56 protein-coding genes (1 of these 56 only partly in view) are annotated in these 57,168 nt (G+C 45.3%); 21 read left to right on the top strand and 35 right to left on the bottom strand.

Going from position 1 to position 57,168, the window contains the following annotated elements:
• A protein-coding gene (locus tag BLS64_RS13250; RefSeq protein ID WP_093114071.1) for a tyrosine-type recombinase/integrase crosses the window boundary here: on the bottom strand, positions 1-1,265 show its 5' portion. The gene continues 49 nt to the left of window position 1, outside the view; only the first 1,265 of its 1,314 coding nucleotides appear in the window; it begins with the start codon at positions 1,263-1,265; its stop codon lies beyond the left edge, outside the window.
• Positions 1,266-1,810: 545 nt separating this feature from the next.
• Between BLS64_RS13250 and BLS64_RS13240 the strand changes: the two genes are divergently transcribed.
• Together BLS64_RS13240 and BLS64_RS13235 are read left to right on the top strand one after the other, a co-directional pair.
• Positions 1,811-3,097 carry a toxin-antitoxin system YwqK family antitoxin gene (locus BLS64_RS13240; RefSeq protein WP_143019325.1) on the top strand — a complete coding sequence of 429 codons (1,287 nt, stop codon included), beginning with the start codon at positions 1,811-1,813 and terminating at the stop codon, positions 3,095-3,097.
• A 111-nt stretch (positions 3,098-3,208) separates the two neighbouring features.
• On the top strand, positions 3,209-3,823 hold the full coding sequence (locus BLS64_RS13235) for a class I SAM-dependent methyltransferase (protein WP_093114149.1): 615 nt from the start codon (positions 3,209-3,211) through the stop codon (positions 3,821-3,823).
• 31 nt (positions 3,824-3,854) lie between these two features.
• Here BLS64_RS13235 and BLS64_RS13230 read toward each other — a convergent pair whose 3' ends face one another.
• The 5 genes from BLS64_RS13230 to BLS64_RS13210 all read right to left on the bottom strand — a co-directional run bounded on the left by BLS64_RS13230 (position 3,855) and on the right by BLS64_RS13210 (position 8,840).
• Positions 3,855-4,697, bottom strand: coding sequence for a DUF1206 domain-containing protein (locus BLS64_RS13230; protein ID WP_176763482.1), 843 nt, complete (start codon positions 4,695-4,697; stop codon positions 3,855-3,857).
• A gap of 150 nt (positions 4,698-4,847) precedes the next feature.
• The gene (locus BLS64_RS13225; RefSeq protein ID WP_093114074.1) at positions 4,848-5,975 is read right to left on the bottom strand and encodes a sensor histidine kinase; all 1,128 of its coding nucleotides are present in this window, start codon (positions 5,973-5,975) and stop codon (positions 4,848-4,850) included.
• Positions 5,976-6,172: 197 nt separating this feature from the next.
• Positions 6,173-6,790 (bottom strand): SOS response-associated peptidase, encoded by a 618-nt coding sequence (locus tag BLS64_RS13220; protein ID WP_093114075.1) that lies wholly within the window; start codon positions 6,788-6,790, stop codon positions 6,173-6,175.
• 48 nt (positions 6,791-6,838) lie between these two features.
• Positions 6,839-7,201 (bottom strand): hypothetical protein, encoded by a 363-nt coding sequence (locus tag BLS64_RS13215; protein WP_093114077.1) that lies wholly within the window; start codon positions 7,199-7,201, stop codon positions 6,839-6,841.
• Positions 7,202-7,442: 241 nt separating this feature from the next.
• Positions 7,443-8,840 (bottom strand): DUF4932 domain-containing protein, encoded by a 1,398-nt coding sequence (locus BLS64_RS13210; RefSeq protein ID WP_093114078.1) that lies wholly within the window; start codon positions 8,838-8,840, stop codon positions 7,443-7,445.
• A 394-nt stretch (positions 8,841-9,234) separates the two neighbouring features.
• Here BLS64_RS13210 and BLS64_RS13205 point away from each other — a divergent pair, with 394 nt between their 5' ends.
• The 3 genes from BLS64_RS13205 to BLS64_RS13195 all read left to right on the top strand — a co-directional run bounded on the left by BLS64_RS13205 (position 9,235) and on the right by BLS64_RS13195 (position 13,298).
• A complete protein-coding gene (locus tag BLS64_RS13205) occupies positions 9,235-9,732 on the top strand; it encodes a hypothetical protein (RefSeq protein WP_093114080.1) in 498 nt (165 codons plus the stop codon).
• A 141-nt stretch (positions 9,733-9,873) separates the two neighbouring features.
• A complete protein-coding gene (locus BLS64_RS13200) occupies positions 9,874-12,918 on the top strand; it encodes a PAS domain S-box protein (protein WP_093114081.1) in 3,045 nt (1,014 codons plus the stop codon).
• Entirely contained in the window at positions 12,918-13,298 is a 381-nt protein-coding gene (locus BLS64_RS13195; protein WP_093114083.1) for a response regulator, read from the top strand. The genes BLS64_RS13200 and BLS64_RS13195 overlap by 1 nt, the downstream gene beginning before the upstream one ends.
• Position 13,299: 1 nt before the next feature.
• Here the strand turns inward: BLS64_RS13195 and BLS64_RS13190 are convergent, their stop codons facing one another.
• From BLS64_RS13190 to BLS64_RS13165, 6 genes are all read right to left on the bottom strand, one after another.
• Entirely contained in the window at positions 13,300-14,226 is a 927-nt protein-coding gene (locus BLS64_RS13190; protein WP_093114084.1) for a glycerophosphodiester phosphodiesterase family protein, read from the bottom strand.
• Between the two features lie 82 nt (positions 14,227-14,308).
• Complete coding sequence (locus BLS64_RS13185; protein WP_093114086.1) at positions 14,309-15,043, bottom strand: porin family protein; 735 nt, start codon at positions 15,041-15,043, stop codon at positions 14,309-14,311.
• Positions 15,044-15,203: 160 nt separating this feature from the next.
• A complete protein-coding gene (locus tag BLS64_RS13180) occupies positions 15,204-15,962 on the bottom strand; it encodes a porin family protein (protein WP_143019324.1) in 759 nt (252 codons plus the stop codon).
• Positions 15,963-16,024: 62 nt separating this feature from the next.
• Positions 16,025-16,249, bottom strand: coding sequence for a hypothetical protein (locus BLS64_RS13175; protein ID WP_093114089.1), 225 nt, complete (start codon positions 16,247-16,249; stop codon positions 16,025-16,027).
• 71 nt (positions 16,250-16,320) lie between these two features.
• Positions 16,321-16,572, bottom strand: coding sequence for a hypothetical protein (locus BLS64_RS13170; protein WP_093114091.1), 252 nt, complete (start codon positions 16,570-16,572; stop codon positions 16,321-16,323).
• Between the two features lie 76 nt (positions 16,573-16,648).
• Positions 16,649-17,917 (bottom strand): 3-deoxy-D-manno-octulosonic acid transferase, encoded by a 1,269-nt coding sequence (locus BLS64_RS13165; protein ID WP_093114092.1) that lies wholly within the window; start codon positions 17,915-17,917, stop codon positions 16,649-16,651.
• A gap of 86 nt (positions 17,918-18,003) precedes the next feature.
• Here BLS64_RS13165 and BLS64_RS13160 point away from each other — a divergent pair, with 86 nt between their 5' ends.
• Positions 18,004-19,137 carry a DegT/DnrJ/EryC1/StrS family aminotransferase gene (locus tag BLS64_RS13160; RefSeq protein WP_093114094.1) on the top strand — a complete coding sequence of 378 codons (1,134 nt, stop codon included), beginning with the start codon at positions 18,004-18,006 and terminating at the stop codon, positions 19,135-19,137.
• Between the two features lie 71 nt (positions 19,138-19,208).
• Here BLS64_RS13160 and fabD read toward each other — a convergent pair whose 3' ends face one another.
• The 5 genes from fabD to BLS64_RS13135 form a co-directional block, all read right to left on the bottom strand.
• Complete coding sequence (gene fabD, locus BLS64_RS13155) at positions 19,209-20,090, bottom strand: ACP S-malonyltransferase (RefSeq protein ID WP_093114095.1); 882 nt, start codon at positions 20,088-20,090, stop codon at positions 19,209-19,211.
• Between the two features lie 90 nt (positions 20,091-20,180).
• A complete protein-coding gene (locus BLS64_RS13150; protein WP_093114097.1) occupies positions 20,181-20,681 on the bottom strand; it encodes a pyridoxamine 5'-phosphate oxidase family protein in 501 nt (166 codons plus the stop codon).
• Between the two features lie 92 nt (positions 20,682-20,773).
• Positions 20,774-21,628, bottom strand: coding sequence for a fructosamine kinase family protein (locus tag BLS64_RS13145; RefSeq protein WP_245693474.1), 855 nt, complete (start codon positions 21,626-21,628; stop codon positions 20,774-20,776).
• Complete coding sequence (locus BLS64_RS13140; RefSeq protein ID WP_245693472.1) at positions 21,618-22,133, bottom strand: dihydrofolate reductase; 516 nt, start codon at positions 22,131-22,133, stop codon at positions 21,618-21,620. The genes BLS64_RS13145 and BLS64_RS13140 overlap by 11 nt, the downstream gene beginning before the upstream one ends.
• Positions 22,114-22,563 carry a 2TM domain-containing protein gene (locus BLS64_RS13135; RefSeq protein ID WP_093114099.1) on the bottom strand — a complete coding sequence of 150 codons (450 nt, stop codon included), beginning with the start codon at positions 22,561-22,563 and terminating at the stop codon, positions 22,114-22,116. Before BLS64_RS13135 ends, BLS64_RS13140 begins: the two co-directional genes overlap by 20 nt.
• A 63-nt stretch (positions 22,564-22,626) precedes the next feature.
• Here BLS64_RS13135 and BLS64_RS13130 point away from each other — a divergent pair, with 63 nt between their 5' ends.
• Entirely contained in the window at positions 22,627-23,700 is a 1,074-nt protein-coding gene (locus BLS64_RS13130; protein WP_093114101.1) for an aminotransferase class V-fold PLP-dependent enzyme, read from the top strand.
• Between the two features lie 40 nt (positions 23,701-23,740).
• On the opposite strand, the gene asnA is transcribed toward BLS64_RS13130, so the two are convergent.
• The 11 genes from asnA to BLS64_RS13075 form a co-directional block, all read right to left on the bottom strand.
• The gene (gene asnA, locus BLS64_RS13125; RefSeq protein ID WP_093114103.1) at positions 23,741-24,763 is read right to left on the bottom strand and encodes an aspartate--ammonia ligase; all 1,023 of its coding nucleotides are present in this window, start codon (positions 24,761-24,763) and stop codon (positions 23,741-23,743) included.
• 333 nt (positions 24,764-25,096) lie between these two features.
• Positions 25,097-25,378, bottom strand: coding sequence for a DUF427 domain-containing protein (locus BLS64_RS13120; RefSeq protein ID WP_093114105.1), 282 nt, complete (start codon positions 25,376-25,378; stop codon positions 25,097-25,099).
• A 3-nt stretch (positions 25,379-25,381) separates the two neighbouring features.
• Positions 25,382-26,353, bottom strand: a complete 972-nt coding sequence (egtD, locus tag BLS64_RS13115; RefSeq protein WP_093114106.1) for an L-histidine N(alpha)-methyltransferase — start codon at positions 26,351-26,353, stop codon at positions 25,382-25,384.
• Positions 26,354-26,359: 6 nt separating this feature from the next.
• On the bottom strand, positions 26,360-27,526 hold the full coding sequence (gene egtB, locus BLS64_RS13110; protein WP_093114108.1) for an ergothioneine biosynthesis protein EgtB: 1,167 nt from the start codon (positions 27,524-27,526) through the stop codon (positions 26,360-26,362).
• A gap of 80 nt (positions 27,527-27,606) precedes the next feature.
• Positions 27,607-28,020, bottom strand: a complete 414-nt coding sequence (locus tag BLS64_RS13105) for an energy transducer TonB (RefSeq protein ID WP_093114110.1) — start codon at positions 28,018-28,020, stop codon at positions 27,607-27,609.
• A 9-nt stretch (positions 28,021-28,029) separates the two neighbouring features.
• On the bottom strand, positions 28,030-28,404 hold the full coding sequence (locus tag BLS64_RS13100) for an energy transducer TonB (RefSeq protein ID WP_093114112.1): 375 nt from the start codon (positions 28,402-28,404) through the stop codon (positions 28,030-28,032).
• 30 nt (positions 28,405-28,434) lie between these two features.
• Entirely contained in the window at positions 28,435-29,259 is an 825-nt protein-coding gene (locus BLS64_RS13095) for a thymidylate synthase (RefSeq protein WP_093114114.1), read from the bottom strand.
• 134 nt (positions 29,260-29,393) lie between these two features.
• On the bottom strand, positions 29,394-31,106 hold the full coding sequence (locus BLS64_RS13090) for a NupC/NupG family nucleoside CNT transporter (RefSeq protein ID WP_093114116.1): 1,713 nt from the start codon (positions 31,104-31,106) through the stop codon (positions 29,394-29,396).
• A gap of 12 nt (positions 31,107-31,118) precedes the next feature.
• Positions 31,119-31,739, bottom strand: a complete 621-nt coding sequence (locus BLS64_RS13085; protein ID WP_093114118.1) for a bifunctional nuclease family protein — start codon at positions 31,737-31,739, stop codon at positions 31,119-31,121.
• Between the two features lie 87 nt (positions 31,740-31,826).
• Positions 31,827-32,795 carry an electron transfer flavoprotein subunit alpha/FixB family protein gene (locus BLS64_RS13080; RefSeq protein ID WP_093114153.1) on the bottom strand — a complete coding sequence of 323 codons (969 nt, stop codon included), beginning with the start codon at positions 32,793-32,795 and terminating at the stop codon, positions 31,827-31,829.
• A gap of 66 nt (positions 32,796-32,861) precedes the next feature.
• Positions 32,862-33,608: an electron transfer flavoprotein subunit beta/FixA family protein gene (locus BLS64_RS13075; RefSeq protein ID WP_093114120.1), complete on the bottom strand. Its 747-nt coding sequence runs from the start codon at positions 33,606-33,608 to the stop codon at positions 32,862-32,864.
• Positions 33,609-33,776: 168 nt separating this feature from the next.
• Here BLS64_RS13075 and BLS64_RS13070 point away from each other — a divergent pair, with 168 nt between their 5' ends.
• The 4 genes from BLS64_RS13070 (at position 33,777) to BLS64_RS13055 (ending at position 39,100) form a co-directional block, all read left to right on the top strand.
• Complete coding sequence (locus BLS64_RS13070; protein ID WP_093114121.1) at positions 33,777-34,757, top strand: pyruvate dehydrogenase complex E1 component subunit beta; 981 nt, start codon at positions 33,777-33,779, stop codon at positions 34,755-34,757.
• A 211-nt stretch (positions 34,758-34,968) separates the two neighbouring features.
• Positions 34,969-35,484 carry an inorganic diphosphatase gene (locus tag BLS64_RS13065; protein ID WP_093114123.1) on the top strand — a complete coding sequence of 172 codons (516 nt, stop codon included), beginning with the start codon at positions 34,969-34,971 and terminating at the stop codon, positions 35,482-35,484.
• A 116-nt stretch (positions 35,485-35,600) separates the two neighbouring features.
• Positions 35,601-37,964, top strand: a complete 2,364-nt coding sequence (locus BLS64_RS13060; RefSeq protein ID WP_093114124.1) for a sodium-translocating pyrophosphatase — start codon at positions 35,601-35,603, stop codon at positions 37,962-37,964.
• Between the two features lie 98 nt (positions 37,965-38,062).
• Complete coding sequence (locus tag BLS64_RS13055; RefSeq protein ID WP_093114126.1) at positions 38,063-39,100, top strand: App1 family protein; 1,038 nt, start codon at positions 38,063-38,065, stop codon at positions 39,098-39,100.
• Positions 39,101-39,648: 548 nt separating this feature from the next.
• On the opposite strand, the gene BLS64_RS13050 is transcribed toward BLS64_RS13055, so the two are convergent.
• The 5 genes from BLS64_RS13050 to BLS64_RS13030 form a co-directional block, all read right to left on the bottom strand.
• Positions 39,649-40,302: a sterol desaturase family protein gene (locus BLS64_RS13050; RefSeq protein WP_093114128.1), complete on the bottom strand. Its 654-nt coding sequence runs from the start codon at positions 40,300-40,302 to the stop codon at positions 39,649-39,651.
• 810 nt (positions 40,303-41,112) lie between these two features.
• The gene (locus BLS64_RS13045; RefSeq protein ID WP_093114129.1) at positions 41,113-41,730 is read right to left on the bottom strand and encodes a deoxynucleoside kinase; all 618 of its coding nucleotides are present in this window, start codon (positions 41,728-41,730) and stop codon (positions 41,113-41,115) included.
• A gap of 191 nt (positions 41,731-41,921) precedes the next feature.
• Complete coding sequence (locus BLS64_RS13040; RefSeq protein ID WP_093114131.1) at positions 41,922-42,290, bottom strand: DUF6122 family protein; 369 nt, start codon at positions 42,288-42,290, stop codon at positions 41,922-41,924.
• Positions 42,291-42,514: 224 nt separating this feature from the next.
• On the bottom strand, positions 42,515-43,117 hold the full coding sequence (locus BLS64_RS13035) for an REP-associated tyrosine transposase (protein ID WP_093114133.1): 603 nt from the start codon (positions 43,115-43,117) through the stop codon (positions 42,515-42,517).
• 257 nt (positions 43,118-43,374) lie between these two features.
• A complete protein-coding gene (locus tag BLS64_RS13030; protein ID WP_093114135.1) occupies positions 43,375-46,668 on the bottom strand; it encodes an amidohydrolase family protein in 3,294 nt (1,097 codons plus the stop codon).
• A 417-nt stretch (positions 46,669-47,085) separates the two neighbouring features.
• On the opposite strand from BLS64_RS13030, the gene BLS64_RS13025 reads away from it, so the two are divergent.
• From BLS64_RS13025 to BLS64_RS13005, 5 genes are all read left to right on the top strand, one after another.
• On the top strand, positions 47,086-47,652 hold the full coding sequence (locus BLS64_RS13025; protein ID WP_245693470.1) for a DUF4357 domain-containing protein: 567 nt from the start codon (positions 47,086-47,088) through the stop codon (positions 47,650-47,652).
• A gap of 63 nt (positions 47,653-47,715) precedes the next feature.
• Positions 47,716-48,147 carry a tetratricopeptide repeat protein gene (locus tag BLS64_RS13020; RefSeq protein ID WP_093114136.1) on the top strand — a complete coding sequence of 144 codons (432 nt, stop codon included), beginning with the start codon at positions 47,716-47,718 and terminating at the stop codon, positions 48,145-48,147.
• A 75-nt stretch (positions 48,148-48,222) separates the two neighbouring features.
• Positions 48,223-48,717, top strand: a complete 495-nt coding sequence (locus tag BLS64_RS13015) for a hypothetical protein (protein ID WP_093114137.1) — start codon at positions 48,223-48,225, stop codon at positions 48,715-48,717.
• Between the two features lie 247 nt (positions 48,718-48,964).
• The gene (locus BLS64_RS13010; protein ID WP_093114139.1) at positions 48,965-49,417 is read left to right on the top strand and encodes a nuclear transport factor 2 family protein; all 453 of its coding nucleotides are present in this window, start codon (positions 48,965-48,967) and stop codon (positions 49,415-49,417) included.
• A 59-nt stretch (positions 49,418-49,476) separates the two neighbouring features.
• The gene (locus tag BLS64_RS13005; protein ID WP_093114140.1) at positions 49,477-50,019 is read left to right on the top strand and encodes a GNAT family N-acetyltransferase; all 543 of its coding nucleotides are present in this window, start codon (positions 49,477-49,479) and stop codon (positions 50,017-50,019) included.
• A gap of 197 nt (positions 50,020-50,216) precedes the next feature.
• Here the strand turns inward: BLS64_RS13005 and BLS64_RS13000 are convergent, their stop codons facing one another.
• Positions 50,217-50,582, bottom strand: coding sequence for a hypothetical protein (locus BLS64_RS13000; RefSeq protein WP_093114141.1), 366 nt, complete (start codon positions 50,580-50,582; stop codon positions 50,217-50,219).
• 308 nt (positions 50,583-50,890) lie between these two features.
• Between BLS64_RS13000 and BLS64_RS12995 the strand changes: the two genes are divergently transcribed.
• The 5 genes from BLS64_RS12995 to BLS64_RS12975 all read left to right on the top strand — a co-directional run bounded on the left by BLS64_RS12995 (position 50,891) and on the right by BLS64_RS12975 (position 56,809).
• Positions 50,891-52,432, top strand: coding sequence for a glycosyltransferase family 39 protein (locus BLS64_RS12995; protein ID WP_093114142.1), 1,542 nt, complete (start codon positions 50,891-50,893; stop codon positions 52,430-52,432).
• 107 nt (positions 52,433-52,539) lie between these two features.
• Complete coding sequence (locus tag BLS64_RS12990; RefSeq protein ID WP_093114143.1) at positions 52,540-53,490, top strand: amidohydrolase family protein; 951 nt, start codon at positions 52,540-52,542, stop codon at positions 53,488-53,490.
• 279 nt (positions 53,491-53,769) lie between these two features.
• Complete coding sequence (locus tag BLS64_RS12985) at positions 53,770-54,501, top strand: DUF6090 family protein (RefSeq protein ID WP_143019323.1); 732 nt, start codon at positions 53,770-53,772, stop codon at positions 54,499-54,501.
• A gap of 192 nt (positions 54,502-54,693) precedes the next feature.
• Positions 54,694-55,266: a DUF4256 domain-containing protein gene (locus tag BLS64_RS12980; protein WP_093114146.1), complete on the top strand. Its 573-nt coding sequence runs from the start codon at positions 54,694-54,696 to the stop codon at positions 55,264-55,266.
• Positions 55,267-55,423: 157 nt separating this feature from the next.
• The gene (locus tag BLS64_RS12975) at positions 55,424-56,809 is read left to right on the top strand and encodes a serine hydrolase domain-containing protein (RefSeq protein WP_093114147.1); all 1,386 of its coding nucleotides are present in this window, start codon (positions 55,424-55,426) and stop codon (positions 56,807-56,809) included.
• A 75-nt stretch (positions 56,810-56,884) separates the two neighbouring features.
• On the opposite strand, the gene BLS64_RS12970 is transcribed toward BLS64_RS12975, so the two are convergent.
• The coding region (locus BLS64_RS12970; RefSeq protein ID WP_143019322.1) for a transposase at positions 56,885-57,168 on the bottom strand (284 nt) is incomplete at its 5' end.

Here is a 57,168-nt window from a genome sequence, read left to right as displayed (position 1 = left end):
TAATCCATTGAGGACTTTCCAATGTACTGCAAAAACATTTTTTCGGTTCCATGAGCCGTTATTTGCATAATAAGGGGAGTGGGTAAAATACCGTAATGATTAGTTGCAAAGGACCGTCTACAAACATGAGAGGATATTAACTGGTACTTAGGAAAGGTCCCAAATATTTTTCGCTTTTCACCTTTTTCTTTATACTTCCCATCCTCATCCTTGGGAATTTCCTTTCCTTCCTTGTCCACCATGGTAACTTTACCGCCATATGTTGGTTTCTTTAAATTTGCTTCCTCACACAAAACCTTAAGTTGGTCATTAAATTTTTGAAGAGAAATTGGGTCCGGGAGGCCTTCCGCTAATATTTCTTTAGTGGCGGGAAGAACTGGAATGGTTACAATTTTACCTCCCTTTTGTTGGGTCAGTTCAATTAGATCTAATCCTTTTCGGGTCACAAAATTTTCTTCAGATATGTTGAGTAGATCTTGCCCTCGTTGACCTAAATTACACCCCAATAGAAGCCATTTTCTAGTGTTTTCTAAGGAAGGTTTACTCAGGGAGGTATTTTTTATTTGATTCAATTCTTCCGGCGAAAGGTAAATGACATGATCGTTTTTGGTTTTACCTCCTTTTACTTTTTTCAATTGATGGTTCACTTCTAAACCGTTTATTGCGGCATCTGCACAAACAGTTTTTAGATCATCTATTTTTTTCTTAGAGTAACCCTCCGAATATTTCCGGTTATTAAGCATCCAGTCAAGAAACCGTTTCCCGAAGCTAATGTCAACATCCTTGACTTTTATTTTTTTTCTTCCTTGGTATGCTTCAATTATGTTTAACAGGTTTTTGTAGGAGTTACGTCTACTTTTTGATAAGCCTAAGCTTCCTTTGGAATTCTCTCGAAGGTGTGAGGTGTCAATAATATGTTGAATGGCGTCTGTCAAATATTCGCTTACAATTTCCCTTTCTTCAGCTATATAAACTTTATTATGTATATCGATTTGTTTTTGAAGCCAGGCTCCATTTATGGAGGAAGATGGTGTCTCTGAAAATGAATCGATTATTTTCTCTTTAAGCTTCCTTAAATCACTTGCCAAGTTTTTGAGGTGCTCGCTTTTCGGTAAAGGTGCCTTTTTGGACTTGCTCCAATATTTTGGATTAATTACTTTTCCAGTATTTTTAGTTATGTCATGGGTGCTATTACCTTCTTTGAACCGGACATGTATGGTAGCAGGATTATCTTTTCCTTTGACCAAGAAATTTACGGTTGCCATAATTTATAATTGAGATCTTTTCAAAGATATATCTTTCCCCGCACTTTCCCCGCATATTCCCCGCAATTTTATTATCTGTTAATTATGCATAAGATATACAGATATTGTTTTAGGTCAATGAACATGGGCTAATAAAGAGATGAGCGGATTTTTAATGTATAATGAGTATACATTAAGAGTTATGTTTCAAGTCCCGCTCCGAGTACAAAAACCCTCTTTATCTTATTGATTTAGAGGGTTTTTTGTTTCAGTCCCCTTTTATTAGATAAACATTTGCCAAATAAATTAAGTCCCGTAAAATATGGCTGTTGTTCTGCACCTCACGTCCATTCATATTTTATTCAAACCTCATTTCCTCAGGGGGGAAATGTGTCACGGTTTTATTGGTTTCTGTAACAAAACAGGTAAAACTCCTACATATTAATAAAGTTTCCCGTTCAAAATGGTTTTCATAACCAGTAAAAATCATTATCATGGCGGGCGCCATAATAATGAACTGAATGATTTGTCGGCCTTTGATCATACTAACTTTTAAAACCGATCCCGTGTTCAAAAACTATTACCTGCCTCTCCTTCTTGCATTTACGGTACTTTTACCTTCCTGTGAAAAAGAAGATCCTGTTCCTCAACCCGACTATTCCATAGGATCTACTCCATCCTTTGAGCTTATAGAGCAATACCCGAACGGATGGATAAAGCAAGGCCGGTATCAGTCTTCTGAAGCTACTTCCGAAGAGTTCGAATATTATGAGAATGGGTATATTAAATCGGCGAAGGTGTACGCCAGCTATCCGCAGCACCACCTGTACATGGAAGTGAGCCGTAGTGAGGAGAATAAACCCCTCTGGTCAAAATATTACCATCCCGACGGGGAGTTATGGTTTGAAACCGAATATAAGAACGGGCTTCCCTCGGTTAAAAAAGTGTACAGCGAGGCAGGTACGGCTGTTCACACCTATACCGACGGAGAGCTGAGCCGGGTTGAATTTACAGCGGCCGATGGTAACAGCAGCGCCATCACCTCTTACAACAAAGCCGAGGGAAGCCGTGAGGTAATCGTTACCCGTAACGGAGAAACTGTTCTTGATGAAAACCATGCATACCGGGAGCAGGTAGGGGCGGGAATTTATACGCATACCCATGTGCCGGTAGCCAATCCTTTTGGATATACCGAAACCTCCTACTTCAAACTTAATCAGTCATTTTCGCAATCTCCTTCCTGGGAATACGATTCCGATCCCATAGGATTCATGTTCCCTTATCGTCTGTTCGATGAATTCTACAATCCCGGAAATTATTTTGCCACCAGGTTTGCCGTAAGTACCGAACTGTACCAGTCGGTCATTGAGCAGTATCCTGTAACCGAAAGAGGAGTGTTGATAGGTGGAGGAAAGTACGAGGACGGGTACGAAGCCTTTTCTGACAGTTGGGCGGTAAGGGATTCCCTGGCCAAAGTTTATGATGAAGATCCCGCCCTGTACAAGCTGAAATATGGAAATGAGTACATTGAAAAGATCGGTTACGGGAAGATCTTTTTTGTGATCGGGGCGCTTCGGAACCTGCCTACAGATGAAGCTGTGGCCGGGGAGATCAGGAATATTGCCCGCAAACAGCTGTCGGCATTGATCAGCGGCAGCACCGGCCTTACTCCGGAGGAACAGGAAAAACTTGACAGGGTTTGGTTCGAGGTAAAGTTTTTCTCCACCCTCAAGGAACACCGGGACGGCGTGGTGATAGGTACTGCTGCAGATTATGATAATGCCCTCGGCGACCTAAATGCCGGAGAAGTTTCGGTGATCCAGCTGAAATACAGATCGGTTGACGAACTATAAAGAGGAAACTGCGGATAGCGCAATGATACTCCGGCAGGAAAATTTGTAATTCGAAGGTCAGTGTCAAAAAAGGAAGAAAAAATAAAAAAGCCCTGGCCCACAAAAGATGCCATGGCGCAGATCTATGAAAAGAACCTGTGGGGTGGCAATAAATCGGAATTCTACTCCGGGTTGGGCTCGCATCATCCTGAAACAGTTGATCCATATTTAGAGGCAGTGTCGGCTTTTTTAAATGGTCTTGAGACTCCGCCCGTTCTTTGCGACCTGGGTTGCGGGGATTTTAATGTTGGTAAAGAACTGGTAAAGTTCTCCAAAAAGTATATCGCTGTAGACATAGTGCCGGAGCTTATAGCGCGTAATCAGAAAGAATTCATGGCAGATGATCTGGAATTCCGGGCTTTGGATATTGCAAAGGAGGAGTTGCCTTCGGGAGACTGCGCGATCCTGCGACAGGTTTTTCAGCATTTATCTAATCCGGAAATAAAAAGCGTGGTAGAAAAATTATACGATTTCAAGTATGTTATTCTGACCGAGCATTTGCCGGAAGGTGATTTTGAACCCAATAAGGATATTGTTTCGGGGCAGGGGATCAGGTTGAAAAAACAAAGTGGTGTGGATCTTTCAGCCTCACCTTTTAACTTCAGGGCCAAAGAAGAAAAAAGACTACTAACCGTTCCATCTCCCGGGTTTAAAGGGGTTTTGGTAACAACCTTGTATAAGAATTGATGAATGCGCAAACCGGGAGGCTAGACTATCTTCAGCCTTTCTGCGGATGAAAATTGGGATCTGAAGGATCGTTATCCAGGTCATAGGTAATACCCAGGGCAAACATGAATAAACCGTAGCAGATAATGCCAACGGCGACTATCGCAAAAGGGATCTTGCCGATGTGGTCCCCAATAAAGTTGAAGGCCTTATCAGTGTTGACCACATATTCCGAATCATTAAGAATGCCCGATTTCATAAAGAAGAAGCCGATGATGCCCAGGATGATTCCGCGGGCCACATACCCGGTAAAACCCAGGAAAAAAATGGCAGCTTTCTTTTTCCCGTTGAACTGTACGATATCAAGACGCTCCCTGTATCCCCGGGTAATTCCGTAGAACAATTGCACTGCGGCAATAAGAGCTATCAGCACGCCCAGGCTAACAACCAGCCATTTGCCCCAGTCGTAATCGAGCATGTTAGCCGTCATTTCCCTTTTTTGTTCAGGGCTGCCGTCTTCAGAATAACTTGCAGAACCTATTAAAACAACCAGTGCAGAGTAAGCGATAAAGGCATCGGCAAGTGAGCTGAGGCCGATCCCGGTACGACGGGCCAGTCCTTTCCAGCCATTTCCATACTTATAGGGATCACGAAAGGATTCATATAGTCGCCAAACGATATAACAGAGCATTCCCAGCAGGATGGACCAGATGACAATTTCGCCTCCCGGCAGGTCGTTCACATAAGCAAGAAGACTGTTTTTGGAAGCGCCACCATCCTTCAGCCTTAGTAGGGAAAGGATTGCGATGATCCCAATGGCCGTATAGATGAAGCCGGTGGAAATGCAACCCAGAATAGGAAAATATTTGAGGTATTTTTTCTTCGCTTTTTTCACGCGGAATAAGGACTTTTCCTGAAAATAAAGATTTTTTCTTTTTACGGCTGAAGATCCGGGTAAAGTTTGTTCATGGTTCGTTTTACAGATCAACGAAAATTTCAGCATTAGCCGTAGAAGACCATTGAGCTAACAGACCCGCTCCTAAACTTAATTGCCTGGCTTAAGCGGGAGTTTTACCGTAAAAGTTGTTCCTTCTTTCCTGTTGCTTCGTACATTTATTGTACCGCCGTGTCCTTCGACGATTTCCTTAACAATCAGTAAACCGAGCCCATAGTTCCTTCCATTGCCCGTTCTTTCGTCACTAGCTGAAAATCCTGTGTTAAAGATCTTCTTCTGAACTTCCTCAGAAATGGGCGAATCATGATTGTGAACGGTTAAAAGCGCCTGATCTTCTTCTTTTGAAAGTTTGACATATACCTTGCCTCCCGGCTCCCCGTCTCCTATCGCATTTATAATGAGATTGCTCACCATCTGCTCTATTCGCAGGATATCCCATTCTCCTTCTACCGGTTGAGGCGCATCAAGAATGATATTAGCTTCAGGATAGCCCAATTGAACTTCATGCACTATTTCTTCAAGTCGTTCCTGAAGGTCTGAATTCGATCTTTTTATGTTCATCCTGGTTCCTAACCTCAGTTCGGTCAACTCGAGAAGATTGTCAATTAATTCCGTCATGCGTTTTATGCTTGACCGGGATAAATTAAGGGCCTTTTCTTTTTTGGTTTTGTCATCTGTGAGGCTCAGAATGGCATTGGCTCCCTTGACGGCAGCAATGGGATTACGGAGGTCATGGCCCAATATTCCCAAAAACAGATTTTTGCTTTCATCAAGTTTAGTCTGGAAACGTTCGAGGGAAATCATCCAGATCTCATCTATGGCTTCATTGAACCTGATCATGTCGTAAAAATCTGCTTCCCAGTTCTCTTTTCTGCTCTTTTGGGCCCACAGGCGAAGAACACTTGCCCGCAGTGCGCGGAACTCCGAACTCAGCTGCATAAAATCAAATCCGAAATCCAGTCGCTGTTCTCCATGAGCAGTAGCCGCTTCTGTGTCCTGGAACGACATTTCCTTATTGCCCATGGATTTTTTTTCCTGCTCATCAGCTGTTTGTGAAGATTCCATGTCATTTGAGATCCTGTCAAGAATTTCCTTTACATGATCGGTCACCTCTTCCAGGTCCATCTCGAAAGTACGGCTGATATTATTTTGAGCGTACCTGATCCACTCCTGGGTTATTTCATCCTTATTTTCCTGAATAAAATGTGATAATTTCATAGATCGCAATTTGTGGGAAATTACCCATTTTTGATCAAATTAAAACTTCCCTGCCTTAATTTTATAGGTAAAATTATTTCTACCACTGCTTTTCAAAGGGCTTCCCCGGCATCCGGACAAAATTCTGAATAGGATCTTAGAGGGAAGTATGGTACTCTAATCATGGAAGGTATTGTACCGTTTTGGTTTATAAAAAGTCAGATCTTAGTCGCTTTTAACGGCACCTCGTACGGAAAGGAAAATCGGGAGATCTCAGTTCCGCTTATCCATTTTGCCTGATCCTGCTTATGTAAGATCACCGGCATTCTTTTTTTATTGTTGTGGATCTCGCTCATCAGCTCATTCGCTTCGGTGGTTAAAATAGAGTAGGAGTTGATAAGCTCATCAGTATCCGGATTTCTCCAGGAGGAATAGATGCCTGCAAAGGTGAATATTTCCTGGTCCTGGACTTCCAAAAGGTGTTTTTGTTTGCTTTTTCCCTTCGGGTCCAGCCACTGCCATTCGTAATAACCGTCTGCGATGATAAGGCAGCGGTTAGTAACAGCATTGCGAAAAGCGGGTTTTTTTTCGGCCGTTTCGATCTTCGCGTTGAGGGTCATTTTTCTGATCTTGTCATCCTTCGCCCAATGTGGGATGAGGCCCCAGTGGAACAGCTCGATCTCCCCCGGGTTCACATCTGTTATGACCGGGGTGGTCGAAAAGTCAAAGGCATTGATCTCTTCCTGCGGAGTGTAGGCTTCAGGCTCAATAAAGGGCGCATTGAAGGTCTTTTCGATCTCCTTTATACGGGAATTAAGTTTGGTCCTGTAGCACATGGCAATAGTTTATTGCTCTAATTTAGTGTTTTCTGAAGTTTTTTAAACTCAGTTTCTCTTATTAGCTAAGATGCTTTGCAAGTCGAAAAGGACCTTCTTCCAATCTACAGTTGGGTTGTGAAAGGGATTTTTTCTTTTACTTTTTGCTGAGTGCTTATTTACAGCTGCAAGGCAGGCCGGGTCCAGAGCGAAATTCCGAAATACCAATCTGCGGACTTCCAGAAATGCCTCTACCTGATCATTGATCTCCTTTACCCGTTTTAGGTCGTTTGAGCGCCATTTCTTAAAAGCAAAAGTTTCAATGGCATGGTATTGCTGCAGGTTCTTCTTTTGCAGTTTTTCGGCTTTAGAAGTTAAGACTTGTCCCATGCAGTTAGTGGTCAGGAAAAAGAACAACAGGAAACACTTCATGATCGGTTAGTTTTTGAAAATGAAACATTTATTAAAACAGGGGAGGAGGGAACAGCAAAACGGGAGGGAAGGGAATCAGCGCATAATATAAAATACTAAAAATCAGCTAATTAAAAAAAGTGTTTTGATGTTTCGGTGCAATGCATGGTAAAAATAAAACCCGTCAACCATAACGGTGACGGTCTGAAGCAAGTAGAAATTCAGTGCATTAAAAAGATCGAATGCCGTTTATTTGAAAAGGCTATTTCGTTTTAAAATTGATCTCTACATCCTGGTTTGGAGATTCGGCTGAGGTTTGTGGTGAAAGGCCTATCAGGATGAACTGGTACTCGGTATCTTCTTTTAAAACCCAATCCAGGATCACCGTCTTTCGGTCTTCACTGTATTCCATATTTCGGAAATCGGGAAATTCTTTCCCGTCTTCTCCGGGCCTTATGAAGTCCGCGCCTGCAAAGGGTTTGTCAAAGTGGATGCTAATGCTCGCAAGAGCGGGATCCACCGCGGTATCTCCGTTCCTGAATTCCCCAAGGGATTGGAAGCGGGCTTTTTCCCGGTCAGCTGCTTCAGCCCAACTGTCGATGTTCCCGGCCCAGTGATCATAAGCCTTTGCAAGTTGCGGGTAATAGCTTTCCAGAGTAGGGTACTTTTGCCGCTGCCGGTCGTATTTTTCAAGTTCGGTTACTAACTCCCTTATCCAGATAAAGCCCCGGTTCAGCTGTTCGGTTATCTCCTTTTGGATCTCCTCTTCGGCATACCCATGATCTTTCATGTATTGGATGACGGCTGCCCTTACCAGGGCCTCGTTCAGCACGGTTTGCCAGTTCCCATAGCCTCCGCGTCTCATTTTCTCTTTGACGGTTTCATAGATGATCTCTCCATTTTTTCTGAAGGGTGCCGGGTCATTGTTCAGAAGGTAATTGACAAAGGAATGGTTGAACTCGTGGAGCAGGGTAGGAAAATGACTTTCGAGGGTGTAGGCCGCCATTCCTGTAGTATCGGTCTTCCAGGTACCCATAATGGCATATACCTCCCTTTCCCCGTTCGGCAGATCAACCGACCGCCCATAATTTCCCCCGCCATTTCCCGGGGCAATGACGATCCCAAACTTCTCGTTGGGTTCTTTTCCGTAGAATTTTTTGTACCAGCCCAGGTCCAGGTGTTCATAGACCGGCAGAAATCGGTTGCTGATCTCTTTATATAATTTCTGGTTTTCTGTAAAAAACCTTTCAGAATCGGTCTCCGAATAAAACCTTTTTAAAAGGCCTGCGAATTTCAGTGCGTTCTCTTTCCCCCAGCGTTCATCGGGAACAGTTTCAGTAAAAGCCACTTTTGGGTTGAGAGAATCATCAAGATGGATGGCCATGCTCATCACCGCGTCATAACCCACCCCGTGCTTCTCCCTTAGCTCCTGCGCAAATTCAATTAGTGCGTGGTCTTCATAAGGGGCATAATATTCTTCGATCCTGCTGGTGTAGAGCTTGAAATTCTCTGAACTGTATTCACTGTTCCCGGCCAGCCTGAAGACGATGCTCAATAACTCTATTCTTTTATCCACTCCCGGCTCATCCAGGATAGGTTTGTGTTGACAGGTTGAGAAATGGGTTACCAATAGCAGTACTGCAGTGACAAGGATCTTCATGATTGATTTTTTTAGATGGTTTTTTTAAGGACAAAGAAAAAGGTCACTTGTTACAGTTCTTAGTAAAGCTGGTTTTAAAAACTGGGGGAAAACCCCCATTGATAGCGGTTCATTGCTTTGGTAATTTAATTCCACTTTTCCCCTCGAAGTCTAATCATTAAAATCTTTTTCTCATGATCAATGACTATAGCCGGGTGTGGAAGTCGCTTGTTCTGGTGTTCAGCGTGGTATTGGCGGTTTACATCGTGCTAAAATATACCTCTTAAGTCTTTTCTTTCTCTGCTGCGGAAGGGCTTGTTCTCTTAACATTTAAAGAATTTTTAACAGGGTTGGCGGGTATTTGACCCCTTTGCTCTGTTTAGAAATTCTATTTTTGGCTTATATTATTTCAGGTATGGCAGAGAGCAAAAAATGGAAACGGCATCCAAAGTTCAGAGATCTACGCATCAGCAGTGACGGGTCAGATTTTCTGCTGAACGATAAGTTGCTCAGAATAAGGGATCACAAGATCAAGAACGGCAAGATCCTTAAAGTGGTGATGATCAACAGGACCTACTATTCTGTTCCAAAACTCATCCTGGAAACCTGGGGCCCGCCGAAACCTGAAGACGGGCGGCAGTATTTTGCCATGTACAGGGACGGCAATAAGGAAAACCTGTATCCTAAAAACCTTTATTGGGGTACCCAGCTCATGAATAAGGAGGATCTTTTTGAGCGGGACCTGAAGCTGAGCCGGCTTACCAAAGACCAGACCTACGAGGCCTTTGAGCGTAATCAATACCGTGGAGAATCCATCGCTTCCATAGCCCGGGACATGAAGGTTTCAGACATGGCCATTCACCGGGCCATCAAAAGGATCAACAGGAAGGTGAAGGCAAAAGAAGAAAAGTAGCAGGCTAGTCTTTGCTCATCACAAATAAAACAAACCAATATTCCAACTGAGTCTTTGCTCAAAGCATCAGGTTAGCTCGGTAAAATTACCTACTTTAGAGATTTTCATTTTAAATTTCACAGAATTATAGAAAGCGATACAATGGGGAACTTTTCCCGCGAAAAAGAGGGGCAAGAATTATCTGCAGGTGAGCTACAGGCCGCGGCACTTGCCAATAGCGTAAGGGAGCCCGTGCTGATAGTAGATCAAGACCAGAAAATTATTGCAGCCAACCAGAATTTCAACAGTCTTTTCGGGTTTGAAAAGGATGAGGTCTTAGGTCTGTCCGTTTATTCTCTTAATGACCATGCCTGGCACCTTTCAGTCTTAAAGGAGTTGCTTGAGGAGGAACTTCCGCAGAAAAAGCAGGTGCAGGATCTGGAAGTGGTCTATGACCTGGAGTACTTCGGAAAATTGACATGTCTTGTGAATGCCACCCTGCTCGAAACAGGAGGAGAGGTTTTTTCAATGCTTACTTTTAAGCCGCAGATAGCAGGACACAGTAGCATCAGCCAGGAACTCGAATACCTGAAAACCGTGAGGGATGTGTTGATGAAGGCGCCTGCCATAATTTGCAGCCTTAAGGGTCCTACCCATATTTTTGAGATCGCCAATAAAAAATACTGTGAACTTATCGGTCAGGTAGATATCCTGGGTAAGCCCATAAAAGAAGTGCTGCCCGAGATAGAAGGACAGGGGTTCATCGATATTCTTGATGAAGTGTTTCGCACGGGAGAGATTTACATTGGGCATGAAAAGCCTGTTTCTCTGGAAAGTGAAAACGGGCAGGTTACGTCTTTCCTCGATTTTGTTTATCAGCCTTTAAAGAACGAGAAAGATGAGATTACCGGCATTTTCGTACATGCAGTAGATGTGACCGAAAAAGTGCTGGCCAGGAAAAAGATCGAAGAGAGCGAAAGTGAACTGCGCAATATAATGGATACCGCCCCGGTGATCATCTGGATAAGCGATGAAAATAATCAAAATGTTTATCTAAACCGAAAATGGTATGAATTTACCGGCCAAACCAAAGAGGAATCCTTTGGGATGGGTTGGGTGGAGGCCGTTCATCCTGAGGATAAGCTGGAGGCCGAAAGCCGATTTGTGCAGGCTATAAAAGAAAGGACCTCTTATGAGAACTTCTACAGGTTGCGCACTGCGGTAGACGAATATAGGTGGATGTTCAACCAGGGAAGCCCAAAATGGGACAGGGAAGGTAATTTCTGCGGAATGGTTGGCGCTGTGGTCGATGTACATGAAGAAGTCACCAAAGGGCAGCTGGTAAGGGAAAACGAACACAGAACCAGATCAATCGTGGAAGAGGCCACGGTGGCCACCGCCATCTATACAGGTCTTGAAATGAAGATAGAGCTGGCTAACGAAGCCATGATCAATCTTTGGGGTAAAGACCGTTCTGTGATAGGCAAGACCTTACGGGAATCCCTTCCCGAGCTTGAAGGCCAGCCTTTTTTCCAGCTGCTTCATGATGTTTATACTTCCGGCAAGACCTACTACGGGAAAGAAGACCGGGTTGACCTCATGATAGACGGGGAGATGCAGACGGGATATTTTAATTTCACCTATAAGCCTTTGCGGAATGAGCAGGGGGAGATCTATGGCATCCTCAATATGGCCATGGATGTGACAGAGCAAAGACTGGCCAGGAAAAAGATCGAGGAGAGCGAACGGCGATACCAGGAGATCATTCATTCCTCTCCGGCTTTGATCGCCACCTTTGAGGGACCCGATAATATAATAAAGATAGCAAATGACGCCATTTTAGAGGCCTGGGGTAAAGGAAAGGATGTAATAGGAAAACCTTTCTTCGCTGTGCTCCCCGAACTGGTAGAACAGGGGTTCGAGGATATTATAGCACATGTCTATGAAAGCGGGGAACCTTTCAGTGTTCATGAAATGCCGGTAGACCTCGTGAGGTATGGGAAAAAGGAAACCCTGTACTACAATTTCGTTTACTACCCCCAAAGGGATATCAACGGCAAGATTACGGGGATAGTAGATATTGCTACCGAAGTGACCCCGCAGGCGATCCTTAACCAAAAGATCAAAGAAAGCGAAAGCCACTTTAGGCAAATGGCCGACCTGATGCCTGAGAAAGTGATCAATACCGATGTCGAGGGCAGAGTCCTGTTCTTTAATCAGCACTGGCTGGGATATACCGGTTTGAGCAGTGAAGAACTCACCGAAAAAGGCTGGACTTCAACCATTCACCCCGAGGATATTGCCGCTTACCAGGAACAATGGGAGCGGGCTTTAAAATCTGGGGAGAACCTGGACATGGAAATAAGGCTGAAAGACAAAGAGGGTGAGTACAAGTGGCATCTAAGCAGGGCAGAGGCCATAAAGGATAAGACCGGCGCCATAAAAATGTGGATCTCTACCAATACTGATATTCATCGTTTGAAAGAGGAGGAGAAGCGAAAAGAAGACTTTTTAAAGGTAGTAAGCCATGAGCTCAAAACTCCTGTTACCTCTATAAAGGGTTACATCCAACTGCTGCTCGCCATGCTGAAGTCGGCACAGGATAAGAAGGTGAGCGCACTTCCTTTGCAGCCCTCGCTTGAAAGGATAGACCACCAGGTGGGTCGGCTTACCCGGCTTATTTCTGAAATGCTTGACATATCGCGGATCGAAGAAAACAAGCTGGAAATGCAGAAGGAGATCTTCAGCATTAACGAACTGGTGACCGAAACTGTTCAGGATATCAAATATACGAACACCCAGCACAAGATAGAGGTGACCCATTACTCCCACTGTCTGGTAAACGCCGATAAGGACAGGATTGGTCAGGTGTTGATCAATCTAGTTACCAACGCCATTAAATACTCTCCCGAAAGTCAGGATGTGGAAATTACCATTCAGGAAAAACCGGCAGGCAAGGTGAGGGTGAGCATCATAGATCATGGAATAGGAATTGATAAGGAAAATCACGTTAAGATCTTCAAAAGGTTCTTTAGAATAAGTGAAGAGGATGAGGATACCTATTCCGGGTTTGGAATAGGGCTCTATCTTACCAATGAAATAATAGAGCGTCACGGTGGCGTGGTAGAAGTTATAAGTGAAAAAGGGAAGGGGTCTGAATTCAGTTTTATCCTGGATACGGCTACTCAAAAAGATACGGAAGAATAATGAAAAAAAACGCGAGAATACTGGTTGTAGATGACGATTCAGGTATTGGGGAAATGCTCAAGACCCTCCTGGAATTCTACGATTTTAACGTGACGGTAACCGAACAACCCGATGAGACCGAAGAATTGATCGCTCAGCACGACATTGACCTGGTAATGCTGGACATGCTCATCTCTGGAGTGAACGGTACTGATGTTTGCGCCCGATTGCGACAAAATGAGGAGACCAGGGATATTCCGGTATTGATGATGTCTGCCCTGCACGACGCGGGAGTGAAATGTAAAAATGCCGGGGCAAATGATTTCATTGCCAAGCCTTTTGAGATGGACGATCTCATCTCCAGGATCAATAAGATCCTGGAAGAGAGTCAAACAGCTTAAATTATTTTTTGGCAGTTGCAGTTTCCTGCCTGAGGATTTCCAGGGCTCTTTCGGGATAATCGGTAATGATCCCGTCAACCCCCTTTTTAAGCATTTTTCTGATCTTTCTTTTCCTGTTCACGGTCCAGGGGACAAGCTTCATGTTCCCGGTCTTTACGCTGTCTACAAATTTGACGCTCTTGATCAGCTTATGCCGGGGGCTGTAGTAATCTGGCTTGAAATCGAGGAGCGAGAGGTTCCTGTCAATACCTCCCTTTGAGACCAGGTAGGAGATCCTTACCTGCGGATGATCTTTATGCAGCTGATTGAGGAAGTTTGGGTCAAAGGACTTGATGACGGTGCGTTCCTCAACGCCTTTGTCTTGTATCACGTTCATGACCAGCCTGGCGAATTCGGCAGGTCCCGGCTGAAACTTGTGGTAATTTTTAGGACCTGATTTGACCTCTACCCAGTATTCTACAGGCTCCTTTCCTGTTTTGGAAGTGAAGGCTTCAACGCTGTCAATTACCTCCTCTAAAAGAGGTTTGTAGGAGCTTATCTTTTTTTGCTTCGGAAAGTCTTTGTTCTTCTTAAGGCCGGCTTCAAATCTTTTGATGGTTTCATAGTCCATCTCGTAAAAATTATATTCCAGCTGTTTCTTTTTGGGAATAGGATTCCCCTGTGGGTCGAGCATGTAATGTGAGGCCATATAAGGCTCATGGGAGACCACTACTTTTTTGTCGGCTGAAATGACCACATCCATTTCCAGGGCGCCTGCGCCTTTTTCTACCGCGCTTAGGAATCCCGGGATGCTGTTCTCGGGAAAGTTCCCGGCATCTCCCCGGTGCCCTATGACCATTACTTCCTGTTTCACATGGGTGTTATTGGACAGAGAGCAGGAAAAGCTCCCGGCAAATATACCCAGTGCCAGTAAATGAAGGAGTTTCATGCATTGCGGTTCTTTCCTTTAATTTAAGAAATAAAAAAAAGCCATTCTATCGAATGGCTTCTGTATTTGTTTCAATTTTTTCTTAGTAGCAATTTCCGCCTCTTCTTCTGCGGTTCTGCATGTCAGATCCGCCAATTTTGAAGGTGACGTTCACCTTTACCAGGTCTATGGCAGAATCTTCGTAGTAGGCGCGATTGACTCCATAATCACCATGGACAAAATTAAGGCTTTGAACTTCTGGGGTGGACAAGGAATGTTCATAACGTAAATCGACTCCAAAACGACCAAACTCAGCCTTTATTCCTACCTGCGCATTGACCGGGCTGTTCTGTACCACGACCTGATCCAGATCTTCTTCTCCTTCAAGCGTAGAATCCATGATACTCGAATACACAGGACCTGCATAAATATCCAATGGTCCCCAGATATTATATCCGGCTAACAAAGGAATATCGAGTTTTTGTACCGAGTGTGAAGCAGCCTTGAAAGGTTCATGATATTGTGTAGGAAAATTGGGAAAATCGATGGTCCTTTCAATGCTGTTGTATACCACTTCAGGGCGTACGAAAAACTTTCCGAAATTCACCTGTCCATATGCTCCGAATTGGAAACCCATTTCTCCTGACCCTTCGGCTGTTCCGTTCCAGTAATTTGGAGGACCGTCTGGCTGGCCGTTGGTGGTACCCGATCGTTCTCCGCGAATCACTCCTCCCATGGAGTAGTTCACTCCGCCTTTTAGGCCATAACTGTAGGTTTGTGCAACCCCTGCAAAAGAAATTCCCAGGATGAAAAGCAGGCTAAAAAGTATTTTCTTCATAGTTGGTTTGTAGTTCTGTGGTGCTTGTTACAAATAAAAAAGAATTTCACTACTTATAACGGTCTAAAGTCCAAATAATTTTAGAAGCAGCTATATTTCAGTGAAAAAAGATACTACTTTTCCTGTAAACTTAAAGAAAAATCCTACTCTTAACCTCCTCTTAACGTGTTCTGCGTCGCCTGCTGTAACTGTAGCCGCCTCTTCTTCGGCCTGTGTCTTCACCAGTGTTGAACTTGTAGGTAAGGCTCAGGATGATCTGGCTTAGCCCTGCTTCTTCTACGGTAGCCACGTTTATGCCGCCTTCCTCTCGTCCTATGGTAGAATTCAACATATCCACTCTTTCGGGGTCAGAACCCGCCAGACTGTATTCGTAACGCAGATCAAGGCCTAACTGGTTGAATTCACTTTTCAAGCCTATTTGCAGGTTAACAGGAACCGAAGGTTCATTAAGACTGCTCCCTTTGATCCATATGTTCTCCTCCTTTTTAATGATGGTGGCTTCCTTATATTGAAGTTCATTGCTGAACATTGGGGAATATACCGGCCCGGCATACAGACCGGCAACATTGCGAATGTTGTAGCCGATCAAAAAGGGCAGGTCCAGTTTCTTTATGGAATAGACCGAGCTTTTGTTTGGGAAAATGAATTCAGACTGAATCGAGGTATACACTACTTCTGGACGTAAGAAAAAATCTCCGAATCCAACTTCCAGGAAACCGCCGCCGTGGTATCCGGTTTTGGTCTGACCCTGAGAGGTGCCTGTCCAGTAGACATATTCGCCGTTCTCTTTAAAAGATTCGCCGCGAATTTGTCCACCGTTCGAAAAGTTCGTGCCGGCCTTTAAGCCGTAGGTAAAGTTTTGGGCGTTGCCCAGCGTTATCCCCGTAAGGATAAGCAATGAAGTTAAGTAAAGTTTCATAAGATTGGGGGGTTATCTTATTCGGTCTTCCTTTTCAGGAAAAAATATGCAGCAGTTTATTCTTACTGCTGTATCTGGTCATCGGTTTCGTGGATCTCTTCATCGATCTCCCGTTCTACCTCTTCGGCACCCTCTTCTATCTTTTCAGCCGCGCGTTCGGTACCTTCTTCAATATCCTCTCCAATGGCTTCAAGGGCATCCTCGGTCTTTTCTTCGGTGGTTTCCCTGCAAGAGTAGGTGGAGAAAGCAAATCCCGCCAGGACAAGGCTTAAAAACAACTTTTTCATGATGTGTAGGTTTTAAGGTAAAAAAAAGCCATAAGAATTCCTTATGGCTTTAAATTTAATGAAAAATGCGATTACTGCATATCATCAGTTTCATGAGCTTCTTCGTGTACTTCTTCTTCGATCTCACCTTCCATTTCTTCTCCGGCTTGTTCCATTTCTTCACCGGTTTCTTCCATTTCTTCTTCCATTTCTTCTCCTGTGGCTTCCATGTCTTCACCAACAGCTTCTACAGCTTCTTCGGTTTTTTCTTCGGTAGTTTCTCTACAAGAGTAAATAGATAAAGTGAATGCGGCTACAAGTAAGCTTAAAAATAATTTTTTCATGGTAGTATGTTTAATTAGTTAAGACAAATTTAAACTAATTTTTAAATTTCCAAAGAAGTCTTTGAAGAAACTGTATTTAGGAGCGTTTTGTCCTGTTGCCATTTTCCACGGAAGCAGTCTCTAAATAATTGATTATGATCCCGGTGGCTCCTGTGTTGCTGTTCACATAATGTCCGCAGATCATCCCTGTGCTCTTTCTGAAGTTTTCATCTTTTGCCAGTTTGCCAAGTATGGCAGAAAGTTCTTCTTTATCTGCAACAGAGAACAACCCTGCCAGCTGCTGAAGTTTGATGGCTTCGGGGAATTTGGAAAAGTTCTTTCCAATGATCACAGGTACCCCGAAAGTTGCCGGCTCCAAAATATTGTGTAACCCGGTATTTCCTGCCGCCCCGCCCACGTAGGCAATGTCAGCATAGTTGTAGAGTTTTGTGAGCAGCCCAATGGTATCCACGATCATCACGCGGTATTCCTCAAGGTTCTTTCCCTCTTTTTCTGAGAATAATACGGTGCTCACCTCCAGTTTTTCCCGGAGCGACCTGATCTTTTCAGGTTTAAGGGTATGCGGGGCGATCATGAACTTCACCTTTTCGGGAGCCGAATTGAAATAATCCACAAGCAGGGCCTCATCCTCTGGCCAGGTGCTTCCGGCTACCACACACAATTCGTTATTTTTGAACTCTTCAGCAAAGTCCAGTTCATTGTTCTGGCTTAATTGATCAGAAACACGATCAAACCTGGTGTCGCCGCTCACCGAGACATTTTCAAACCCTATAGAATTCAGCAATTCCTTCGAATGCTCGTTTTGTACAAAAAAGTGTCTGAAAGTATTCAGCGACTTCCGCATCCAGCCGCCATAGCTCTTGAAAAATGACTGGTCTTTTCTGAAAGCCCCCGAGACCAAAACTGTCGGGATCTTTTGCCTGGAAAGCTCCCTGAGAAAATTGGGCCAAAACTCGTATTTAACGAACAGCGCCCACTCGGGATGTACCAGCTCCAGGAACTTTTTAGCGTTTTTGCGGGTGTCGATAGGCAAATATACCACCACATCGGCAAGTGCGGAGTTCTTCTTTATCTCATACCCCGAGGGGGAAAAGAATGAAACCACGATCTTATGTTTGGGAAATCGTTCCCTGACGGCCTCTATCACCGGTACGGCCTGCTCATATTCTCCCAATGACGCGGTGTGGAACCAGATGGTTTTATCTGAAGCAGATACCTGCTCTTCCAGGTGCGAAAAAGTCTTCTTTCTGCCTTCTACGGAAAGCTTCATCTTTTCGCTGAAAATTCCGCTTACCGGAAGCAGCTTTTCGGCAGTATTGACCAGGATATCGTAGAGAAATTGCAAAGTAGTTGGTTTGGGTGCTAAAATAAGAAATTAGCCTTGGGATAAGGGGCTTTCTTTGTATTTTCGTACCTCTTGAACAAAACACTATGAAAAAAATTCAAATGGTTGACCTTAAGGGTCAATACGATAAAATAAAAGAGCAGGTTAATTCTTCCATGCTGGAAGTTTTGGATACCACGGCCTTCATAAACGGGCCCGAAGTTCATGCTTTCCAAAAGGAACTTGAGGATTACCTTAACGTAAAACATGTAATTCCCTGTGCCAACGGTACAGATGCCCTGCAGATCGCGATGATGGGGCTGGGGCTCAAACCGGGTGATGAGGTGATCACTGCCGACTTTACCTTCGCGGCTACCGTTGAGGTTATTGCTTTATTACAACTTACCCCTGTACTGGTAGATGTGGATAAGGATACCTTTAACATAGACCCCGAAGCCATCAGGAAAGCCATCACTCCAAAGACCAAAGCCATAGTTCCCGTACACCTTTTTGGACAGACGGCCAACATGGAGGAGATCATGCAGATAGCCAAGGAGCACAATCTTTATGTGATCGAGGACAATGCCCAGGCAATAGGAGCGAATTACCATTTTAAGAACGGGGAAACCAAAAAAGCCGGCGCCATTGGTCACGTGGCTTCCACTTCATTTTTCCCGTCAAAGAATCTTGGGTGCTATGGAGACGGCGGTGCCATTTTTACCAATGACGATGACCTGGCGCACACCATCAGGGGGATCGTCAACCACGGAATGTATGAGCGGTACCACCACGATGTGGTGGGGGTGAATTCCCGACTGGACAGCCTGCAGGCAGTGGTTTTGCGCGCAAAACTTCCTAACCTGGATTCTTATAATTCAGCCAGGCAGGCAGCGGCGAAAAAATATTCCGAAGCATTTAAAAATGAAGAGAATATTGAGGTGCCGTACACCGAAAGTTCAGAAGACACCCATGTTTATCATCAATACACGCTAAAGATCCTTAATGGGAAAAGGGATGCGCTGGTGAAGCACCTGAACGACCACGGGATCCCATGCGGAATTTACTATCCTATCCCGCTGCACAGCCAGAAGGCCTATAAAGATGAACGCTACCGGGAAGAGGATTTTCCGGTGACCAATCAGCTGGTGCAAGAAGTGATCTCCCTGCCAATGCATACCGAGCTGGATGAGGAACAGATCGATTTCATTACAAAGACGGTCAAAGAGTTTGTGAACTCATAGTTATAGAACCCAGCAGTAAAATAAAAGCCGGATGATCTCTCATCCGGCTTTTTTATCATTTAGTGACAGCGCTAGAATTCCGCGGAGCTCACTTCTGCATTTCTGTCGATCTTTTTTACAAGTCCCTGTAATACCTTTCCGGGGCCAACCTCAATGAATTCGGTTGCGCCGTCCTTGATCATGTTTTGAACGCTCTGGGTCCATTTTACCGGAGCGGTAAGCTGGAAAATCAGGTTCTTCTTGATCTCTTCAGCGTTAGTCACCGCAAAAGTGGTCACGTTCTGATAGATCGGGCAAATTGGAGTGCTAAAGGTAGTTTCTTCTATGGCAGCTGCCAGTTCTTCCCTTGCCGGCTCCATCAACGGGGAATGAAAGGCCCCTCCTACCGGAAGGATCATCGCCCTGCGGGCACCTCTTTCCTTTAGTTCCTCACAGGCTTTCTCCACCGCAAGCTGTTCCCCCGAAATAACCAACTGGCCGGGACAGTTATAATTCGCCGCTACCACGATCCCCTTCGTATCTGCACAGATGGCTTCTACCGTAGAGTCTTCCAGGCCAAGCACGGCAGCCATGGTAGATTCCTCAAGTTCACAAGCGTGCTGCATGGCTAAAGCCCTTTTGGAGACCAGTTTTAAACCGTCCTCAAAATCCAGCACCTTGTTAGCTACCAGGGCAGAGAATTCACCCAGCGAATGACCGGCAACCATATCGGGTTTGAACGAGTCACCCAAGACCTTGCTTAAGATAACTGAGTGTAAAAATATAGCCGGCTGGGTAACCTTGGTTCTTTTAAGGTCATCAGCTGTTCCGTTGAACATGACATCGGTGATGGAAAATCCCAGGATCTCGTTTGCCCTTTCAAAAAGTTCTTTTGCAAGGGGAGATTTCTCATACAGGTCCTGTCCCATTCCTTTGAATTGCGCGCCCTGTCCGGGAAAAATATATGCCTTCATTTTGTAATATTTTAGGGAGCAAAATTAGTAAAATAAAAAAAACCTAATAACATTGTCGGTTACCAGGTTAAGTATCTTCAATCTTGGGAATTACAGGTCGAGTTTTCCTTTTTCGCCAATGTCCTGTTCGTTGCCGGTAATAGCCCCGACTCCCATTTTTAGGAGGGTCACGTACTTGTTCATTTTTGTGTCCCAGTAATATGCCTCCTGTGGTTTTACCTTTATCGCCGTAAGATTAGGGTCATCCAAACCACTGAAGTAGTTCTCATCGGCTTTATTATAAAGGTCTTCCAAAATGCTTTTTTGAGTGGTGATCTCGGCTTCTCCGTACACGCTCAGGTATTCCATGTCAGACGGTTGGCTGTAAAGCAGCTGCACGTCATTGTTCTTCAAAAGGTCGTTATTATGGTCGCTGTTTCGCAGGCTCAAAAACCAGATATTTCCTTCCTTGTCCACTTTTTTTGAGGTCATGGGCACCGCACTCACCGGTTTCCGGTTAAAGCCGGTGATCATCATGGCGATCTTAATATCGTCGACCAGTTCCCTTAGTTTCTTACGTGATTCTTCTTTATTCAGTTTTTCTGTGCTCATAATAATTTTTTTGGTAATTCATTAAATATAAATGAATTAGCCTTGAAGGTTCACTAAAGAACTGCTAAAAGATACAGGGAGGCTGTTAAGTTTTACCGGTATTGCCGCAAGATCTCCTTTACCTGCGGAAGGTAACTGCTTCCAAAAATGTTCAGGTGTACCAGGAGGTAATACAGCTGCCATAGAGCAACGCGCTCTTCAAAATTCGGTTGCAGCGGAAACAGCTCATTATAAACCGAAAAGACCTCTTCCGGAAATCCGCCGAAAAGTTTCATCATGGCCAGGTCCATTTCCCTGGGTCCGTAGGAAACGGCAGGGTCGATAAGGCAGGGCAGTCCCCGTTCATTGACGATATAATTCCCGTTCCAAAGATCCCCATGGAGAAGGGCAGGGGTTTCCTCAGGAATGATTTTAGAAATGGTACTAAAGAATTTCTCCAGTCCGTGGAAGGAGTACCCGGCGTCAAGTGCCATTTTGAACTGGGGTTCCAGCCGCTCCAGAATGTAGAATTCCGCGGCTGAAGGCCGGTGGTGGTTGTATTGCGGCAGACTACCGATGTAGTTGGGGCCGTGAAAACCAAATTGCTCCCGGCTGGTGCTATGTAAGGCGGCAAGGTCTTGCGCAAACCGGCTCCAAAAGTCGGGTTTTTGAGGGGTCGCTTCCCTGTACTCCAGCAAAAGGTAATCGTGACTTGCCGTTTCTCCCCGTCCCAATACTTCCGGAACGTCTACTGTGTTGCTGTTTTTCAGTTCCTTCAGGCCTTCTTCCTCTGCCTTGAACATTTCCGGATACTTTCCGGACCTGTTCATTTTCAGCACCTTTTTTCCTTCCGAAGAGTCCAGCCTGTACACCTTGTTAATGCTTCCGCCGGCAAGCATGTCTGCACCCGAGAGGTTAAAACCCTCTTTTCGGGCTATTTCCTGTATGGCTTCCTGGTCATTTGGCACGCCGGTAGGTTAGATAAGTAAAGGAGTAGTTATGATTTTCGTCGGTAGGGTGAAAAGAAGATTCCACCAGTTCCCAGTTGTTCTCATCGAACTCCGGAAAGAAAGCGTCGGCTTCAAAAGTGCCGTGTACACGGGTGAGTTCTATCTTGTCGGCCTCTGGCAATGCCAGTTCATAGATCTCCCCGCCGCCAATAATGAAGGGTTGCGGGTCGTCTTTTGCCAGGTCCAGGGCCTCCTTCAGCGAATGCACCACTATGGCGCCCTCTTTTTGGTAGTTCTTTTTCCGGGTAATGACGATGTGGGTGCGGTTAGGCAAGGGCTTTGGGAAAGTTTCAAAGGTCTTCCTGCCCATGATGATATGGTGGCCGGTGGTTAGCTTTTTAAATCTTTTAAAATCATCGGGCAAATGCCACACCAGGTCATTGTCTTTTCCCAAAGCATTGTTTTCGGCAGCGGCTGCGATCATTGTAAGTTCGGCCATGGCACTATGAGTTGAATTTGGCATTTGGGTCAATGGGTTTGTTCTTCACCGGCGGAATATAGGGCTCGTCCTTTTTTGGAAGCGGGTGATCCCTCTCCACCTTACGCTGCAGTTCCTCGATCTTTTCACGTTGTCTGGCCACCAGTTTTTCTACCTGTCGGTTCTCCCAGTCCTTTCCAAAGAACCTGTTGGTGACAAACACATTGAAAACGTGAATGAGAACGATGAGGAACCAGAAAATAATTGCCCATACAAACCAGTCGATCCCAAACGGTCTTATGTCCTGCCCAATATTGAATAGCACGTTCACCAGGATAAGGACGACAGATCCTATTAGAAAGACGATAAAATGCTGGTACAAACGCCTTTTTTGACGCGCGCGCTCCTGGGCCCTTTCAATGAGTTCCCGCTGCTCGGGATCTATTTTAGAAGAACTATGTTTTTTGGTTGGCATAATAAAAGTTATTTTTAGCTAGTTACTCAAATTTATTGATTTTACTTCGGAAATTCAGCGTACATGAAGAATTTTAGAAAACAGTTCCCGGTCCTCAACCAGTATACCTATTTAAATACGGCTGCTTCAGGATTGTTGCCTGAAGCGGTGATGGAATGGCGACAGGATCATGACCTTGATCTGCTCATCTCCGGAAGTATTTTGAAGGAAAAGCAGGGTGAGGTGCTTACGGGGGTCAGAGAGGCCGTTGGCCGTTTCTTCAATTGTGCCCCAAATCGTGTCGCCCTTACCCCTAATTTTTCCTACGGATTCAATACGCTCATGGAAGGGGTTGAAAAGGGCAAAAAGGTAATGTTGTTAAAGAACGATTACCCCTCAGTGAACTGGGCGGTGGAATCCAGGGATTTTGAAACCTGTTATGCCGAAATTGACGAAAACCTGGAGCAAAATATTCTTGAGGTCGCGGAAAGGGTGCAGCCCGATATCTTTGCCTTCAGCCTGGTGCAGTGGATCAACGGGATAAAGATCGATCTCGATTTTCTGAAAGAGCTGAAGCAAAACTTTCCCGATCTGCTGCTGTTTGGGGACGGCACTCAGTACTGCGGAACCGAAAACTTCGATTTTGAAGATTCAGCTTTAGATGTTTTGGGCGCCAGCACGTACAAATGGATGAACGCCGGCTACGGCAACGCTTTTTTCCTGTTCAAACAGCATATGGAGGACAAGATCTCTCCCAGGTCTCTTGGCTTCAATTCGCTACAGGGGAAGTATAAGGCGCACGAGGGCAGCCTTATCGGGAAGTTCGAACCAGGCCATCAGGATACGCTCAACTTCGGAAGTCTGAAGGTGGCGATAGAACTTATTGAGAAGACAGGCATTGAAAATATTGAAAAACAGGTAAATTTCCTGGCTTCCGAAGCTAAAAAAGCCTTTGAAAAGAAGGGATTGCTGGAACCCTCAGTGGTCAAAAGAGATCTTCATTCTTCCATTTTCAACATCAGGGGGGATGAGGCTGTGTTCCGAAAACTACGGAGCAACAATATTCTTTGCTCCCAAAGAGGAGAGGGGATAAGAGTGAGTTTCCACTATTTTAACTCAGAAGATGATCTTGAGAAACTGCTGAAAGCGTTAAAATAAAGGGTGATCAAAATGCCATTTTTGATCACCCTTTTTTCCTTTACAATAACTGTATTCCTTCCCGGAGACATTCTACCCTCATTTCGGAAGGCCAAATGCCGGCCTGCACTTCCCCGATATGTCGTTTTTTTAGCAGGAACATGCACAGCCTTGACTGGCCAATGCCGCCGCCAATGGTTTGAGGCAATTCCCCCTGTAGCAATTGCCGGTGGTAAACCAATTCGGCACGAGCCCCGGCGTTACGGATCTCAAGCTGACTTGCCAGCACCTCCGGATCCACTCTTATTCCCATAGAAGAGATCTCAAAAGCCTGTTCTAAAACCGGGTTCCAGAAGAGGATATCTCCGTTGAGGCCTTTGGTAGAAGCTGAGGTAGGAGTAGACCAGTCATCATAGTCGGGAGCGCGGCCATCATGAGGTTTGCCGTGGACAAGTTCACCCCCGATGCCGATCAGGAAGACTGCACCGAATTCCTTGGCAGCTTTGTTTTCCCTTTCTTTTGGAGAAAGATGCGGGTATTTTTCCAGGAGATCTTCTGTATGTAGAAAAGTTATTTCTGAAGGAAGGAAAGGGTTAAGCTCAGGATACTTTTTGAAAAGCTCCATTTCTGTGTCCTTAACTGCCCGGTAGATCTGTTCAACCTGTTGTTTCAGGAAAGAGAGCTGTCGGTCTTCGGGGTGTATCACCATTTCCCAGTCCCATTGGTCCACATAAAGCGAATGAATTTTTCCCAGGTCTTCATCGGGCCTCAACGCTTTCATATCGGTATAGATGCCGGTCCCGGCAGGAAGTTCGTACTCCTTAAGGCGCAGCCTTTTCCATTTTGCCAGCGACTGCACCACTTCTGCGGGTTGTTCCTGCATGGCTTTGATAGGAAAGGAAACGGGGCGTTCAATGCCGTTGAGGTCGTCGTTGATGCCGGTTCCCTGCAGCACTACGGCCGGTGCCGAAACTTTGGTGAGCGGCAGGTGTTTCTTGAGCTGTTCTTCAAAACACATTTTTGCAAAGTGAAGGGTTTGCTCTGTCTCTAATTTTTCTGAAATACGGATTTTTGATTCGATCATAATATTTAGTTTTTGGATTAAAAAAGTGGGAATAAAAAAAGCCTGCCCTCAGAAAAGGCAGGCTTTAAAGCACAGGAACCTTCTCCCCCGGGTGGCGGATCATTATTATTCTGATTATTTTTTCTTGTTGTTGTCATAGGTGTGAAATAAAAAAGCCTTTCCGGGACTGGAAAGGCTTTGAATATGGTTGAGTGAACCTGGGTTTACACAATATAAGCCTTCCGCAGCCTGAAATTATTCAGGTTGTTATTAAAAGGATTATTATTGGTGTTCAGGTTCATTTCCTGTGCATTTGATTTTGGCAAACTTACAATAATTTTTCGTTTGACCATGTTAATTCCTGATTTCCACATCTTTCCCAAACGCCACGTAATTCTTGATCTCCTTAGCCACTTCTTCGGGATGCGGATAGAACCAGGCGGCATCGGCATTTTTATGATCCCCCACCTGTATGTGGAAGTATGAAGCTTTTCCTTTTCCCGGCGCGGTGCTGTGAGTGTCGCTTAGCTGAAAGAATTCAGAATTCAGCGAGTCGGGCGGGAAGTAATGATTGTCCTCCAGGTATTTGGTGTTGTTGCTCTCGGCCAGGATGGTGTTGTTCCAGATAGCTTTCATAATTCAGGATTTTTGAAAGATGTAGTTCTTAAAGTTGTTTTCACTGTCGCTAAAGCTGCGGATCATTTTCAGTCCCGATTCCTCTGCCAGCCAGGCGATGGAGGTATCATCGTACTTCTGAGAGATCTCCGTGTGGATACTTTCCCAGGCAGCGAATTCCACTTCTAAATTTAAGGAATTTATCTGTACGGTCTGTGCCTTTTTGCTCACCAGAAAACTTTTTGCCATTCCGGTTTCCGGATCATAAACAGGCCAGTGCAAAAATGCATCAAGATCAAAATTGGCGTCTAGTTCGCGGTTGATCCTGGTCAAAAGATTCTTATTGAAAGCTGCCGTGACCCCGGTCTTATCGTTATAGGCATCCAGTACTTTCTGCGGATTTTTTTTCTGATCGGCTCCCATAAAGAACAGGTCCTCGCTGCTCATGGAGGAGCTTATCTTCTTCAGAAAGCTCACCGCCTCTTCCTGGGAGAGGTTCCCTATATTAGAACCCAGGAACAGGATCACCTTTTTTCTTTCCTTGTAATCTGTAAGCCTGTCCAGCACTTCGCGGTACATACCTTGTTGAGGCTCTACAGCTATCCCCGGGAGTTCCTCTTTGAGGCTGGCCGAAAGCTGAAGCAGGACATTATCGCTTATATCTACCGGCAGGTACCTGAAAGAGAACTTTTCTTCAAGGAAATGCCGTAACAGGATCTTTGTCTTTTTTCCGTCTCCCGCACCCAGCTCGATCAGGTCAAAACCTTTATCTGAAGTAAACGCAAGGCCTATCTGTTCTTTGTACTCCTGCAGGATCGAAAATTCTTTTCCTGTAAGGTAATATTCGGGCAGGTGCATGATCTGCTGAAAGAGTTCGTCTCCCCGTTTGTCGTAGAAATATTTTGAACTCAGGCTTTTTGGATAGGTGGTAAGGCCATGAAAGATATCGGCAGCAAATTGGGTGTCGAATTCCGGAGGTTTTATCTTGTTCATCATTTGATTTTATTTGGCTAAGCGCAGGCCTGTGAACTGCCAGCGCAGGTGGGGGTGAAAAAAATTCCTGTAGGTGGGCCTTAGGTGATTGGGAGCCGTGGCGACAGATCCTCCTCTAAGGACTTTCTGGTTGACCATGAACTTTCCGTTGTATTCTCCCAGGGCGCCGGGAGCTTTGGTGTAGTGGGGATAGGGGGAATAAGCGCTCTCTGTCCATTCCCATCTGTTGCCCCAGTCAAAATTTTGCTGTGCGGCCTCCCATTCAAATTCTGTAGGCAGGCGCAGTCCCTTCCATTGGGCGTAGGCAAAGGCTTCGTAATAGGAGAGGTGGGTGACAGGTGCTTCGGGATCTAAAGGTTTTAGTCCGGCCAAAGTGTACTGCTGCCAGGCATCATCGACTTTATACCAGTAAAAGGGAGAGCGGATCTCGTTCTGGTTCACCCAGTCCCAGCCTTCGGCATGCCACAGCAGCACCTGTTCATAGCCGCCGTCTTCCATGAACTCCAGGTATTCCCTGTTCGTGACGAGCTTATTGGAAATCTGGTATTCCTGCAGAAAAGTTTTATGGTAACCCAGTTCGTTGTCGTAACAAAACTCGTTTCTCTTGTTATGGCCAATTTTGTAAATGCCTTCGTCCATCGAGATCCATTCCTGCGGAAAATCCTGTATAGGATTTTCGTCAAAAGCCTCGTGATATTCCGGATGAAGCGGATTGTTTCCAAGAATGTACTTGATATCTGTCAAAAGCAGCTCCTGGTGCTGTTTTTCATGATGGCAGCCCAGCTCGATGACCTTTTTTAGATGATCTGAAAGTTCTTCGCTGTTTAAAAAGTTCAGCAGTTTTTCTGTTACGTACCTGCGGTAGTCATAAACCTGGGCCACAGTTGGCCTGGAAAGATTTCCACGGTCAGATCGCACCACCTTATCGCCTGCGCTTTCATAGTAGCTGTTAAAGACATAAGCGAACCGATCGTTGAAGATCTGGTAATCCTTGACATTGGGCTTGAGCACGAATTCCTCAAAGAACCAGGTAGTGTGCCCCAAATGCCATTTTGGAGGGGAGACATCCACTACCGGCTGCACCACGTAGTCTTCGGTCTTGAGGAAAGAACATATCTCCTCGCTGCGGGAGCGGGTTTCGGTAAAGAGTTCGTGAAGTGCTTCAGGAGTGATCATAAAAAAAGGAAACCTTTATGGTTTCCTTCAAATTTAGGATTTTATCCCTGAGATTTAGTTAAGATAATACTAATCAAGGCTTAAAAGGTGAAAGGAACTGTGTACCTGATGGGCACCGGTTTTCCTGCACGTTCTCCCGGTTTCATTTGCGGAATGGCAAGAATGATCCTTTTGGCCTCTTCGTTAAGTTCCTTTTTTGGGCCTTCTACCTTAAGGATATCAACCTTTCCTTCTTCGTCGATATTGAAAGAGACCACGGCTTTTCCCCTGATGATCTTTCCGGCGGCGTCACGTGGAAACTTGTAGTTCTCCTTAAGGTGTTCTACCAGTTTTTGCTTAAAACAGGTCTTTTTAGAGGCTTCACTGCCTTCGCAGCCCGGCCAAACGGGAGCGATCTCCCTTGTGGTAAGCGTGTTTCCTTCGGCCTTTACCCCGGTCTGGGCAAAAACGGTTCCTCCAATAAGGAGCATGAATACGACTAAGAATTTTTTCATAATGTAGGTTTAAAAATTAAATGGGACTGTAAAATTTCGGGTGTCGGGTCTCCCGTTGAGGGTTCCCGGTTTCATATCCGGAATGGCTTCGATCATTTTTCGGGCAGCATCGTTTACTGCAGGCTCGGGCCCTTCCACAGATTTTACCACGACCTTTCCTTCTTCGGTAACATCAAAGGAGATGGTTACTTTTCCGCGGATGTATTCATTACCCTCCATAGGGTATTTGTAATTTTCGCGAACGTGTTGGGCAAGTTTTTTATTAAAACATGCCGATACGTCTTTGCTGTCCTCACAGCCGGGCCAAACCGGGGAAGTTTGCTGCGCCTGGGAAACCGCGATCCCGCCAAAGAAGAGACATGTGATAATCAATAACTTTTTCATGGTAATAAAAGATTTTAGGATTAAACAAAATTAGACCGCCACCTTGCCTTTTATGGCAGGATGAGGATCATAATTTTCCAATATAAAATCTTCATAGGTAAATTCAAAAATATCTTTGACGTCAGAATTGAGCTTCATGGTTGGGAGCGGCCTGAAATCCCTGGAGAGCTGCAGGTTTACCTGCTCCAGGTGGTTGTTGTAAATATGCGCGTCTCCAAAGGTGTGAATAAAATCTCCCGGCTCATAGCCGCACACCTGGGCCATCATCATAGTGAGCAGGGCATAGGAAGCTATGTTGAAAGGCACGCCCAGGAAGATGTCGGCGCTTCTCTGGTAAAGCTGGCAGGAGAGCTTTCCATCGGCCACATAGAACTGGAAAAAAGCGTGACAGGGCGGTAAAGCAGCCTTGCCGTTAGCCACATTTTCAGAAAAGGGTTTGGAAATATCGGGCAGGACAGAAGGATTCCAGGCAGTGACCAGCATTCTTCGGCTGTTGGGGTTCTTCTTTAAGGTTTCCACCACTTCTTTAATCTGGTCAATATCCGCGCTGTTCCAGTTTCTCCACTGGTGGCCGTAAACGGGGCCAAGATCGCCATTTTCATCTGCCCATTCGTTCCAGATGCGCACCCCGTGCTCCTGCAGGTACTTTATGTTGGTGTCGCCCTTAAGGAACCACAAAAGTTCATAAATGATCGACTTCAGGTGAAGCTTCTTGGTGGTGACCATGGGGAATCCTTCGCTGAGGTCGAACCTCATCTGGTACCCAAAAACGCTTTTGGTGCCTGTTCCCGTGCGGTCGCCTTTTTCATGCCCGTGTTCCAGTACATGCTTGATAAGGTCGTGGTATTGTTTCATTTTCTTCGGAAGAAATTGTTCTTGAAAAACGGCATTTTTGCCTGAAAATCTGCCGGCTACTTAAAAGAAAATTCCGGATGATTTTCAGCTAAAATAGAAAACTACCCGGAATTAAAAAGTTAAATGCCGCGGAATTATCCGATGATCATTCCCGCTATTGTCGCTGAAAGCAGGGAGGCCAAAGTACCGCCTATCAATGCCTTCATTCCGAATTCTGAAAGGGTTTTTCTTTGTCCCGGCGCCAGGGAACCTATCCCGCCTATCTGTATACCGATGGAGGCGAAATTGGCAAATCCGCACAACATATAAGTGGCCATGATAACCGACTTTTCATAGGTAAGGCTCAATGCATTCACCGGGTCCTTTAGCTCGGCAAGCTGAATGTACCCAACAAATTCACTTGCCGCGAGCTTGATACCCAGTAATTGTCCCATGAGCATCATATCTTCGGTAGCCACCCCGATCAACCACATCAATGGCGCGAAGATCATTCCCAGGATAGATTCCAGGGATAATCTGCCATACGGAGTATGTTCGGCTAAAATTGCGTTCAAAGTGGTCCAGTCGCCAATCCAGCCAAGGAAGTAGTTGATCATGGCAATAAAAGCGATAAACACCAGCAGCATGGCGGCCACGTTGGCGGCCAGTTTTAAACCTTCGGTGGTACCGTTGGCGATGGCGTCAAGAATGTTGGAGCCTATCTTTTCTGAAGATACTTCCACATCTGTATTGATCTTTTCTTTTTGAGGATAAAGGATCTTGGAAACTACGATCGCACCGGGAGCTGCCATTACCGAAGCAGCCAAAAGGTGCTTGGCGAATTCCAGTCTCAGCGCCGGGTCGTCCCCGCCTAAAAATCCGATATAAGCAGCCAGAACTCCGCCGGCCACAGTGGCCATTCCCCCGATCATTACCAGCAGGATCTCAGAGCGGGTCATTCTCTCCAAGTAGGCTTTGATCATCAATGGCGCTTCGGTTTGGCCAAGAAAAATATTCCCTGCCACACTTAAACTTTCAGGGCCCGAAATACCCATTAATTTTGTGAGTACCCACGCCATTCCTTTCACCACGATCTGAATTACCCCTATGTAGAATAATACCGAGGTGAGCGCTGAAAAGAAGATGATGGTTGGCAGCACCTGGAAAAGGAAGATAAAGCCGAAGCTTTCCACATCCATCATTCCTCCAAGGAGGAATTCACTTCCTGCCGCCGTAAAATCAAGGATGAGCACGAAGATGCTGCCCACGAACTCAAAAAGGTTTTGTACGAATTCAATTTTTAGAACCCCTACTGCCAGGAGTAACTGCGCGCTTAATCCTGCGCCCACTGTTTTCCAGTTGATCCCTTTTCGGTTGGAGCTGAATACGAAGGCGATTACAAGCAGGGAGATCATTCCCAGCGCTCCCCGCCAAATGCTTTGAAAGCTGATCCCCTGATTGGGGATCATGTCTTTTTTGGTTTCTACCGGCAGTACATCTGCAACCTCCTGGGGCTGTTCTCTCAAAGAATAATATACGTTCTTGCCGGTAAGGCTCAAGGTGGAGTCGGTAAGTTGTTCCACCCGCAGGTTTTGAATGCTGTCGTGTGGCGAATCATAGAACAATACCAGTACATCATTCTGGAAAACATAATTTCCCGAAGCCCTGTTAATGTCTTCGCCTTTAAGGCTGAATTCAAAGTTTCCGTTTTCCAGCTTCAGGAAATCGGTGCCGGGATTTACATCAAAAAGGTCCTGCTTAGAGCTGTCTTCTACAGCTTCAAAATTCCAGGTCTTATCAATAGTTTGGGCAAAAGTGGAGGATATTCCGAAGAAGATCAGGAACAGGCAACACCAAAATTTGTTCATAAAAAAGGGGGATTATTGTCTTTTAGAGATCTCGTCTCTTATGCGGGCCGCCTTTTCATAGTCTTCGCTCTTTACGGCCTGGTCAAGCATGTTATTGAGTTCGTTGAGGGAAAGTTTCTTATAATCGGGATCGTTGGATTTCATTTCGATCTCATTAGAGAACAGCTCGTCTACAATGATATCTTCTTTCTCCTGCTCTTCTTCCTCTTCCTGTTTGTCTCCCTTTAGGTAGATCCCTGCTTTATCGAGTATGTTCTTATAGGTGAAAATAGGTGCCTGAAAACGCAGTGCCAGGGCAATCGCGTCACTGGTCCTGGCGTCTATGATCTCTTCTATCCTGTCGCGCTCGCAAATAAGGCTTGAATAGAAAACCCCATCCACCAGCTTATGAATAATGACCTGCTTCACCACGATCTCAAAGCGGTCGGCAAAATTCTTGAAAAGGTCATGGGTAAGCGGACGCGGAGGTTTGATCTCCTTTTCCAGGGCTATGGCAATAGATTGGGCTTCAAAAGCTCCAATCACTATGGGTAATTTGCGTTCTCCATCCACCTCGCTCAAGATAAGGGCGTAGGCCCCGTTCTGTGTCTGGCTGTAAGATATTCCTTTGATGTTAAGGCGCACTAAACTCATACTGCAAAAATACAAAAAAAAGCTGCCTAAATAGGGCGATAAACCTAATTTAGACAGCCCTTTAAATCGGCTCGCAAGTTATAAAAATTATGCGTTATTCGCTTTAAATTCCTTTAATTTTTCGGTGAGTTTGGGAACCACTTCAAAAGCGTCTCCCACGATCCCGTAATCTGCAGCCTTGAAGAATGGCGCTTCAGGATCATTATTGATCACCACTTTGGTTTTAGAGGCGCTCACCCCCGCCAAATGCTGTATGGCACCAGAGATACCTACCGCAATGTACAGGTTGGCGGCAACCGGTTTTCCGGTTTGTCCCACGTGTTCGCTGTGCGGTCTCCAGCCCATGTCGCTCACCGGCTTGGAACAGGCTGTTGCGGCACCAAGGGTGTTGGCAAGTTCTTCCAACATTCCCCAATTCTCAGGTCCTTTAAGTCCGCGGCCACCGGAAACCACGATCTCGGCATCGGCGATGGTCACCTTATTGGCTGCTTTATCCACGGAAACCACGTTCACTGAAAAATCTTCCTCGCTCAGGGAAGGAGAGAATTCCTCTTCGCTGATCTCTGTCTGATTTTCTTTCAATCCAAAGGCATTTTTGGAAAGCCCGATGATCTTCACATCTGTAGCGATCTTTGTGATGTTGAACGCCTTGTTGGTGAAAGCGGTTCTTTTAACCTGCAGCGGATCTGTACTTTCGGGCAGGTTCACCACGTTAGAAGCGTACCCTGCTTCGAGGTTAACGGCAAGCAGCGGCGCAAGATACTTCGCATTGGCGCTCTGGCTAACCACGATGATCTTAGAACCTTCTTTTTCAGCAGCCTGCTTGATGGCATCTGCATAAGCTTCGGCGTTGAATTTCTCCAGCTTGTCACTGTTGATCTTAAGCACCTTGCTCACTCCGTATTTTCCTAAGTCTGAAGTGTCACCTGCATTGAAGGCTACCGCGGTAACATCGGTCCCAAGCATATCGGCAACACCCTTTGCGTAGGAAGCCACCTCTAAAGCTGTCTTTTTAAATTTTCCTTCTTCTGATTCTGTATATACTAAAACTGACATATTTTTTTCTTTAAATTCCAATTAACAAATTCCAAAACTCAAATCTTGAATTTTAAATTTTGAATCTTAAATTACTTTGGCCTCGTTGTGAAGTAAATTCACCAGTTCATCTAAATTCTCAGGATCTATCATCTTGATGTCTCCCTTAGGCTGAGGTTTTTCGAACTTCACTGCCTCGGTATGAGTTCCGGTTTCGACAGGCTCTACCACATTAAGTGGTTTTTTACGGGCCTGCATGATACCGCGCATGTTCGGGATGCGAAGGTCGCTTTCTTCCACGATCCCTTTTTGTCCGCCTACAACTAAAGGAAGACTGGCTTTTAAAGTTTCTTTTCCTCCATCGATTTCGCGAACGGCCGTAGCTTCATTTCCTTCTATCTCCAGACCTATACAGGTGTTGATGAAATTAGCGCCGATAAGGCCGGCAAGCATTCCCGGAACCATTCCGCCGTTGTAGTCAATAGATTCACGTCCCGCGATCACCAGGTCGTAACCGCCATCCTGCACTACCTTGGCAAGTTGCTTGGCAACCTGTATCCCGTCTGTAGCCGGAGTGTTCACCCTAATGGCCGAGTCTGCTCCAATGGCAAGTGCCTTACGCAGGGTTGGTTCTGTTTCAGGACCTCCCACATTCACCACATCAACAGTGGCGCCTTGTTTTTCCTTGAACCACATGGCGCGGGTAAGGCCGAATTCGTCGTTAGGATTGATCACGAATTGCACCCCGTTCGTGTCGAACTTGGTATCACCTTCAGAAAAATTGATCTTTGAAGTAGTGTCCGGTACGTGACTTATACACACTAATATTTTCATATATATGGATATTTTTTAAATAAAACTTGTTGTAACGGTCACGAAGATACATAATTTATGAGGAAAAATGCTATGCATGCATAAGAAATTTTTGTCGGGAATTGGTCGATTATCCTTTTTTGAATTACTATTTTTGTTCCTCGAAATTTTTTAAAATAAAAACGCATAATGAAGACTATCCAATTCAGGGAAGCAATTGCCGAAGCCATGAGCGAGGAAATGCGCAGGGATGAAGCGGTCTATCTCATGGGAGAAGAGGTTGCTGAATATAATGGAGCCTACAAGGCTTCAAAAGGAATGTTGGACGAATTTGGCCCTGACAGGGTGATCGATACCCCTATTTCAGAACTCGGTTTCTCAGGAATAGGAGTGGGAAGTGCCATGAACGGTAACCGCCCGATAGTTGAATTCATGACCTTTAACTTCTCACTGGTTGGGATCGACCAGATCATCAATAACGCGGCAAAGATGCGCCAAATGAGCGGCGGGCAGTTCAACGTGCCTATCGTCTTCCGCGGGCCTACAGCTTCTGCCGGACAGTTGGGTGCAACTCACTCGCAGGCTTTTGAGAGCTGGTATGCCAACACTCCGGGACTTAAAGTGATCGTTCCTTCCAATCCTTACGACGCAAAAGGTTTACTGAAAGCGGCCATTCGCGATGACGACCCGGTTATTTTCATGGAAAGTGAGCAGATGTATGGAGACAAGGGAGAAGTGCCTGAAGAGGAATATGTACTGCCAATTGGTGTTGCCGATATCAAGAGAGAAGGTAAGGATGTGACCATCGTTTCCTTCGGAAAGATCATCAAGATCGCTTACAAAGCAGCCGAAGAGCTTGAGAAAGAAGGAATCTCCTGTGAGATCATTGACCTAAGGACCATCCGTCCTATGGATCACGAGACCATCTTAAAGTCGGTTAAAAAGACCAACAGACTGGTGATCCTTGAGGAAGCATGGCCTTTCGGAAATGTGGCTACAGAGATCACTTACCAGGTGCAGTCTCAGGCTTTTGATTATCTTGATGCGCCTATCGTGAAGATCAACACTGCTGATACTCCGGCGCCTTACTCTCCTGTCTTGCTTGAAGAGTGGTTGCCAAATCACAACGATGTGATCAAAGCGGTCAAAAAAGTGATGTACAAAGACTAGATCGGTCTGTAAAAATACCTTTTAAAAAGCCCTTTCTAAAAAGGGCTTTTTTTATGTCTTCTTGTGAAGGAAATCTTAAATAGCGGAAGCTTCTTCCAAAAATTTTGTGAGAATTTCTTTTCCGTTGTGGGAACCGGGTTTTTAAAAGTTCAAAATGAGTATATTTGCCGCCCTTAAAAACTAAAAACACGATTTCCAAAATAATAGTAAAATGACCAAGACCTTTGACGTTCTTATAGAAATTCCGAAAGGAAGCAGGAATAAATATGAATATGACTTTAAACTGAAGAAAGTGAGGTATGACAGGATGATCTTCTCCTCGATGATGTATCCTGCAGATTACGGATTTATTCCTGAAACTTTGGCTTTAGACGGAGACCCTCTTGATGTGCTGGTGCTGGTGACCGAGCCTACCTTCCCCGGATGTGTGATGGAGGTGAAGCCAATCGGGGTGTTCCACATGGCCGATGAAAAAGGACCCGATGAAAAGGTGATCTGTGTGCCGGTTTCAGATCCTATCTGGAACAAACACAATGACCTTAATGATGTGAACGCGCACCTTATTAAAGAGATCGAGCATTTCTTCCAGGTATACAAAGATCTTGAACAAAAGAAAGTAGATGTTGAAGGTTGGGGAGATCTTCAGGAAGCCAATACCATCATTGAAGAATGCGTGAAGCGCTACGCGAACAGCAACGAAGAAAAAGGAAATTTCAGCATCAAATAAAGAATTTTTCCTTTTTGTGATTATCATCATTTAAGCAATAACATCAAAAGTTATTGCTTTTTTGTTTTCTAACGTTTTGTTAACTTTAGCGCCATTAAAAATTTTAACAAAAAATTATGGAATCATTGATGATCTGGTTGCCCGGTATCCTGGCGATCATAGGCCTCATTTTTATGTGGGCAAAACGCGCCTGGGTGATGAAGCAGGACGCGGGAGACGGAAAAATGAAAGACATCTCCTCTCATATCTACGAAGGAGCCCTTGCCTTTTTAAAGGCCGAGTATAAACTCCTTACCATTTTTGTGATTGGGGCAAGTATTTTGCTTGCAGGGATCTCCTTTATAGTTCCCACCACACATATTTTAATTGTAGTTGCCTTTATTTTTGGCGCCATCTTTTCGGCTTTGGCCGGGAACATGGGGATGAAGATCGCTACCCAGTCTAATGTACGTACCACTCAGGCTGCAAGAACCAGCCTGCCGCAGGCCCTTAAGGTCTCTTTTGGCGGTGGTACGGTAATGGGACTTGGCGTTGCAGGTCTGGCCGTATTAGGACTTACCGCTTTCTTCATCATTTTCTTCCATGTATTCATGGGCGGGGAATGGACAGATGTGAATCAAATGACCATAGTGCTGGAAACTCTTGCCGGTTTCTCTTTGGGGGCTGAATCTATCGCCCTTTTTGCCCGTGTGGGCGGAGGAATCTACACCAAGGCAGCCGATGTGGGTGCTGACCTGGTAGGAAAGGTGGAAGCCGGAATTCCTGAAGATGATCCGCGTAACCCTGCGACCATTGCAGACAATGTTGGGGACAACGTGGGAGATGTTGCCGGAATGGGTGCTGACCTCTTCGGAAGTTATGTGGCTACGGTATTGGCGGCCATGGTTCTTGGAAATTATGTGATCAAAGACATGCAGGGCGATATTACCGCTGAAGGTTTCGGCGGAATCGGACCGATCTTGTTACCTATAGTGATCGCCGGTTTTGGGATCATTTTCTCTATCATCGGGACCCTGTTGGTAAAGATAAAAAGCAACTCGGCCAAAGAAGCCGAAGTACAGTCAGCCCTTAACAGGGGGAACTGGATCTCTATCATCCTTGTGGCGATCTCTTCTTTCGTCCTGGTAACCTGGATGCTTCCGGAAACCATGCAGATGGAATTCTTTGGAGAAGGCCTGCAGCAGATCTCTTCCATGCGAGTGTTCTATGCCACACTGGTAGGACTTGTAGTTGGAGGGGTTATCTCTGCGGTGACCGAATACTATACCGGTCTGGGTAAAAAGCCGGTTCTGGAGATCGTTCAGAATTCGAGCACAGGAGCAGGAACCAACATCATCGCCGGCCTTGCAACCGGGATGATCTCTACTTTTGGATCTGTGCTTTTATTCGCCATCGCCATCTGGGCTTCTTATGCCTTCGCCGGATTCTACGGAGTAGCGCTTGCGGCTTCAGCCATGATGGCTACTACCGCCATGCAGCTGGCTATTGATGCCTTCGGACCTATCGCCGACAACGCCGGTGGTATTGCCGAAATGAGCGAACTGCCTTCCGAAGTAAGGGAAAGAACAGATATTCTTGATTCAGTAGGAAACACTACCGCTGCGACAGGAAAAGGATTCGCGATCGCTTCTGCGGCGCTTACTTCTCTTGCCCTTTTCGCGGCTTACGTGACCTTCACCGGAATTGACGGAATTAACATTTTCAAGGCGCCAGTACTGGCCATGCTTTTCGTGGGAGGTATGATCCCCGTGGTTTTCTCTGCGCTTGCCATGCAGTCTGTAGGGAAAGCGGCCATGGATATGGTCAACGAGGTGCGTCGTCAGTTCAAGGATATCCCTGGAATTATGGAAGGTACCGGAAAACCTCAATACGACAAATGTGTGGAGATCTCTACAAAAGCTGCCCTTAGAGAAATGCTTCTTCCTGGACTGCTTACCATAGGATTTCCTATTCTTATAGTGCTTGTTCCAATGGCTCTGGGCTATGAGAACAGGCTGATCGCCGAAATGTTGGGTGGATATATGGCCGGGGTGACCGTAAGCGGGGTGCTTTGGGCTATTTTCCAGAACAATGCCGGTGGTGCCTGGGATAACGCCAAGAAGTCTTTCGAGGCCGGGGTGATGATCAACGGCGAGATGACCTACAAAGGGTCTGACGCTCACAAAGCGGCTGTGACCGGAGATACCGTGGGAGATCCGTTCAAGGATACTTCAGGACCATCAATGAACATTCTTATCAAGCTTACCTGTTTGATAGGGCTGGTGATCGCACCTATTCTCGGAGAGCACATGCCAATGGCTACCACTCCGGAAGTTGAGGAGGTGACCATCCTTCAGGCAGAGCAAAATGAGGAGGCTGTTGCTGAATTTTCAGAAACCAAAAGCGAAGCCCTTAGTACTGCGGAAAAGATCGCCGAAGCGGCCGAGGCTGCTTCAGCTGAAAAAGTTGCTTCTGAAGCTACTTCTTCTGAAGAAGAATAACAGCAGCTTTTCCTAAAATAATTTTAAAATCCCCTGCCTTTGCGGGGGATTTTTCTTTTTCCCCGTATCTTGAATGGAGCAATACCCCGAAAAGCATTATGAAACAGCTCTTTCGAAGACTGAAGGATCACCTTACTGCCAAACCCCAGGTCAAGCTGGCCACTTACTACAGCTACGGCACTCCCAGCCACCTGTACCTGCTGGGGCGGGCGCTTGATGACGACAGGCTCGAAATGTTCGAGGATCAGTCCCTTTTTAGGACTCTGAGAAACACTTACAAGCAGTTTGACAGCGATGAGATTCCCAGGGCCGAAGTTGCTTTGAAATTACCCAACGATGCTATTCTTAGTACCAGGACGAATAAAGAGGGCTACTTCCTGTTCGACAAGACCACCTCGGTGAATTTGAAACAGTATGCCAACGATGAAGGCTGGGTACCGCTAAGGGTGGCTTTTGTGAACGAGATAAAGAACAGCATCATCACGCAGGATAATGACTTTGAAGCGCAGTTGCTCATTCCCCCGCTTACCGCCAGGTTCGGAGTAATAAGTGACATTGACGACACCATTCTCCATACCGGCGTCACCTCTTTTTTGAAGTGGAGGGTGCTTCACAATTCTCTTTTCAAGAACGCCCATGACCGACTTTCTCTTGAGGGGTCGCCTAAATTCTACCGTGACCTCCACCGCGGAAAAAAAGGCAACGAACAAAATCCTGTTTTTTACTTAAGTAACAGTCCGTGGAATCTGTATCAGTACCTGAAGCTTTTCCTGGAGGTTAATAACTTTCCAAAAGGTCCTATTTTATTGAGGGATTTCCGGACGCCCTTTGACCGTACCTTAAAGCCTGAAAAACCGCATAAGCAAAAGGAGATCATCAACATTTTGAAAACCTATCCCCACCTGAAGTTCATTCTGATAGGCGACAGCGGAGAGCACGATCCCGCTATCTATACAGATATCGCCGCCCAATACCCTGATCGCATCCTGGCTATCTACCTGCGGAGCGTCAAACACCAGAAAAGAATGGAGCGGGTACAGAGTATCGTGGACAACTTTGAAACTGTGCCGGTGCTTATGGTCAAGACCTCAAAGGAAGCAGAGGAACATGCGAGGGAAAATGGGTTTATTCAATGAGCAATTGGCAATGATCAATGAACAGAAAAAAGAGAAGAGAATAGAGAGCAGAGAAAGTAGAATGGAAATTCCAATCTCCAAGCACCAAATTCCAAATTTATATCGCCGAAGCTTTAGGGAAGTTGAGTCAAAATCTGCAACAGGCAAGTAACCGGGAGGAGATCTCTCGTCGCCTTTACAGGCTCTGTCTGGATGACAATGGACTCCCTATTTCATTCCGGGATGTCAGACTGAGCTCCGAGCGAAGCGAGGATGGCCGAAGTCCTTTTGGAGAAGCCTCAAAGTTTAATGTCAGAATATCTCTGTGAACTCAATTTTAAACTTTGTGTCCTTGGTGTGAAACAAAGGGAAAGTTTTGCGCCCTCTGCGAAACCTTTGCGGACTTTGCGAGAAAAATTCCCGCACATAGAAATTTCCCGCAGATCCCGCTAATTATCTCAGATCTTAACCCGCAACTCGCAACTGGAAAGAGATCCCTCGTCCCCTTGCAGGCTCTGTCGGGATGACAATCAACAACAAATAAGGAACCACGAACCACGAACTACGAACTAATCAATATACCCCTTCTTCCGCTTCACAGGTGCTTTTCTGGGCATGGTTCTGAAGATGTGGTCCCAAAGAGGAGAGGAAACCCCAAAAGCGCGATCGGGTTCGCGGTAATGGTGAATGCTGTGATGGTACCAAAGCGTCTTCAGGAAATTATTCGGAACCTTGAAAGCGTGTACCGAGTAATGGATCGCCAGGTAACCCGCATAACCGACTAAAAACCCGGCTAAGAATCCGAAGACCAGGTCACCTAGAACGGCTCTGTAAATGATGAAAAGCACTGTAGCTATAATTAGACTGAGCACCGGCGGCATGGCCAGACGGGATTTGTCTTTTGGGTAATCGTGGTGTACTCCGTGCATGGTGTAGGAGATCTTCTTTCTTCTTTCGGTAGTGGCTGGAATGTGATACAGGTAACGATGCATCAGGTATTCCACTAGGGTAAAGAAGAACAATCCTGCCACGAATAAAAGGAGCATGAAAGGCACTTCAAATCCCTTTTCAAAGATGCCGTAGTAAATAAGAACAGCCGCAATTCCGCCAAAAATGATCAGCGGGAGTGAAATATGAGTATGCGTCAACTTCTCGAGCCACGGATTTTCAAAGAGTTTTGGGGAACCTTTGTGCCGCGGCCTTTTTAGCTTTTGCGATTCCATAATATGGTATTTAGCTGATTGATCCCTACTAAAATAACATACTTAGCACTAAATGTCTTTAAAATTGAGTTAACAGTTCTTTTTAATGAAATATTAGCAACTATCAGTTGGAAGAGAGTAGAGAAGAAAGAAAAGAGAGTATAGAGTAATTTTATTCAGGATTCAAAGTTCAAGATTTAAAATTTTTACTCCACTGTCAGATAGAGCCCCGAGCTGAGATGAATTCAAGATTCTTGATTTAAGATACAGAATTTTTACTCTACTGTCAGACTGAGCTCTGACCGAAGGGAGGATGGTCGAAGTCCTTCGTGATTCCCCATTCAAAATTCGAGATTTAAAGTCTTTTCCGCCGAAGATTTAGTCAAGGTGGGCTGCAAATCCACGTTGTCTCCCCGGGCGCCTGCCGGCCGCAGACAGGGAGTCGAGGGGGTGTAAGGAATAGAAATATGGTTTGGAATGTGGACTCTAAAACTTTGGCAACAGGCAACGTGGAACTGGCAACCGGAAGAGATCCCTCGTTGCCTTCCAGGCTCTGTCGGGCTGACAAATCAGTCACACTAATTACTGCATTGTCAGAGTGAGCTCCGACCTTAGTTGAATTCAAGATTCTTAATTTAAGATTCAAAAGTTTCACTCAACTGTCAGACTGAGCTCCGACCGGAGATCAATTCAAAATTCAGGATACAAGATTCAAGGTTTTTGACTTCTAAGCTTTCCTAAGTAGGGGGAAATCCCGCAACCCGTAGCCCGCAACAGGCAACGCGCAACCGGAAATCTCAAATCTATCGTCTAAGATTTAACCTCTAAAATCTACTTAAACAGCCCGTGCAGTTCCCCATCCACTCGTGTGATGATGTTCCCAAGATCTTCTGGGTTGTCAACAAAGTTGATATTATCCACGTCAATGATGAGCAGGTTTCCTTTGTTGTAGTTATGGATCCAGGCTTCGTACCTTTCGTTCAGGCGACTGAGGTAATCGATGGAAATTGAATTCTCGTAATCACGCCCGCGCTTGTGGATCTGTGAGACCAGGTTAGGGATGCTGCTTCTAAGGTAGATGAGCAGGTCCGGACCTTTCACCACGCTTTCCATGAGATCGAACAGGGATTTGTAGTTTTCGTAGTCGCGGTTGGTCATAAGCCCCATGGCGTGAAGGTTGGGTGCGAAAATGTGCGCATCCTCATAAATTGTGCGGTCTTGAATGATGGACCTTCCGCTTTCCCTGATGTCCAGGATCTGGCGAAATCTGCTGTTCAAAAAGTAGATCTGCAGGTTGAAAGACCAGCGTTCCATTTTATTGTAAAAATCTTCCAGATACGGGTTTTCCAGTACATCTTCGAACTGCGCCTCCCAGTCAAAATGTTTGGCTAATAATTTGGTAAGGGTGGTCTTTCCCGCACCTATGTTTCCCGCAATGGCTACGTGCATAACTCTGTTGATTTTTTGGCTGACTTTACTTGGAATGGGTGAATTTTCACCGAGGTAAATATACAGGAATTAGGCTATCATATGAAAACCGAATTCGTTTTATTTCTGCCGAAAAATCAGGATGAAATCAATTTCAGGTAGACTAAAACCTTCTTTTTTAACCGATTAAGTTTTAATAAGTAAGAATATTCTTAGCGTGAAAAATAGCTGAAAAATTCCGGGATCTCACATTCGCCACATTCCCCGAACATCCACAGACAATCCACAAAATCGGTGAACATGTGGAAGGCCAGGCCTATCAGGATCAGCTTCCAGATCGATCTTTTCAGAAATGCCGCGCCCACAAAGTAAAAAGGGATCACATAAAAGGAATGCAGGTAATGAAAACCTATGCTGCAGCGCCCGGGATGAAAAATGGGGTCTGCCAGCAAATGGTCCAGGTCCACCGCCATGGTCGCCAGCAGGATGAGCCAGTTTCTTTTCCAGTTCTTGCTGTCATACAGGTAAGCGATCAATCCTATGGCGAGGAAGTGGAGGGAGTAATGGACGAGAGTCTGCAAAGGTTAAAATTCAGGATTAAAAATTCCTTATTCAAAATTTTGGCCAAAGATACATTTTTCTGATTCAGAGATTTCTCCTTGCAGGATTTGCGAAGTCAGGAGACTTCGCAGAGCACTTCTTCCGAAGCTGCTGGAAGCTGCGCAAAGTCTCCTGACTTTGCGCTTTAGTATTCAGAATGAAATTCAATCTTCTCAAAGTCTTTGACTTTGTTTTTTTAGATATTTTAATAATTATGATATCTCATAACTGTCCAGCTTTTTAAAACATCTTGTACAGGATTATCAGCTAAATGAACAGACTTCAAAATACCTTTTCCATGTACATAGTTGGATGCACTGGAATACAAATAATCTGATGCCCTAGCTACAAGTCCGGCACGAACAGGATTCAGGTGAATGTAATTCAATTTTGACCACAAAAATTTTTCAGTGTAGATCTCTTCTGCATGATTCCCGTACTGCCATACCTGATAATTCTTATTTCTGTTGTGAGTAAAAGTAGCTTTTTGGAATCGCTCCAGAATCCATTCTCTTCTGCTTTCAGGAGTATTTTTGATAAGATCCAGAATCTTGGTTGCAGTAAATTTTTTAAAATCCCGCAGAAGATTTGATAGCTCACCCTTTTCAGATTGAATTATCAGGTGGATATGGTTGGACATAATGACATATCCGTACAATATCATTCCTTTATTACTGATGCAATATGAAAGACTATCAATAATACAGTCTCGATAATTTTGTCTGCTGAAGATATCGATCCAATCTACTACTGTGGCTGTGAGGAAATGAGCTTTGCTTTGATCTTTGATGGTGTAACCTTCTTTCACAAGAAAATGTTTTACTTAAAGTTAAAGAAAAGAAGGATCGAAATAAAGAGGATTTAAAAGTCAGGAGACTTCATTAAGATATCGTTTACCAGGAGTTTCAGGAGCCGCGAAGTCGGGAGACTTCGCCGAGCAATAGACTTCGCGGAGCAATTACTAGTAGTTTCGCAAAGTCTCCTGACTTTGTGCCTTTAAAAACAAAAGCCGGGACCCATCAGGATCCCGGCTTTTACTCAATTCTCAATACTAACTACTCAATACTAATTATGCGTCGCATGACAGGTGCATCCCGGTGCGGTAAAGCTTTGGGTTTCCTCGTGCCATGGAAAGGCTTCATTGTATTTGGCATTTTCCCAGTAGAACTCACCTCTTTCTTCAGGATGGTTTCCTACCTCGTTCATGGTCTCGGCGTCGAACAGTCGGCCGTTGATCATGGTGTACTGTATGCTTTCGGAATTGCGGATGTCCTCCAGCGGATTCTCCTCCAGCACTAAAAGATCGGCCAGTTTTCCTTCTTCGAGGGAGCCTATCTCGGTTTCCATTCCAAGGTAGTTAGCCCCGTTGATGGTCGCGGCCTGCAGGGCTTCCATGTTGGTCATGCCTCCCATTTGCAGCAACCATAGCTCCCAGTGAGCCCCAAGCCCCTGCAGCTGTCCGTGGGCGCCAAGGTTCACCTTCACGCCTTCATCGGTAAGGGCTTTCGCGGTTCTCGAAACCAGCACAGGCCCGTTATCATACTCCTCTTCCGGCAGCATGGTGCGGTGTCTTGAACGGGAATCCACTATGGCGCGCGGAGTGAAGTTCAGCAGCCTTTCGTTCTCCCAAACCTTGTCCTTTTCATAAAAGTAGTATTCCCCGTTGATCCCGCCGTAGTTTACGATGAGGGTAGGGGTGTAGCCGGTAGAGCTGTTGCTCCACAGGGTCTTGATATCCTTGTACACAGGAGCCACCGGAATATTGTGCTCGATTCCTGTATGTCCGTCCACGATCATGCTCATGTTATGGAAAAAGGTACTTCCGCCTTCGGGTACCACGTTCATGTCTAGTTCTTTGGCGGCCTGCATCACCTGCTGACGCTGCTCACGGCGCGGCTGGTTGTAACTCTTTACGGAATTCGCTCCGAAAGCCTTGGTTCTTCTCAAGGCCGACTTCGCGTCTTCCAGGCTGTTTATTTCCGCCTTGAAATCCCCTTCGGCCCCGTACAGGATGATCCCGGTAGAGAACAATCTCGGACCAACCATTTCTCCGCTCTTGATGAGTTCAGACATTCCGAAGACGGTCTCGCTCAAAGCTGAAGGATCATGGGCGGTAGTTACTCCAAAAGCCAGGTTGGCATACGCCGGCCAGTGCTTCTGAGGAGTGAGTCCGTATCTAAAAGCGCCAATGTGCGCATGCGCATCCACGATCCCCGGCATGATGGTTTTTCCGGAAGCGTCGATGACTTTTGCGTTTTTGGGAACATCCACTTCATTAGCTGCTCCCACGGCAACAATCCTGTTCTCTTTCACCACCACGGTTCCGTTCTCGATCACCTCGTCGCCGTTCATGGTGATAAGGCGGGCGTTGGTGAAGGCGATGCTTCCTTCAGGTTTGTCAGCCTCCAGTTTCAAGCCCACTTTGATCCCTTTTTCGGAGATAGGGGCGATGGAGTCTGGTGAGTTCTTCAAAAAGGTGAATTTCTCGGCCACTTTATTGGTGAAATATTCTTCCCCTAAGGTCCAGTGCACGTTTTTGCTGTCTTTAGACCAGTGCAGGCTCATCCCTGCATCTTTGGTGATCTGCGTCACCGGGAAAGCCTTGGTCTTGTCATCCAGATCAATGGTCTGCCCCGTCATCACGAAAGGCGCGATATATCCCTGGTGCAGGTTGGTGAAGGCGATCCACTTATTGTCCGGACTCGGCACCAGGCGGTTCGCGTGTTTCGACTTGATGTGGGTGCGTTCATCGTGCCCGTTGAGGTCAACACTTTTCAGGTTTTTGGTAAGGCTCCCGAAGAACATCCCCCCGGTCTGGTACAGGATGCGGTCATCGTTTTTGCTGAACATGGGGAAGTCGCCTTCTTTGGTAAGTTTCTTGACATTCTCTCCCGAAGCGCTCATGGTGTAGATCCCCGGCTCCTTTGAAAAGCTCTGTCCCTGGTCTGAATTTCCTTTTTCCTTCACATACACGATCTTGTCGCCGCTGTTAGAGAAAGCCGGATTCCTGTAAATGCCTTTTTCAAAGGTCAGCGTCTGCGGATTCCTGCCGTTCAGGCTCACTTTCCTGATGCTTCCCAGGTCCTGGTCGTCCCAGGTCACGTACACGATCTCTTTCCCGTCAGGTGAAAAAGCAGGTTCGAATTCGAAATTCTTGTCTTTGCTGATCCTTTCAGGCTTCCCGTTGGGAAGGCTCTTTTTGTAGAGGTAACCAACAGCGTTGAACACAAGCGTCTTCCCGTCAGGTGAAGTCACCGCGTGACGGATCACTTTCGGATTGAACTCTTCGGAAAATACTTCGGTCTTCGCACGATGAGTTTCGGCTATTTGAATGTTGTTCTCTACGGAAAAAGGAATGACTTCGGAAGTGAAGTCTTTGGTATCGATCTTCCTGATCTTGCCTTCGCTCCAGATGACGATGTCCTTGTTGTTCGGCATCCAGCTGAAGCCGGGATATACTCCGAAGATGGCCCAGGCTTCCTGCTGATCTTTGCTCAGCTGGTCGTACACCGGCCATTCCTCGCCGGTCTCCAGGTCGTGTACGTACAGAACCGACTTGGTCCTGATCCTTTTTACGAAAGCTAATTTCTTTCCGTCAGGAGAGATCTGCGGACGTGCCGCCCCGCCGGGACCACCGGTGATGGTTTGGTTTTCTCCGGTCTGCAGGTCGTAACGCTTGATCACGTAGATCTGCTTGTTAGGGTCTTTGTTGTATTGGAAGTACCCGCCAGGGTACATGTCTTCGCTGTAGTACAGGTAACGCCCGTCGGGAGAGACAGCAGGTTCGTTCACGTCCTGCTGGTCGTTCTTTCTCTCGGTAAGCTGCAAGCCGCCTTTTCCTGCTATGTGGTACTGCCACATCTCGCCGGCTCCAAGGGAGCGGCCGCTGGTAAAGTGCTTTCGGGCAATGATGGAATTCCCGTCAGCCGTCCACTCGGCGTTGTTAAGCAGGCGGAAGTTCTCTTCTGTGATCTGTTTGGCGTCAGAGCCGTCGGGGTTCATCACCCAGATGTTGTCGCCGCCGCCGGCGTCGCTGGTAAAGGAGATCTTTGTACCGTCAGGGCTGAAGCGCGGCTGCACCTCGTAGGCCATCCCGCTGCGAAGCGCCGTGGCTTTTCCGCCTTTTGCAGGCATGATGTAGATGTCTCCCAAAAGGTCGAATACGATCTTTGACCCATCAGGGCTCACGTCCAGGTTCATCCAGGTACCTTCATCGGTCTTGAGGGGAACTTCGTTGATGTTCCAGTCATCGGTATAGGGGTCTGAAACATCCCATTTGTCTTTCTTTTCTTTTTCCTGCGCGAACAGGGCAGAGGTGGCCATTAAGAGCATTAATGCCAGCAGGTTTCTACAGCTCATAGATGTTAAAATTTTAAGAGCGCTAAATATAGGGAATTTTTGAGGTTTCTTGCTAAGTAGCTGTAAGGGAAGAGGTGGGTTTAAAAAGTTTCTTTTTGAGGAAGCTGTTTTGTAGGAAAATTATGTTATTTTTAACAAATTTCCCTGTATTTAAAAAACAAATATGAAGAACTTCGGTAAGACTATAAAAATATTTTTGGTGGACGGGGAGCCAAATGGCCGGATGACCTGTGAATTATCGAATTGGACTGGAAAGGCACTAAAGATTCCACGGAAAAAAATCAAAGAGTCTTCAGATCGGTCGGAACTGGAAAATACCGGCATTTATATTCTCATTGGAAAGTCTGATAAATCAGAGAACAAAGAACTTGCCAGCATCTTTCCCAAAAAGACTTCTGGAATGAAGCTTTGGTTTTTGTGAGCAAAGATGAAAACCTGAACAAAGCCCATATTAAATATCTAGAAAGCAGGTTGCACGAAATTGCAGTAAAAGTAAATCGTTACGATCTGGAAAATGGCAATGTTCCACCACGGTCTACAATTTCAGAATCTGACCAGGCAGAGATGGAAGAATTTCTGGAGAATATTCGGCTGCTGGTAAACGCATTGGGATATAAAATTTTTGAAGAGCTGAGAAAAGACCAAACTGTTGAAGAACAAATTAACAACACCTTTTACATTAACGCCGCAAGAGGAGCGAACGCAAAAGGACAAATGACCAATGAAGGTTTCGTGGTTTTAAAAGATTCAGAAATAGCAAGTACTATTACCAACTCTTTTCCTCAGAATTGGGTAAAATTTAGGCAAAGCTTAATTGACGATAACATTATTGTTGAGGTAAATAATAAATTCGTTTTAATAGAAGATCATTTGTTTTCCAGCCCGTCCGCAGCAGCTGCCATTGTTATGGGAAGGAGTGCCAACGGTTTGACTGAGTGGAAACTTAAAGACGGTCGCATTTTAAAAGCGGTGGAATCTAATTAAAAATCTGGCTCCGCAAAGTCTCCTGACTTTGCATTTTCGAACCTTGAAACCAAAACTTAACCCATGAAAAAAACATTACTTCTGTTGCTATTCTGTTGTTTTGCCCTGCCGGGTGTTTCCCAGGAAACCAGCTTCGACCAGTACATAGAAAAAGGGATCGCCCTGCATGATGCCGGGAATTTCGAGAACGCCATAAAAGAATATGAAAAAGCCCTGGAGCTCGAACCAAATTCCGGCACGGCCCATTACGAGATCGCCTATTCCTATTTTTTAAAAGGAGATTACAAAAGCGCGGTCAAGTACAGCGAAAAGGCCATTGACCTGGAAACAGATAACCAGTTGCTGAACTACGTCATGCTTGGCAATGCCTTAGACATGCTAGGGAAACGAAAAAAGGCTATTAAAGTCTATGAAGAGGCGATGAAGGAGTTTGATCACTACCTGCTTAGTTACAATTATGCGCTAACCTGCCTGAAAGTTGATAAGGTCGATTAGGCTTACGAAGCCATCTTAAAGGCCATCGATCATAATCCTTCTCATGGGAGCAGTCACCTGCTGTTAAGTGAGATTATGGATATTAAAGGCGAAAGGATCAAAGCCATGCTTCCGTTGTATTATTTTCTGCTGTTAGAGCCGAATTCAGAAAGATCTGTAACTGAATATGAAAGGTTAAAATCTTATATGGATCTTGGGGTAGAACGCACCTCGCCAACCAACATAAATGTATCACTCGACCTAAGTGCAGATTCAGATTTTGGAGCTGCGGAAATGATGCTTAGTCTGAATAAGGCTGCCAGCACGATACCGGAAAACGAAGATAAAAGTGAACTGGAACGATTTACCGAAACCAATAGATCGGTATTTGGAATCTTAGGAGATATGAAAGGAGATAATAAAGGTTTCTGGTGGGAATTCTATGTGCCTATGTTCGCTGATTTCGCAGAGGCCGACCTGGTTGAGCCTTTCAGCTACTATATATCCACTTCGCAGGGGGAAGAGGCTGCAACCTGGCTTGCTGAAAATGAAGAGGATTTCAACAGGTTCCAGAAATGGTTTGAAAAATAGAACCCCTCCTAAGAATTATAATTTTAAACTCATCTCATGTTTTTAATCCCCGCTCCGAAAAGTCTCCTAACTTTGCGTCTGCTTCCAGTAGCCTTTGTTCTCCATACATTTTTTTGCTCACTCCGTTTCACAAAAAAGCACCCGCCTTCCGGCAGACAGACTCGAACTGTCGGCTTGAGTTAGTATTAGGCATCAGATTTTTTTACTACTTTAGAAATTCCGACTTTTTAACCCCAAAACATTTCCCATGAAAAGAAGCTTTCAAATTCTTGTCCTGTTTCTTACAACTGTGGCGCTTGGCCAGGATACAGTAAGCAGCAAAGAAGAACAGATTAAAGATCTTATCAGCAATTCTTTTCAGGAGATATTTTCAGATCTCGATGCCAGGGCGCTCGATGTCTACTGCACCGAAGATTTCCTGCTTCTGGAGACAGGTGAGGTTTGGGATATGGAAAAGATGCGGAATTATCTAAGAAGTGCAGGGAAACAAGACACAGAGGTGAAACGAATAAATTCCTTTGACTTTATAGAGGTGAAAATTTCAGGAAACATGGCCTGGGTAGCCTATTTCAATAAAGCAGAATTCAGAAAGGATGGAGAGGTGATGAAGGAGATGAATTGGGTGGAAAGTGCCACGGCCCTTCTTACTGAAGAAGGATGGAAACTGCAGCTGCTCCATTCTACAGTGGCGAAAAAGTAAAATATTCCCCGCTCCGCAAAGTCCCTGACTTTGCGGCTATTTAAGAAATCTAAAATTTTATGCCTGAACATAACTACCTTTTCACCTCGCAAAGACTTGGCTTCAGATCCTGGACACATGATGACCTGGACCAATTCGCTGCCATGAACGCAGATGAAGAGGTGATGAAACATTTTCCGAAGCCCTTAAGCAGGGAAGAGTCGGCAGAATTCCTTGACCGTTTGTTCAAACATTATGCGAAGCACGGCTACTGCTACTTTGCTGCTGAGGTTTTGGAAAGCAGAGAGTTTATTGGCTTCATAGGCCTGGCTTTCCAGTCCTATGCAGCTCCTTTCACTCCCGCCACAGATATTGGCTGGCGGCTTAAAAGAAGCGCCTGGGGAAAAGGCTATGCCACCGAAGGCGCGAAAAGGTGCCTGCAATTCGCTTTTGAAGACCTGCAGCTGGAGAAGGTGATCTCCACCTGCCCAAAACAAAACCACAGGTCAGAACTGGTCATGCAAAAGATCGGGATGAAGAAGGCAAGCGAATTCGACCATCCTAAACTGCAGGATTCTCCCGAACTGCAGAAGTGCGTAGTGTATGAGATCGAAAAGGAGTAAATGCCTTCGTAAAGATCCTCTGCTTGGCAAAGTCACCCGACTTTGCGGCTGCTTCAGCAATCTGAATTTGAAAGACCTTCACTCTTGAGAGCTTTTTTGCTTGTATAAATAGAAAAATGCGGGGCTAATGAAGTTGTTACTTCAGTTCCCCGCATAAATTCTCAAAATTAAATTGTTCTTATTAAACTCCGGTTGGTTCATTCGTAGTATTCGACTGTCCAGTCCCCTGTGAACCTATCAACCGATCCTTTGGTTCTAAACGTGAAGGTATAAGAGTCCTGGTGAGCATAAAGAAGATTACCTCCGTAATCTGTCGTGCCGTTTGAAAAACGGATTTTATCAAAGTTGACCATTACCTTTTTGTTTCGGGTATTATAGGCCTTTATTTGTAATTCGGTGTTCTTTTGCCCGTCATAAGATTCATACCAACCGAATCTGTACTGAAGATCTATACCGTCTTTACTGTCTAGTGGAGCCCAATTGTTCCAATTCGTCTGCGCGAATGAAGTGGCCGCAGTAATAAAGAAAAGAACAGTAACTAGCAGAGTATTTCTTTTTTTCATAAATAATTAAATTTTAGTTAATTAGTTCAACCAAATCTATATTAAACCCTTTTCCGGTTCAATACCTTTAAAGGGGGATTTTCCTGATGCCTCTGAAACTCTGCTGCAACCTTATAACAGCATCTTTGCTTCCCTTCGGTTCGCTCTGGATGACAATCGGGTTTCGCAAAATCACCTGTCTGCCGCCAGGCAGGCTCGAATTGACGGCTACAATTTGTCACTCTGTATGACGACTTTAAATTGTTGAAGAAAATCATCTATCTTTATTTCTTATAAAAACGGGCAGCAGAAAGCACTGCCTTTGTGGAATGAGCAACTCGATTCGCAACAAGCTTGTCCTGACAGGGTTCCTTGCCCTGAAGTTTGTACTTCAGTATTCACTTATCGCTCCGGAATATGAACTGCACCGGGACGAATTTCTCCATCTCGACCTGGGAAAACATCTGGCCTGGGGATATCAGTCTGTGCCGCCGTTCATCTCCTGGACCTCAAGTTTGATCGATATGCTGGGAAATTCAGTTTTCTGGGTAAAGTTCTTTCCGGCCCTCTTTGGAGCTCTCACCATTCTGGTGGTATGGAAAACGATCAGGGCACTGGGAGGGAACCTCTTCGCCCTCAGCCTTGGTGCTGCCGCAGTGTTATTTTCGGCGCTTTTGAGGATGAATACGCTCTACCAGCCCAATTCTTTTGACGTGTTGTGCTGGGCATCTTTCTATTTTGTCATTATTAAATACTTCCAGGATAAAAGGCCAAAATGGCTTTTTGCAGCAGCCGCTGTTTTTGCTCTGGGCTTTCTCAATAAGTACAATATTGTTTTTTTACTGCTGGGTTTGTTTCCCGCCATTCTGCTTACCCCGCACCGAAAAATGTTTATGAGAAAAGAGTTTTATTGGGCCCTTCTATTGGGCACGGTTCTCATTCTTTCCAATCTTTTATGGCAGTATACTAATGACTTTCCGGTAGTGCATCATTTAAAGGAACTTTCAGAAAATCAGTTGAACAATGTCAACAGATGGGATTTTCTACGATCCCAACTGCTATTCTTTGCCGGAGGAGTTTTCGTGATCATTGCAGGTCTTTACGCTTTGATCGCCTGGAAAGCATTTGACAAGTACCGGGCATTCCTGTGGGCTTTTGTCTTTACCCTGGTCATCTTCTTGATCTTTAAGGCAAAAGATTATTACGCCATGGGGCTATACCCCGTTTACATAACTTTTGGTGCGGTATACCTGGAACAGCTGCTGGTATCAGGTCAAAAAAGATATATGCGGCCGGCCGCTTTGCTTTTTCCGGTGCTGCTTTTTCTTCCTTTATATGATGTCGCTTTTCCGAACAGGCATCCGCAGGAAATAGCCGCCCATCCTGAAAAATATGAAAAGCTGGGATTGCTTCGCTGGGAAGATGGACAGGATCACCGGTTGCCCCAGGATTTTGCCGACATGCTGGGGTGGAAGGAACTGGCTAAAAAAGTCGATTCCGTTTACAATGGCCTTTCAAATCCTGAACAGACGCTGGTCATTACGGATAATTACGGGCAGGCCGGGGCAATAAATTTTTATACAGAACAGGATCTGAAAGCGGTTTCCTTTAATGCCGATTATGTGAACTGGTTCGATCTTGAGCGGCCGTATCTCAATCTTATCAGGGTAAAAATCTATACTGAAGAGGAGGAGGAATTGAACACTGTTGGTCCTTTTTTTGATTCCGCGGAACTGGCCGATTCTATTGAGAATCCTTTTTCCAGGGAATACAGAACACGCATCTTTGTCTTCAGCGGGGCCAGGGTCGATCTGAATGAAAAAGTTAAGGAGTTTCTTCAAAAAGAACCGGCATATCGGGGAAAAGATTAATTCCCTCCGGAAAAAGGTTTCTAGGAAAGCACTGCCTTTTTTCTGTTTATTTCATATTTAAAATATTGATTTTCAGTAACTTTACAGGTGTTTAAAATCCTTTTGCTATGAAAACCGATCTCTTCTTACTGGGGTTTCTGGCAATTTTTACGCTTCATTCCGGAAACGTACTAGGGCAGGACACCTCTCAGGTTGAAACTTCGGAAAAATATTCCGGCCCCATCATAGATATGCACATGCACACCGGACTTCCCCATGAGGTACCGCCGGGGATCCCTTCCCTTTGCCGACCAGCACCCTGTGAAGGCGACGGTAGGGCAATCGTAAACTCAGGTGAGCTCCTGAACCGTACCATTGAAAAAATGGACAGCCTTAATATTGAAAAAGCTTTTTTGAGTGGGGTTGATTGGGCAGCCGTGCAGGAATGGAAGAGGTCTGCTCCAGATCGTTTTATTGCATCCCCTTTTATTCTGGAACCGGGGGAGGCTCACCTTAAGAAACTGAAGCAGGAATACGAACAGGATAGATTTACCGCAATGGGAGAAATTGGGGTGCAGCTAAGTGGGATTGCTCCCAATGATCCTGCGATGGATCCTTATTTTAAACTGGCTGAAGAACGTGACCTTCCGGTACTTATTCACACTTTGGGAATTGGGCCTTACACACCTCATTTTAGGTCGGCTGCCGGTAATCCTTTACTGCTGGAAGATGTGCTTAAAAAATATCCGAAGCTGAGGTTGTTCGTTGAAAATGCCGGCTATCCCTATGCTGAAGAAATGATCGCCATGATGTATCAGTATCCGCAGCTATATGCAGATGTGTCTACCATCACCTGGGTGATCCCGCGTGCAGCCTTTTATGATCACCTGGAAAAATTTGTACGCGCCGGGCTCGGCAAAAGGATCTTGTTTGGCTCAGACCAAATGGTCTGGCCCGACAAGATCGGTGCTGCAGTAGAAGCCATTCAGCAGGCACCGTTTTTGTCCGCAGAGCAAAAACAGGATATCTTCTATAATAATGCCGCACGTTTTCTTAGGCTGAAGAGTGCTGAAAAATAAACAACAGATAAACATTCCAGGAACTAACAGCAATGCTGCTTAAAAATGTTTCCGGTCGAAAACTCCTTGCCGTCAGTTCGAGTGATCCCGGCGTAGGAGGGATCGTATCGAGAACAGAGGCGAAAATAGAAGCCCGTCGTTCCCTATAGATTTCATTCACCTTATCCAATATAATAGTGAAACCGATCTATTGGCTTGGGGAAGTGCATTTTAGCAAGATCTACGATTTTATTTATCTTTAAGAAAGCTGTAGAGAAAATCGCTAATAATGTGACACTTATGAAGATCTTCAGAAGAGTTAGAAAGCACTTACTTAAGAACAAAAGGATCAGAAATTATTTTTTCTACGCTATAGGAGAGATCATCCTGGTGGTAGTTGGGATCCTGCTGGCTTTGCAGATAAATACCTGGAACGAGAACCGGAAGAAGGAAAGGCTTCGGGATAATTACGTGAAGGCCCTGGTAACCGATCTTAAGGAGGATGTTTCTGCGCTAAGGCACAGGCTGGACTATGAGGAAGAAAAGCTGGCGGAGCTAACAGCTTTTCAGAAAAGATTATCGCATCCAGATGCTACGGTAGATACTCTGGTCAAGATCGCCCGCTATGAACTTGATCCTTATATCCAACCCAATTTCAGTTTCAGCAACAGCACCTACACTGCCCTAATAGCTACAGGAGATATCGATCTACTCGACCGGGAGCTGACCGAGTCCCTGAATGAGCTGAACAAATATCAAAAGGAGACGAACCAGACCATGGAATGGGCGTCTCAACTTTACCAGACGTATATTGGAGCTTATTCTATGAATTATAGCATGAACCTTCCCACTACTACTATAAAAAAGGGTTCTCTAAGCAAGGATATCTGGCAGAACTCTAAACCAAAGGAATTGGCTGCTCAATTCAACGGAGTCACAGGCCTTAAGACCAATCAACATATAGTTTCCACAAATAGCCTAACAGAAGTGCTAGAGCTAACCCGGGAGATCCTGGAAGAAGTGGAGGAGTAGACCTGTCGGAATCTACAGGCAGGCTCGAACAGATGGGATTGTTCCTTGAAAAGAAAAGGTCTTCTGCCGAAAGAGCCGATCTGCCGTCAGTTCGGGTGGCTTTTCAGCCCGCACCGCAGGTGAAAAGGTGAATCGAGAACAGAGGCAAACTTCTCATTTTTCACTATTTTTAAAGAAGCAAAATTCTTCCCTATGGCTACATCTGCTAGAAAGAAGCTTTCTCCCTCAGTGCTCGACGAACTATCTGAAAAGTTAGAAACACGATTCGAGAAAAACAAAGACCGACACAAAAGCCTGGAATGGGAGCGGGTCGCTGCCCGGCTACTGGAGGCTGCACCCGAAAAACTGTGGGCACTCAACGAGATGGAGAGGACGGGCGGAGAACCCGATGTGGTGAAGTGGGATGAGAAGACCGGGGAGCTGGTCTTTTTTGACTGTGCTGCTGAAAGTCCTAAGGGGCGGCGAAGCCTGTGCTATGACCGGAAGGCCCTGGAGTCGAGAAAGAAGTTCAAACCAAAACACAGCGCTGTAGAAATGGCTGAAGAAATGGGCGTGGAGCTGCTGACAGAGGAGCAATACAAGCAACTGCAGCAGCTTGGTAAATTTGATACAAAAACTTCCAGCTGGTTAGAAACTCCTGCAGGTATCAGAAAACTGGGCGGGGCCATCTTCGGGGATCGGCGCTTCGGAAGGGTGTTCATTTACCATAACGGAGCAGAATCTTATTATGCGGCGAGAGGATTCAGAGCTTCGCTGAAGATTTAATTCAAGATCATAGGGTGAAAATTCCAATTTTTTACCTGCCGTAGCGAATTGAAGGCAGACTTACCTTAGATTACAGATTTCGAAACATCCAAGTTGTTATTCCGCATTTTGTAACAGATTTTGGGGTAGTTCGTCTTTAAAGTATAACCAACAACTTATGAAGACTTTAAGCACATTTATCCTTCTTTTATTCAGCAATTTTTTGATCGCCCAGCATTCAACATCACTCACAAAAGCTGAGCTCCTTGATTCTTTACTACAGGAGTCGCACAGGCGCGGAATATTTAATGGCAATGCTTTGGTGGCCGAAAACGGGAAGGTGATCTATCACCGGGCAGTCGGTCAGGCAGATGCTTCCGGCAACAAGCCTCTTAATACGGAAGCGAGATTTAACATAGGTTCGGTTTCAAAAGAATTTGACGGTACCGGAATTATGATCCTCAAGGAGGAGGGGAGGCTTTCTCTTGATGACCGGCTGAGCGCTTTTTTTCCGCAGTTACCGGAATGGGCAGATGCCATAAGCGTGAAGAATTTGCTGCAATATAGCAGCGGGATCCCCAATCCTGATTATAATAATGTACGTACCGATGCAGAGGTTTGGCAGTATTTAAAAGGGCTGAGAGAGCTGAAATTTGATCCTGGAAGTGAATACGTTTACAATAATACAAATGTTTTTCTGCGGAAGCGGATCATAGAAAAAGTTTCAGGAATGAGCTATGCGGCCTTTGTTGAGACAAGGATGCTGCGGCCCTGCGGAATGAGAAATACAGTCATTGACCCTTCCGAAGAAACTCCGCGTTTCACCCGCTCTTTTGATGAAGCCTTTGTACAGGATGACCTGGATACCTACATGAGCGGATGGATAGCTACGACCACTGAAGACTTGTTTAAATGGGTGAAATGCCTTAATTCGGGAAAGCTCATAAGCAGTGAAAGCCTGGCAGAACTTTCGGAAAGTTTAAATCCTTCTGTACAGTCTCCTCTGGGACATAGTGTTTATGATAAAGGTAACCTGCAGATTCGCTATCACCACGGGCAGAGCGATAATTTTGAAGCCCTGATGGCCTGGATCCCTGATCCCGGGTATACCATCATTTTGCTGACCAACAACAGGTGCAACGAACTGGGAGATCACATCAATGCCATAGATGCCATTTTGAGAGGAAATGAATTCCAGATCCCTAAAAGGTCCATAGAACTCAGTCTGCGGGCAAAGATCTTCCATGAAGGATATGATTCAGGAATCGATTTTCTGAAAGAGATCAGGAAAAACCAGTCTGATATTTTCAATTTTGAGCAGGAGGAAGAAGAACTGCTTGAAACCGGCGAATGGCTGTTGCAGATGGACAGGCAGGAAGAGGGAATGAAAATATTTGAGTACACGGCAGCAAGATTTCCCAATTCTGTACGGGCTTATCTTGAATTGGCCAAAGCGCATGAAGATGCAGGCCATGATCAAATGGCATTAAAAAATTACCGAAAGGTACAGGAGCTTGAACCGGAGAATGAATTGGCTGCAGAAAAACTGCAGCAACTGGAATAATACTTTGAGTTGTCAGTTCGAGCCTGCCTGTATCCTATGGTTAAAGCAAATTATTTATTATAGTTTTTTTTATTTTCAGGAGGCAAATTTCATTGTATTGACATAAGGAGTTCCTCTCTTAATGACAGCAAAGGCTCGCGCTAATAACTTGTTCCTGATGATGTTAATTGTACTCATTTTATTTTTTCCCATTTGCACTCTTCTCTCATAAAAAGTCTTTATCTCCGGATTGTATTGGATTGCTGTTGTTGCGCATAAACTCAATAAAGTCTTGCCTTCCTTTTGAGCTAAGCGACTAACTTTTGTTTTTCCCCTAATACTTGTACCAGATTGATGAGGAAAAGGAGCAATTCCACAAT

The organism is Salinimicrobium catena, assembly GCF_900102915.1.
Taxonomy (GTDB): Bacteria; Bacteroidota; Bacteroidia; order Flavobacteriales; family Flavobacteriaceae; genus Salinimicrobium; species Salinimicrobium catena.
The sequence above is the reverse complement of the archived record's forward strand: the minus strand, read 5'-3'. Positions and strand labels throughout refer to the sequence as shown.

Excerpts from the sequence above, each read along its gene's own strand:
- asnA (WP_093114103.1), bottom strand. The coding sequence starts at position 24,763 with ATGATCGAATCAAAAATCCGTATTTCAGAAAAATTAGAGACAGAGCAA.
- BLS64_RS13010 (WP_093114139.1), top strand. The coding sequence starts at position 48,965 with ATGAAAAGAAGCTTTCAAATTCTTGTCCTGTTTCTTACAACTGTGGCG.
- BLS64_RS13140 (WP_245693472.1), bottom strand. The coding sequence starts at position 22,133 with ATGCCAAATTCAACTCATAGTGCCATGGCCGAACTTACAATGATCGCA.
- BLS64_RS13105 (WP_093114110.1), bottom strand. The coding sequence starts at position 28,020 with ATGAAAAAATTCTTAGTCGTATTCATGCTCCTTATTGGAGGAACCGTT.
- BLS64_RS13235 (WP_093114149.1), top strand. The coding sequence starts at position 3,209 with ATGGCGCAGATCTATGAAAAGAACCTGTGGGGTGGCAATAAATCGGAA.
- BLS64_RS13175 (WP_093114089.1), bottom strand. The coding sequence starts at position 16,249 with ATGAAAAAGTTGTTTTTAAGCCTTGTCCTGGCGGGATTTGCTTTCTCC.
- BLS64_RS13210 (WP_093114078.1), bottom strand. The coding sequence starts at position 8,840 with ATGAAGATCCTTGTCACTGCAGTACTGCTATTGGTAACCCATTTCTCA.
- BLS64_RS13065 (WP_093114123.1), top strand. The coding sequence starts at position 34,969 with ATGACCAAGACCTTTGACGTTCTTATAGAAATTCCGAAAGGAAGCAGG.
- BLS64_RS13135 (WP_093114099.1), bottom strand. The coding sequence starts at position 22,563 with ATGCCAACCAAAAAACATAGTTCTTCTAAAATAGATCCCGAGCAGCGG.
- egtB (WP_093114108.1), bottom strand. The coding sequence starts at position 27,526 with ATGATCACTCCTGAAGCACTTCACGAACTCTTTACCGAAACCCGCTCC.
- BLS64_RS12985 (WP_143019323.1), top strand. The coding sequence starts at position 53,770 with ATGAAGATCTTCAGAAGAGTTAGAAAGCACTTACTTAAGAACAAAAGG.
- BLS64_RS13005 (WP_093114140.1), top strand. The coding sequence starts at position 49,477 with ATGCCTGAACATAACTACCTTTTCACCTCGCAAAGACTTGGCTTCAGA.
- BLS64_RS13045 (WP_093114129.1), bottom strand. The coding sequence starts at position 41,730 with ATGCACGTAGCCATTGCGGGAAACATAGGTGCGGGAAAGACCACCCTT.
- BLS64_RS13050 (WP_093114128.1), bottom strand. The coding sequence starts at position 40,302 with ATGGAATCGCAAAAGCTAAAAAGGCCGCGGCACAAAGGTTCCCCAAAA.
- BLS64_RS13180 (WP_143019324.1), bottom strand. The coding sequence starts at position 15,962 with ATGAAACTTTACTTAACTTCATTGCTTATCCTTACGGGGATAACGCTG.
- BLS64_RS13195 (WP_093114083.1), top strand. The coding sequence starts at position 12,918 with ATGAAAAAAAACGCGAGAATACTGGTTGTAGATGACGATTCAGGTATT.
- BLS64_RS12995 (WP_093114142.1), top strand. The coding sequence starts at position 50,891 with ATGAGCAACTCGATTCGCAACAAGCTTGTCCTGACAGGGTTCCTTGCC.
- egtD (WP_093114106.1), bottom strand. The coding sequence starts at position 26,353 with ATGATGAACAAGATAAAACCTCCGGAATTCGACACCCAATTTGCTGCC.
- fabD (WP_093114095.1), bottom strand. The coding sequence starts at position 20,090 with ATGAAGGCATATATTTTTCCCGGACAGGGCGCGCAATTCAAAGGAATG.
- BLS64_RS13015 (WP_093114137.1), top strand. The coding sequence starts at position 48,223 with ATGGATATTAAAGGCGAAAGGATCAAAGCCATGCTTCCGTTGTATTAT.
- BLS64_RS13085 (WP_093114118.1), bottom strand. The coding sequence starts at position 31,739 with ATGAGTTTAGTGCGCCTTAACATCAAAGGAATATCTTACAGCCAGACA.
- BLS64_RS13190 (WP_093114084.1), bottom strand. The coding sequence starts at position 14,226 with ATGAAACTCCTTCATTTACTGGCACTGGGTATATTTGCCGGGAGCTTT.
- BLS64_RS13225 (WP_093114074.1), bottom strand. The coding sequence starts at position 5,975 with ATGAAATTATCACATTTTATTCAGGAAAATAAGGATGAAATAACCCAG.
- BLS64_RS13000 (WP_093114141.1), bottom strand. The coding sequence starts at position 50,582 with ATGAAAAAAAGAAATACTCTGCTAGTTACTGTTCTTTTCTTTATTACT.
- BLS64_RS13055 (WP_093114126.1), top strand. The coding sequence starts at position 38,063 with ATGAAACAGCTCTTTCGAAGACTGAAGGATCACCTTACTGCCAAACCC.
- BLS64_RS13170 (WP_093114091.1), bottom strand. The coding sequence starts at position 16,572 with ATGAAAAAATTATTTTTAAGCTTACTTGTAGCCGCATTCACTTTATCT.
- BLS64_RS13090 (WP_093114116.1), bottom strand. The coding sequence starts at position 31,106 with ATGAACAAATTTTGGTGTTGCCTGTTCCTGATCTTCTTCGGAATATCC.
- BLS64_RS13100 (WP_093114112.1), bottom strand. The coding sequence starts at position 28,404 with ATGAAAAAGTTATTGATTATCACATGTCTCTTCTTTGGCGGGATCGCG.
- BLS64_RS13060 (WP_093114124.1), top strand. The coding sequence starts at position 35,601 with ATGGAATCATTGATGATCTGGTTGCCCGGTATCCTGGCGATCATAGGC.
- BLS64_RS13200 (WP_093114081.1), top strand. The coding sequence starts at position 9,874 with ATGGGGAACTTTTCCCGCGAAAAAGAGGGGCAAGAATTATCTGCAGGT.
- BLS64_RS13130 (WP_093114101.1), top strand. The coding sequence starts at position 22,627 with ATGAAGAATTTTAGAAAACAGTTCCCGGTCCTCAACCAGTATACCTAT.
- BLS64_RS13080 (WP_093114153.1), bottom strand. The coding sequence starts at position 32,795 with ATGTCAGTTTTAGTATATACAGAATCAGAAGAAGGAAAATTTAAAAAG.
- BLS64_RS13205 (WP_093114080.1), top strand. The coding sequence starts at position 9,235 with ATGGCAGAGAGCAAAAAATGGAAACGGCATCCAAAGTTCAGAGATCTA.
- BLS64_RS13070 (WP_093114121.1), top strand. The coding sequence starts at position 33,777 with ATGAAGACTATCCAATTCAGGGAAGCAATTGCCGAAGCCATGAGCGAG.
- BLS64_RS13215 (WP_093114077.1), bottom strand. The coding sequence starts at position 7,201 with ATGAAGTGTTTCCTGTTGTTCTTTTTCCTGACCACTAACTGCATGGGA.
- BLS64_RS13030 (WP_093114135.1), bottom strand. The coding sequence starts at position 46,668 with ATGAGCTGTAGAAACCTGCTGGCATTAATGCTCTTAATGGCCACCTCT.
- BLS64_RS13220 (WP_093114075.1), bottom strand. The coding sequence starts at position 6,790 with ATGTGCTACAGGACCAAACTTAATTCCCGTATAAAGGAGATCGAAAAG.
- BLS64_RS13185 (WP_093114086.1), bottom strand. The coding sequence starts at position 15,043 with ATGAAGAAAATACTTTTTAGCCTGCTTTTCATCCTGGGAATTTCTTTT.
- BLS64_RS12980 (WP_093114146.1), top strand. The coding sequence starts at position 54,694 with ATGGCTACATCTGCTAGAAAGAAGCTTTCTCCCTCAGTGCTCGACGAA.
- BLS64_RS13095 (WP_093114114.1), bottom strand. The coding sequence starts at position 29,259 with ATGAAACAATACCACGACCTTATCAAGCATGTACTGGAACACGGGCAT.
- BLS64_RS13160 (WP_093114094.1), top strand. The coding sequence starts at position 18,004 with ATGAAAAAAATTCAAATGGTTGACCTTAAGGGTCAATACGATAAAATA.
- BLS64_RS12990 (WP_093114143.1), top strand. The coding sequence starts at position 52,540 with ATGAAAACCGATCTCTTCTTACTGGGGTTTCTGGCAATTTTTACGCTT.
- BLS64_RS13075 (WP_093114120.1), bottom strand. The coding sequence starts at position 33,608 with ATGAAAATATTAGTGTGTATAAGTCACGTACCGGACACTACTTCAAAG.
- BLS64_RS13020 (WP_093114136.1), top strand. The coding sequence starts at position 47,716 with ATGAAAAAAACATTACTTCTGTTGCTATTCTGTTGTTTTGCCCTGCCG.
- BLS64_RS12975 (WP_093114147.1), top strand. The coding sequence starts at position 55,424 with ATGAAGACTTTAAGCACATTTATCCTTCTTTTATTCAGCAATTTTTTG.
- BLS64_RS13150 (WP_093114097.1), bottom strand. The coding sequence starts at position 20,681 with ATGAGCACAGAAAAACTGAATAAAGAAGAATCACGTAAGAAACTAAGG.
- BLS64_RS13120 (WP_093114105.1), bottom strand. The coding sequence starts at position 25,378 with ATGAAAGCTATCTGGAACAACACCATCCTGGCCGAGAGCAACAACACC.